General features: G+C 62.0%; 53 protein-coding genes (2 of these 53 running past the window's edge). 10 read left to right on the forward strand and 43 right to left on the reverse strand.

The window, feature by feature from the left end:
• Both CCICO_RS06845 and CCICO_RS06850 read left to right on the forward strand, forming a co-directional pair.
• On the forward strand, nt 1-1003 hold the 3' portion of the coding sequence (locus tag CCICO_RS06845; protein ID WP_026161573.1) for a DUF349 domain-containing protein. Its footprint begins 362 nt before the window's first position; 1003 of the gene's 1365 nt are visible here — the last part of the coding sequence; its start codon lies beyond the left edge, outside the window; it ends in the stop codon at nt 1001-1003.
• 208 nt (nt 1004-1211) lie between these two features.
• Nucleotides 1212-2444: an N-acetyltransferase gene (locus tag CCICO_RS06850; protein ID WP_018020385.1), complete on the forward strand. Its 1233-nt coding sequence runs from the start codon at nt 1212-1214 to the stop codon at nt 2442-2444.
• Here CCICO_RS06850 and CCICO_RS06855 read toward each other — a convergent pair.
• The 5 genes from CCICO_RS06855 to CCICO_RS06875 all read right to left on the reverse strand — a co-directional run bounded on the left by CCICO_RS06855 (nt 2441) and on the right by CCICO_RS06875 (nt 7118).
• Nucleotides 2441-3124: an Rv2732c family membrane protein gene (locus CCICO_RS06855; protein WP_018020384.1), complete on the reverse strand. Its 684-nt coding sequence runs from the start codon at nt 3122-3124 to the stop codon at nt 2441-2443. The genes CCICO_RS06850 and CCICO_RS06855 overlap by 4 nt on opposite strands.
• 144 nt (nt 3125-3268) lie before the next feature.
• Entirely contained in the window at nt 3269-4786 is a 1518-nt protein-coding gene (miaB, locus tag CCICO_RS06860) for a tRNA (N6-isopentenyl adenosine(37)-C2)-methylthiotransferase MiaB (RefSeq protein WP_018020383.1), read from the reverse strand.
• Between the two features lie 68 nt (nt 4787-4854).
• Nucleotides 4855-5487, reverse strand: a complete 633-nt coding sequence (locus tag CCICO_RS06865; protein WP_018020382.1) for a regulatory protein RecX — start codon at nt 5485-5487, stop codon at nt 4855-4857.
• The gene (gene recA, locus CCICO_RS06870; protein WP_018020381.1) at nt 5487-6620 is read right to left on the reverse strand and encodes a recombinase RecA; all 1134 of its coding nucleotides are present in this window, start codon (nt 6618-6620) and stop codon (nt 5487-5489) included. The genes CCICO_RS06865 and recA overlap by 1 nt, the downstream gene beginning before the upstream one ends.
• A 288-nt stretch (nt 6621-6908) precedes the next feature.
• Nucleotides 6909-7118: a DUF3046 domain-containing protein gene (locus CCICO_RS06875; RefSeq protein ID WP_026161572.1), complete on the reverse strand. Its 210-nt coding sequence runs from the start codon at nt 7116-7118 to the stop codon at nt 6909-6911.
• 269 nt (nt 7119-7387) lie between these two features.
• On the opposite strand from CCICO_RS06875, the gene CCICO_RS06880 reads away from it, so the two are divergent.
• Genes CCICO_RS06880 through CCICO_RS06890 form a run of 3 tightly spaced genes read left to right on the forward strand, consistent with a single transcriptional unit; the run spans nt 7388 to nt 9293 of the window.
• Complete coding sequence (locus CCICO_RS06880) at nt 7388-7990, forward strand: biotin transporter BioY (protein ID WP_018020379.1); 603 nt, start codon at nt 7388-7390, stop codon at nt 7988-7990.
• Complete coding sequence (locus tag CCICO_RS06885) at nt 7991-8677, forward strand: energy-coupling factor ABC transporter ATP-binding protein (RefSeq protein ID WP_018020378.1); 687 nt, start codon at nt 7991-7993, stop codon at nt 8675-8677. It abuts the gene before it with no gap.
• Between the two features lie 4 nt (nt 8678-8681).
• Nucleotides 8682-9293: an energy-coupling factor transporter transmembrane component T family protein gene (locus CCICO_RS06890; protein WP_018020377.1), complete on the forward strand. Its 612-nt coding sequence runs from the start codon at nt 8682-8684 to the stop codon at nt 9291-9293.
• Between the two features lie 119 nt (nt 9294-9412).
• Here the strand turns inward: CCICO_RS06890 and CCICO_RS06895 are convergent, their stop codons facing one another.
• The 19 genes from CCICO_RS06895 to CCICO_RS06985 all read right to left on the reverse strand — a co-directional run bounded on the left by CCICO_RS06895 (nt 9413) and on the right by CCICO_RS06985 (nt 32555).
• Complete coding sequence (locus CCICO_RS06895) at nt 9413-10246, reverse strand: PspA/IM30 family protein (protein ID WP_018020376.1); 834 nt, start codon at nt 10244-10246, stop codon at nt 9413-9415.
• Between the two features lie 208 nt (nt 10247-10454).
• Nucleotides 10455-10814, reverse strand: a complete 360-nt coding sequence (locus tag CCICO_RS06900; protein WP_018020375.1) for a helix-turn-helix domain-containing protein — start codon at nt 10812-10814, stop codon at nt 10455-10457.
• A gap of 90 nt (nt 10815-10904) precedes the next feature.
• The gene (locus CCICO_RS06905) at nt 10905-11432 is read right to left on the reverse strand and encodes a CinA family protein (RefSeq protein ID WP_018020374.1); all 528 of its coding nucleotides are present in this window, start codon (nt 11430-11432) and stop codon (nt 10905-10907) included.
• Between the two features lie 4 nt (nt 11433-11436).
• Nucleotides 11437-12024, reverse strand: a complete 588-nt coding sequence (gene pgsA, locus CCICO_RS06910) for a CDP-diacylglycerol--glycerol-3-phosphate 3-phosphatidyltransferase (RefSeq protein ID WP_018020373.1) — start codon at nt 12022-12024, stop codon at nt 11437-11439.
• A 156-nt stretch (nt 12025-12180) separates the two neighbouring features.
• A complete protein-coding gene (locus tag CCICO_RS06915) occupies nt 12181-13284 on the reverse strand; it encodes a TerC family protein (RefSeq protein ID WP_018020372.1) in 1104 nt (367 codons plus the stop codon).
• Between the two features lie 217 nt (nt 13285-13501).
• On the reverse strand, nt 13502-16573 hold the full coding sequence (locus CCICO_RS06920) for a DNA translocase FtsK (RefSeq protein WP_018020371.1): 3072 nt from the start codon (nt 16571-16573) through the stop codon (nt 13502-13504).
• A gap of 359 nt (nt 16574-16932) precedes the next feature.
• Entirely contained in the window at nt 16933-17562 is a 630-nt protein-coding gene (locus CCICO_RS06925; protein WP_018020370.1) for a TIGR03085 family metal-binding protein, read from the reverse strand.
• 73 nt (nt 17563-17635) lie between these two features.
• Complete coding sequence (locus CCICO_RS06930) at nt 17636-19783, reverse strand: ribonuclease J (RefSeq protein ID WP_018020369.1); 2148 nt, start codon at nt 19781-19783, stop codon at nt 17636-17638.
• A 2-nt stretch (nt 19784-19785) separates the two neighbouring features.
• Entirely contained in the window at nt 19786-20691 is a 906-nt protein-coding gene (dapA, locus tag CCICO_RS06935; RefSeq protein WP_018020368.1) for a 4-hydroxy-tetrahydrodipicolinate synthase, read from the reverse strand.
• Nucleotides 20692-20786: 95 nt separating this feature from the next.
• Nucleotides 20787-21539, reverse strand: a complete 753-nt coding sequence (gene thyX / locus CCICO_RS06940) for an FAD-dependent thymidylate synthase (RefSeq protein ID WP_018020367.1) — start codon at nt 21537-21539, stop codon at nt 20787-20789.
• A gap of 50 nt (nt 21540-21589) precedes the next feature.
• A complete protein-coding gene (gene dapB / locus CCICO_RS06945; RefSeq protein ID WP_018020366.1) occupies nt 21590-22342 on the reverse strand; it encodes a 4-hydroxy-tetrahydrodipicolinate reductase in 753 nt (250 codons plus the stop codon).
• Between the two features lie 106 nt (nt 22343-22448).
• Nucleotides 22449-23699 (reverse strand): galactokinase, encoded by a 1251-nt coding sequence (gene galK / locus CCICO_RS06950; RefSeq protein WP_018020365.1) that lies wholly within the window; start codon nt 23697-23699, stop codon nt 22449-22451.
• On the reverse strand, nt 23700-24887 hold the full coding sequence (gene galT / locus CCICO_RS06955) for a galactose-1-phosphate uridylyltransferase (protein ID WP_018020364.1): 1188 nt from the start codon (nt 24885-24887) through the stop codon (nt 23700-23702). It abuts the gene before it with no gap.
• A 249-nt stretch (nt 24888-25136) separates the two neighbouring features.
• Complete coding sequence (locus tag CCICO_RS06960; protein ID WP_018020363.1) at nt 25137-25397, reverse strand: hypothetical protein; 261 nt, start codon at nt 25395-25397, stop codon at nt 25137-25139.
• 29 nt (nt 25398-25426) lie between these two features.
• On the reverse strand, nt 25427-27088 hold the full coding sequence (locus CCICO_RS06965) for a sodium:solute symporter family protein (RefSeq protein WP_018020362.1): 1662 nt from the start codon (nt 27086-27088) through the stop codon (nt 25427-25429).
• A gap of 92 nt (nt 27089-27180) precedes the next feature.
• Nucleotides 27181-28104, reverse strand: coding sequence for an aldose epimerase family protein (locus CCICO_RS06970; RefSeq protein ID WP_018020361.1), 924 nt, complete (start codon nt 28102-28104; stop codon nt 27181-27183).
• Between the two features lie 661 nt (nt 28105-28765).
• Entirely contained in the window at nt 28766-31003 is a 2238-nt protein-coding gene (locus CCICO_RS06975) for a polyribonucleotide nucleotidyltransferase (protein WP_018020360.1), read from the reverse strand.
• Nucleotides 31004-31193: 190 nt separating this feature from the next.
• Nucleotides 31194-31463: a 30S ribosomal protein S15 gene (gene rpsO / locus CCICO_RS06980; protein ID WP_018020359.1), complete on the reverse strand. Its 270-nt coding sequence runs from the start codon at nt 31461-31463 to the stop codon at nt 31194-31196.
• Between the two features lie 117 nt (nt 31464-31580).
• Nucleotides 31581-32555: a bifunctional riboflavin kinase/FAD synthetase gene (locus CCICO_RS06985; RefSeq protein WP_018020358.1), complete on the reverse strand. Its 975-nt coding sequence runs from the start codon at nt 32553-32555 to the stop codon at nt 31581-31583.
• Nucleotides 32556-32587: 32 nt separating this feature from the next.
• Here CCICO_RS06985 and truB point away from each other — a divergent pair, with 32 nt between their 5' ends.
• Nucleotides 32588-33529, forward strand: coding sequence for a tRNA pseudouridine(55) synthase TruB (gene truB, locus CCICO_RS06990; RefSeq protein WP_018020357.1), 942 nt, complete (start codon nt 32588-32590; stop codon nt 33527-33529).
• A gap of 21 nt (nt 33530-33550) precedes the next feature.
• Here truB and CCICO_RS06995 read toward each other — a convergent pair whose 3' ends face one another.
• The 9 genes from CCICO_RS06995 to rimP form a co-directional block, all read right to left on the reverse strand.
• Nucleotides 33551-34210 (reverse strand): 4'-phosphopantetheinyl transferase family protein, encoded by a 660-nt coding sequence (locus tag CCICO_RS06995; protein ID WP_018020356.1) that lies wholly within the window; start codon nt 34208-34210, stop codon nt 33551-33553.
• Nucleotides 34200-35009 carry a metallophosphoesterase family protein gene (locus CCICO_RS07000; RefSeq protein ID WP_026161566.1) on the reverse strand — a complete coding sequence of 270 codons (810 nt, stop codon included), beginning with the start codon at nt 35007-35009 and terminating at the stop codon, nt 34200-34202. The genes CCICO_RS06995 and CCICO_RS07000 overlap by 11 nt, the downstream gene beginning before the upstream one ends.
• Before the next feature lie 58 nt (nt 35010-35067).
• Nucleotides 35068-36408: an MATE family efflux transporter gene (locus CCICO_RS07005; protein ID WP_051067282.1), complete on the reverse strand. Its 1341-nt coding sequence runs from the start codon at nt 36406-36408 to the stop codon at nt 35068-35070.
• A gap of 77 nt (nt 36409-36485) precedes the next feature.
• On the reverse strand, nt 36486-37556 hold the full coding sequence (locus tag CCICO_RS07010) for a DHH family phosphoesterase (RefSeq protein ID WP_018020353.1): 1071 nt from the start codon (nt 37554-37556) through the stop codon (nt 36486-36488).
• 3 nt (nt 37557-37559) lie between these two features.
• The gene (gene rbfA / locus CCICO_RS07015; RefSeq protein WP_018020352.1) at nt 37560-37994 is read right to left on the reverse strand and encodes a 30S ribosome-binding factor RbfA; all 435 of its coding nucleotides are present in this window, start codon (nt 37992-37994) and stop codon (nt 37560-37562) included.
• A gap of 279 nt (nt 37995-38273) precedes the next feature.
• The gene (infB, locus tag CCICO_RS07020) at nt 38274-41213 is read right to left on the reverse strand and encodes a translation initiation factor IF-2 (protein WP_018020351.1); all 2940 of its coding nucleotides are present in this window, start codon (nt 41211-41213) and stop codon (nt 38274-38276) included.
• Nucleotides 41214-41352: 139 nt separating this feature from the next.
• On the reverse strand, nt 41353-41700 hold the full coding sequence (locus CCICO_RS07025; protein ID WP_083878346.1) for a YlxR family protein: 348 nt from the start codon (nt 41698-41700) through the stop codon (nt 41353-41355).
• Between the two features lie 324 nt (nt 41701-42024).
• On the reverse strand, nt 42025-43017 hold the full coding sequence (gene nusA / locus CCICO_RS07030; protein ID WP_018020350.1) for a transcription termination factor NusA: 993 nt from the start codon (nt 43015-43017) through the stop codon (nt 42025-42027).
• Nucleotides 43014-43625 (reverse strand): ribosome maturation factor RimP, encoded by a 612-nt coding sequence (gene rimP / locus CCICO_RS07035; protein WP_026161564.1) that lies wholly within the window; start codon nt 43623-43625, stop codon nt 43014-43016. Before rimP ends, nusA begins: the two co-directional genes overlap by 4 nt.
• A 31-nt stretch (nt 43626-43656) precedes the next feature.
• On the opposite strand from rimP, the gene CCICO_RS07040 reads away from it, so the two are divergent.
• Entirely contained in the window at nt 43657-44553 is an 897-nt protein-coding gene (locus CCICO_RS07040) for a hypothetical protein (protein ID WP_156809900.1), read from the forward strand.
• Between the two features lie 89 nt (nt 44554-44642).
• Here CCICO_RS07040 and CCICO_RS07045 read toward each other — a convergent pair whose 3' ends face one another.
• From CCICO_RS07045 to CCICO_RS07060, 4 genes are all read right to left on the reverse strand, one after another.
• Nucleotides 44643-44834 (reverse strand): antitoxin, encoded by a 192-nt coding sequence (locus CCICO_RS07045; RefSeq protein ID WP_018020347.1) that lies wholly within the window; start codon nt 44832-44834, stop codon nt 44643-44645.
• A gap of 185 nt (nt 44835-45019) precedes the next feature.
• Nucleotides 45020-45832, reverse strand: coding sequence for an LPXTG cell wall anchor domain-containing protein (locus CCICO_RS07050; protein ID WP_301354442.1), 813 nt, complete (start codon nt 45830-45832; stop codon nt 45020-45022).
• Between the two features lie 212 nt (nt 45833-46044).
• Nucleotides 46045-46821 carry a glucosamine-6-phosphate deaminase gene (gene nagB / locus CCICO_RS07055; protein ID WP_018019078.1) on the reverse strand — a complete coding sequence of 259 codons (777 nt, stop codon included), beginning with the start codon at nt 46819-46821 and terminating at the stop codon, nt 46045-46047.
• A 275-nt stretch (nt 46822-47096) separates the two neighbouring features.
• Entirely contained in the window at nt 47097-48863 is a 1767-nt protein-coding gene (locus CCICO_RS07060; RefSeq protein WP_018019079.1) for a proline--tRNA ligase, read from the reverse strand.
• A gap of 32 nt (nt 48864-48895) precedes the next feature.
• Between CCICO_RS07060 and CCICO_RS07065 the strand changes: the two genes are divergently transcribed.
• Nucleotides 48896-49630, forward strand: a complete 735-nt coding sequence (locus CCICO_RS07065; RefSeq protein WP_026161334.1) for a YaaA family protein — start codon at nt 48896-48898, stop codon at nt 49628-49630.
• On the opposite strand, the gene cobA is transcribed toward CCICO_RS07065, so the two are convergent.
• The 6 genes from cobA to mqo form a co-directional block, all read right to left on the reverse strand.
• Entirely contained in the window at nt 49627-50361 is a 735-nt protein-coding gene (cobA, locus tag CCICO_RS07070; RefSeq protein WP_083878253.1) for a uroporphyrinogen-III C-methyltransferase, read from the reverse strand. The genes CCICO_RS07065 and cobA overlap by 4 nt on opposite strands.
• A gap of 39 nt (nt 50362-50400) precedes the next feature.
• Complete coding sequence (locus CCICO_RS07075; protein WP_018019082.1) at nt 50401-51765, reverse strand: cobyrinic acid a,c-diamide synthase CobB; 1365 nt, start codon at nt 51763-51765, stop codon at nt 50401-50403.
• Nucleotides 51759-52367, reverse strand: coding sequence for a cob(I)yrinic acid a,c-diamide adenosyltransferase (cobO, locus tag CCICO_RS07080; RefSeq protein WP_018019083.1), 609 nt, complete (start codon nt 52365-52367; stop codon nt 51759-51761). The genes CCICO_RS07075 and cobO overlap by 7 nt, the downstream gene beginning before the upstream one ends.
• A 95-nt stretch (nt 52368-52462) precedes the next feature.
• The gene (locus tag CCICO_RS07085; RefSeq protein WP_018019084.1) at nt 52463-53209 is read right to left on the reverse strand and encodes a VWA domain-containing protein; all 747 of its coding nucleotides are present in this window, start codon (nt 53207-53209) and stop codon (nt 52463-52465) included.
• A gap of 19 nt (nt 53210-53228) precedes the next feature.
• Nucleotides 53229-54326, reverse strand: a complete 1098-nt coding sequence (locus CCICO_RS07090) for a magnesium chelatase ATPase subunit I (protein ID WP_018019085.1) — start codon at nt 54324-54326, stop codon at nt 53229-53231.
• A gap of 1 nt (nt 54327) precedes the next feature.
• The gene (gene mqo, locus CCICO_RS07095) at nt 54328-55830 is read right to left on the reverse strand and encodes a malate dehydrogenase (quinone) (protein ID WP_018019086.1); all 1503 of its coding nucleotides are present in this window, start codon (nt 55828-55830) and stop codon (nt 54328-54330) included.
• A 680-nt stretch (nt 55831-56510) separates the two neighbouring features.
• On the opposite strand from mqo, the gene CCICO_RS07100 reads away from it, so the two are divergent.
• Nucleotides 56511-57503 carry an alpha/beta hydrolase gene (locus tag CCICO_RS07100; protein WP_301355013.1) on the forward strand — a complete coding sequence of 331 codons (993 nt, stop codon included), beginning with the start codon at nt 56511-56513 and terminating at the stop codon, nt 57501-57503.
• 141 nt (nt 57504-57644) lie between these two features.
• Nucleotides 57645-57671: the start of a mycothione reductase gene (mtr, locus tag CCICO_RS07105; RefSeq protein ID WP_018019088.1), read on the forward strand. 1365 nt of this gene lie beyond the right edge of the window; only the first 27 of its 1392 coding nucleotides appear in the window; the start codon lies at nt 57645-57647; its stop codon lies off the right edge, out of view.

Consider the following 57671-nt stretch of genomic DNA (forward strand, 5'->3'; position numbering starts at 1 on the left):
CGCGGCGGCGCTACGAGAGTCCCTGCCCGAGGCCGCCGTGATCGGTGATGTAGATAATCTCGACGATCGTCTCGGCGAGATCATGAACGAATCTGTTGAGGCCGGCGAAGAGGCGCAACAGCGTAAGGCCCAGCGCCGCGCCCAAGCCATCGCCCGCAAGGAGGAACTCGCCGCAGAGGCCGAGGCTATCGCGGCCGAGTCCACCGAGTGGAAGGCCGCCGGCGATAGGCTCCGCGCCATTTTGGACGAGTGGAAAACCATTCGCGGCATCGATCGCTCCACCGACGATGCGCTGTGGAAGCGCTACTCCAAAGCCCGCGATAGCTTCAACCGCCGCCGCGGCTCCCACTTCGCGGAACTGGACCGCAACCGTGCCGCCGCCCGCCGCACCAAGGAAGAACTGGTGGCCAAGGCCGAAGAGATCAAAGACTCCACGGACTGGAACGCCACCGCCGCAGAGTTCCGAGATCTGATGAAGCAGTGGAAGGCCGCTGGCCGTGCCCCGCGCGAGGTAGACAACACCCTGTGGGCTGCCTTCAAGGCCGCCCAGGACCACTTCTTTGATGCCCGCAATGCCCTCAACGAGCAGCGGGATAAAGAATTCCAGGCGAATGCGGAAGCCAAGGATGCGCTGATTGCCGAATACACCCCGCTGATCACCCCGGAAACCGACCTCGAGGCCGCCCGGGCGAAGCTGCACGAGCTGCAGGAAAAGTGGGAGGCCATTGGCTATGTCCCGCGAGCAAAGATCCGCGAATATGACGGAAAAATCAAGCACCTCGAGGACAAGGTGGCGCAGGCCGCCGATGAGCAGTGGCGCCGCACCGATCCGGAGGTGCAGGCCCGCGCCCAACAATTCCTCGACCGGGTTGCCGAGCTCAACCAGCAGGCAGCCGAGGCAGAGAAAGCCGGCAAAACCAAGGATGCCGAGAAGCTCCGCGCCCAGGCCACCCAGTGGCAGGAATGGGCCGACGCCGCCGCCAAGGCAGTCGATAACCTCTAGCCCTCGGCTGCTGTCGGTTTAGAGAAGCCAGCGCTGCACAAACTGGGCGTTGTCGCCCTTGCTGCCCGCGTGCAGCCTACTGCCTCGCCACCCACGAGAAGCGTGTCGCTCACGCCCTCTCGTGGGTGGTTGTTATCTATAGGTGTGCCCCAACGCGCCCGACCACAATGCGAGAGAAAGCACAGGCTGTGTTTAAGCTGGTGAGGAAATGACTGTCTATCGTTTTAGCCCCGCGCACACGGTGCCGCACTCTGATGCGATCAACACCAACCTCAAAACCCTCGCTTTAAGCGACGGGTTTCGTGCCCAGATGCTCACCGGCACCGCCGATCGCTCCATGTCAGTTAAACGACTGTGCTCGAGTTTGGTCCCTGCGCCCGACGCCCACACCACCCTCCTGCTGCTGAGCGCCGAGCACGATCTCACCCAGTCTCCCGCTCAGGCGCTAGACGCCTGCATAGAGGTGCCAGCCACCAGTGACTCCCCCACTACGCAGGAAGGCTCGCCTAGAGAGCCAGCGAGCGAGGGCGTGGAGGAGGTGATCGATTTTAGCTACGGCATCATGGTCTCTGTTCCGCTCCTCGAGGATGGTTGCGCCGCCACCATCGAGCTCATCGCCGATGTAGAAGAGCTGGTTCTGCCCGGTGAGGAGATGGATGAGCCCTCGCGGGGGCGCTACTACTACGCACTAGAGTTAGCACGCTTGGTTGCCGCCCGCTCCGATCGCGCTCTGCTCACCACATGGCTGGAGCATCCCTACGATTGCTCAGACAACGCCCAGGTGAATTCCGCCTATACACCGCTGTTAGAGGAAGCTGGGTTTCGCCCTGTACTCAAAACCATTCAGGGCTATGTTCCACTCCCTGACCAGCCGCCCACCCCAGAGACCTTCAGCAGCATCAGTGCCGCAGCCGATAAGGCTGGAATCAACGGCGCTGTGCGTTGGGAGTACTTTTGCGACGAGTTACCCGAAGCGCTCGCACACCAGGTGTCCGAGCTCTACGCGGTGGCTGATCGTGATGCGCCGCGCCGCGATTTTGAGGGCGAGACCGAGCGCTGGGATGTCTCCCGCTTCGATGCCATCGCCCGCCTCGCGCGCGAGAACGGCACCCGCACCCATTTCGGGTTGTTGCTAGGCGGTTCGGAGTCCGCACCGATCGTGCTGGGGGCGAGCGTGATCGCCCAGGCCACCGGCTCACGCGAGGATGTGGCCGAGCAGAATGTCACCGTCACCGCCCGAGGGTTTCGCGGCTGCGGGGCGGGGCGGGTGGTAAAACAGCAGCTGCTCTATACGCTGCGGGAGCGCGCGCCGATGATCACGCGGGTCTACACTTCGACGGAAGCCTCCAATGAGGCGATGCTTGCGATCAATGAGAGCTTGGGGTTCACCCCGATCAGTCGGGCCACCGCCTATCAGCGTCGATACGCACTAACACCTTAAGCGTTCTCGCCGTCGCTGTCGTGCACACGGTGGCGCTCCGAGGCCTTTTGGCGGCGATCATCCACGAACAGCGGGCTGTCCTCGTAGCGGGAGAATCGCCGCCCTATGCTGGCTTCACGCTGGGCGTCGGCCACCGGATCATCGGAGCCGGCTTCCCGGCGGGCGTCTTCAATATCGAGCTGTTCCTCGCTGCGGCGGAAGATCAGTCCCGTCATCATCAGCAGGAACGCGATAGCCACCAGCCCGCTGAGCGCGGCGCCGAATTCGGTGCCGGAGGAGCCTTCGGCACGCAGCCGGGTTTGGCCCATCCAGATCATGAACATCGCGGCGGTACCCGTGGTGCCGGCCAATACCCAGTTGATGTAGGTCAGCAGCATGCTTCGCGACGCCACCACCGCGAGGTTCACCACCACCATCGACACCAAACCGAGGATCACGAATATCCGCTCGAGCGGGGTGGCGCCGAATTCGAGGGCGGTGTCATTCATCACCAGAATGTCGAATCCATTGGCCTTGCCCGTGAAGGGCAGAACAAGGGTGATGAGAAAGAGCACGAAAACAGCGATCAGGCCGATCCACGTGGAGCGCATGTCCACCTTTTTCGCTGCCCGTTTCTCAAGGCCGGCCAGATCATCGGCAGACAGGAGCTTCTTATCGGCGGGGGTGTTCGCTTTGTCCACTAGGGGTTCATCTCCACTGTGTAGTCGATATCCATGCACGCGTGGCACCGCGTGATATGGCCTGCCCCTATCGAAGGGCAGGCGCAGCCTTTTGAACGGCGGGTGCACGTGAGCCATATTCTAGGCCAGCACACCCGCTAGCCCCTAGGAGGAGGGGCGAATCCCCGGCAATCCGAGGCCCACGCCCACCGGTTCGGTGGTGGGTCGTTTACCGGCTTCGGACATGTCGCCGGCCTTGGTACGCCGATGGCTGAGTACCCCAGCATCGGCGAGGAGGAAGTGCGGGGCGGAGTCGGTGACGGTTACCGTCACCACATCACCCGGCCGGATCTGCTCACTGAGATCCACACCGGCAGCATCAACGGGGCTAAAGTGCACCAACCGGCCGTCGCGGGCGCGCCCCGAGACGCGCTTGGTGGCGCTGTTCTTCTTTCCCCCGCCGGCTTGTACCAACAGTTCTACCTCGCGGCCGTGAAAGGCAGCGTTTTCTTCCTCGCTGATGCGCTCCTGCAGCGCCAAGAGGCGCTCGTAGCGCTGCTGGACCACCTCTTTAGGAATCTGATTATCCATCTCCGCTGCGGGGGTGCCAGGGCGCGGAGAGTATTGGAAGGTGTAAGCGCTGGAGAAACGAGCCTTTTCCACCACATCCAGGGTGGCTTGGAAGTCCTCCTCGGTCTCGCCGGGGAATCCAACGATGATATCGGTGGTGATCGCAGCGTGCGGGATTTTTGCCCGCACCTCATCGAGGATGCGCAAAAACTTGCTGGTGCGGTAGCTGCGCCGCATCTTCTTGAGCACCTCATCCGAGCCGGACTGCAGCGGCATGTGCAGTTGCGGACACACACTCGGGGTCTCTGCCATGGCGTCAATGACATCGCTGGTGAACTCCGCTGGGTGCGGGCTGGTGAAGCGCAGACGCTCAAGCCCGTCAATCTCCCCGCAGGCACGCAGCAGTTTGGAAAAGGCGCTGCGATCGCGCTCGAGCTCGGGATCGACAAAGTTCACGCCATAGGCATTCACGTTCTGCCCCAGCAGAGTCACCTCAGAAACGCCCTGATCTACAAGCGCTTGCACCTCGGCCAAAATATCGCCCGGGCGGCGATCTTGCTCCTTGCCTCGCAGGCTCGGAACGATGCAGAAGGTACAGGTGTTATTACAGCCCACCGATACACTCACCCAGCCGGCGTAGGCGGATTCCCGCTTCGCCGGCAGCACAGAGGGGAATTGTTCGAGCGAGTCGACGATCTCCACCTCAGCGTGGCGGTTATGGCGGGAGCGCTCCAAGAGCGTCGGCAGTGAGCCGATGTTGTGGGTACCGAACACCACATCCACCCACGGGGCCTTAGAGACCACGGTGTCTTTGTCTTTTTGCGCGAGGCACCCACCCACTGCGATCTGCATGCCCGGGTGCTGGTCCTTCACCGAGCGCAGATTGCCGAGGGTGCCGTAGAGACGCTGATCGGCGTTATCGCGCACGGCACAGGTGTTAAACACCACGAGATCCGGGGTGGTTCCTTCTTGGGCCGGCACATATCCGGAGTCTTCGAGCAGACCGGAGAGACGCTCCGAGTCGTGCACGTTCATCTGGCAGCCGAAAGTACGCACCTCATAGCTGCGGGCGGGGCTGGCTTTCACGCTGTGCTGATTCTGGGGGTGAGACACGGGTAGTCATTCTAACGATGTGGGCCGAGGCAACATAATGCGCTCACCGGCGGTGAACACTGCAGGGCTCAGCCTTGCTCGCCGCCAAGCTCGTCGATGCGAGCCTCGAGGGCCGCGATGGCGATCTCCATGCTGAGATGCTGGGCAAAACCACGGCGTGCCAAAGCCCCCACAATCCGACGGAGATGCTTATTTCTTTCGGCATAATCTGCTGGAACCTGCGAGATCGAGCGTGCCTTCTTTTCTGCCACAGCCTGCGCCATGCTGCGCTCGTCGCCGTCATCTACCTGAGCTAGGGCCTCAGCTCGCTCCGCGTCGGCAATCCCTTTGTCCTTCAGTTCACGATCAAGCACCGCGCGGCTTTTTCCTTTGCGGTGGCGCTGACGCACCCACTCGGAGGCAAAAAGGGAATCGTCTATGAGCCGCTGGGAGATGAGATCCTCGATCACCGCATCAATGACTTCAGGCGGGTAATCATAGCCAAGCAGCCGGTTGCGCAGTTCTTTTTCCGAACGCATCCGGTGGTTGAGCAGAACGAGCGCCTTGGATCGCACCGTGCTGCGTTCTTCTTCGGCCCGCTCGTCAAAAAGCTCGGGGTTTCCCTCGCGCTCATAGCGCTCCATCGCCTCGGCGAGCACCCGCAGCTTGGCGTTTTTCTCCTCCCAGTTCTGCTCCTGAGACTCGGCACTGCGGTCAGCCATTACTCTTCGGCGTCATCCTCAAGGTCGACATCATCGAAGTCCACATTGGGCACCATGTCCACTGGATCGTCGGTGAGCGCATCGTCATCCTCGAGGTTGGCATACTTACCCACCTTGAGCTTGCGCAGGATCTTGTCCTCGATCTCATTGGCCAACTCTGGGGTGTCCTTGAGATGCAGACGCACTTTCTCGCGGCCCTGGCCTAGCTGATCACCGTCGTAGGTAAACCACGATCCGGACTTCTTCACAATGCCGTTTTCTACCGCGAGGTCAATGATCGAGCCTTCACGGGAAATACCTTCGCCGTAGATGATGTCGAACTCGGCCACCTTGAACGGCGGAGACACCTTGTTCTTGACCACCTTCAGCTTGGTGCGGTTACCCACCGCATCTTGACCATCCTTCAGAGTCTGGATGCGGCGGACATCGCAGCGCACCGAGGAGTAGAACTTCAGGGCCTTACCACCGGTGGTGGTTTCCGGCGAGCCGAACATCACGCCGATCTTTTCGCGCAGCTGGTTAATGAAAATGGCGGTGGTACCCGCGCTGTAGAGAGCGCCGGTGAGCTTACGGAGTGCCTGGCTCATCAAACGTGCCTGCAAGCCCACGTGACTATCGCCCATATCGCCTTCGATCTCTGCCTTGGGCGTCAGCGCCGCCACCGAGTCCACCACAATGATGTCGATAGCACCGGAACGCACCAGCATGTCGGCAATCTCGAGGGCCTGCTCACCGGTGTCGGGCTGGGACACCAGCAGCTGATCGGTGTCCACACCCAACTTCCGGGCGTAATCCGGATCGAGGGCGTGCTCGGCGTCAATAAAGGCGGCGATACCGCCGGCGCGCTGTGCCTCAGCCACCGCGTGCAACGCCACGGTCGTTTTACCGGAAGACTCCGGACCGTAGATCTCCACGATGCGGCCCCGTGGGAAGCCGCCGATACCAAGGGCGATATCGATCGCGGTATTGCCCGAGGAAATAGCGCTAATCGGCGGGCGGTTATCATCCCCCAAGCGCATAATAGAGCCCTTGCCAAAGTCCTTCTCAATCAGCGCCATGGCCGATTCAAGAGCCTTCGCCTTATCGCTCTGCGCACCCTTCGTGGACTTTGCCTTTGTCTTTCGTGCTGCCATCGTTGATCTTTCTCCCCTGCTGTCGTAGGTAATCGACGTATAAAAGTAATTTCAGTATTGTTGCGCACCACACGCCGTATCGAGCCTCGGCTTCGGCGCGCTCTGCTTGATATAGACGCACGGCACCCCAAAAACGGTTCCCGCCTAGGGGCGCACCCCGTGGTGGCTAGGCTGCGGCTGCGCGTTCGAGGGCCACACTAACGCCTGCGGGTGACACTATCGAACAGACTACGGGCACACATGTTCTAATGCAAGTTTCATTGCCCCTGCACACCACGGCGAATGGCCTTAATCATCCACACCCAGTTGCCGCTCGGCCGGAACATCGAAATCCTCGCAAAGATGCCACCAGATCTCGCGAAGATCGGTGCCCTGGCCATCCATCAGCTCGGCGGCGGTCTGTCCCCAACGACTCAGCACGTGGGACCGCACGATCCATTGACCGTACTGCTCTCCGAACTCGTCTGTCACGAGCTTAAGGAATCGTGTTTCGCGCATAGCGCCCATCGTAGCCCGCGCTGTCCAAGGGGCTGTAGCGTCCCACCATGGCTTGGTGTTCGCGTTCCGGCGAGGTGGCGTCGATAAGCCGCGCGCGATGTGTCCACCACCCCATGTTCACGCCGCTAGCAAGCGACTACAGTGAAAGACGCACATTCTTTTCTCAGGTGACCCACTCGTACCCGCGCTGCTGTGAACAGCTCGGGGAAAGCTGGGGTCAGCTGGGCGTTTTCCGGTAGCGACAGGTATTTGTAAGGACGTTAATCTCCATGGCCGCCTCCCCCTCGCGCTCGACTGTGCGCGATATTTCCTATATTGCGGTGTTTACCGCGTTGATCGTCGTCTTCGCTTTCGTCACCATCCCCGGCGCTGCGGGCGTGCCGATTGTGTTGCAAAACGCGATCGTGGTGCTCGCAGGGCTCGTGCTGGGCGGACGTCGCGGCTTCTACACGGCGGGGCTGTTTCTGTTGATCGGCATGTTGGGCTTGCCGGTACTTGCCGGCGGGCGCTCGACTTTGGCCGCGCTCGCCGGGCCAACGATCGGTTATCTTTTCGGCTATCTGTTTAGCGCCCTCATCGCCGGCTACATCGCCTATACGGCCCGCCCGCGTAATAAGACCAACCTGGTGATCGCGATCAGCTTCGGCGCCTTCGTCGGTCTGTTGAGCCAGTACCTGCTGGGCGCGGTGGGCCTGTGGCTGCGCGGCGACATGGGCTTTGGTGAGGCCATCGTGATCCACGGCACCTTCCTGCCGCTCGACGCGGTGAAATTTGTGGCCGCCGCCGCGATTGCCATCGGCGTGCACTCCGCTTTCCCTGATCTCATGGCTGAGGAAAAGCGCCGCCGCGAGTCCACCCCCACCACCATCTAGATGTCGCGGATCGTTTTTTCTCACGCCAGTGTCTCTTTCGATGGCCTCCGGGTACTCGATCCCATCTCCGTAGAGCTGAACGAGCAGCGCATCGGCATCATTGGTGCTAATGGCGGTGGCAAATCCACCTTTATTCGGCTCATCAATGGCCTCGGCGAGCCAAGTAGCGGATCGGTGAGCGTCGATGGTTACGAGGTAACCAAACACGGCAAAAAGGTCCGGCGCCAAGTCGGTTATGTTTTCTCCGACGCCGAGAACCAGATCGTGATGCCACGGGTGGAAGATGACATTCGTTTTTCGCTGAAGCGCTTGAAACTCAGCACCCAAGAGCGTGACGCTCGCGTGGAGGAAGTGCTGGAGCGCTTCGGGCTGAGCGAATACCGCGAACACTCTCCACACACCCTGTCAGGCGGGCAGAAACAGCTGCTGGCGCTGGCAGCCGTGCTGGTGATGCGCCCGGAGGTGATCATCGCTGACGAGCCCACCACCCTGTTGGATCTGCGCAACCGTGAACAGATCCGCCGCATCTTCGCCGCGCTCAGCCAGCAAGTCATCGTGGTGACCCACGATCTTGGCTTCATTCGCGACTTCGACCGAGTGTTGTGGATTGATCGCCACACCATTCGCGAGGACGGCCCGCCGGCGGAGGTTATTCCGCACTACGAACGCGCCATGATGGAAAGCTAGCGCCATGCGCTCAGTGCCACTTAGCGTCTATATCCCCGGCAACACCCCTGTTCACCGCGTCCCGGCCGCGGCGAAGTTTATTGGCCTCATCGTCTTCGTCATCGCCGCCGCGGTGCTTGCCACCACCCCCACTCGCGCTACCTGCGTCCTCGGGGTTGTGGCCAGCGGGTATCTTCTCGCCCGCATCCCGCTGCGCGTCGCATGGAATCAGCTGTGGCCGGCGCTGCCGCTGCTGACGATGCTCGGCGGGTTCCAGTGGTGGCAGAACACGCTTATCGACGCCATCACCCTGATGCTCATGCTCCTCGCCTCTATCGCAGCCGCTGTGCTACTCACCCTCACCACCACGATTGCCGAGATGATGCACTCGCTGGAGACGATGCTCGCTCCTACCGCCCGGTGGGGTGTGCCGGTAGAAAGCATCAGCTTGGCAATCTCACTCACCATTCGCCTCATCCCACTGCAGCTCAATGCAGTCAACGAGGTACTCGACGCCCGCAAAGCGCGCGGGGTGGATTTCTCGCTAAGCGCCCTCGGCACCCCGGTGGTTATTCGCTCGATACGCCGCGCTAGAGCTATAGCCGATGCGCTGTGGGCGCGCGGTGTTGGCGACTAGCGAAGAGGCTAGGAGCCGGTCTAAGAAACACGAAGGCTGGCCCTCGAGATCACCATGATGGTGCTCAACGGGCCAGCCTAGGTATCAACCCTGCTACCGCGGCAGGCGAAGTGGTGGTTTTATTCGCCGCGGATTTCGCGCATGCGCTGCTGAATAGCGTCGTTGCTCACGGCGTTGTTCGGCTGCGGTGCCGACTCAATGGACTTGGGAGCAGAACCAGATTCGACGGCGCCGCCGTTCATCTCGGAACGGATCTGCTCGAGGCGGGAGTGACCAGCCATCTGCACTCCAGCGGCCTCCACCTCGGCCATGCGACCCTGCACGCTGTTTTCGGCCAGCTCAGCACGGCCCAAGGCGTTGGAGTAGCGGCGCTCGATTTTCTCACGCACCTGGTCCAGGTTCGGGGTGCTGCCACCGGCGGCGAGGGAGTTCATGGACTCCAGCGACTCGGTAACCTTCTCCTGCATCTTGGCCTGCTCCAGCTGAGAGAGCAGCTTGGTGCGCTCAGCCACCTTCTGCTGCAGCACCATGGAGTTGCGCTCCACGGCCTTCTTGGCTTGGGTGGCCTGCTGCAGGGCCTGGTCGTGCAGCTTCTTGGTGTCTTCTACCGACTGCTCGGCGGTAACCAGCTGAGCAGCGAAAGCCTCGGCGGCGTTTTCGTACTCCACAGCCTTGGACTCATTGCCTTCTGCACGGGCCTGATCGGCCAGCTTCAGTGCCTGGCGGGTATTGCCCTGCAGCTTCTCGATCTCAGAGAGACGGCGATTCAGCTGCATCTCCAGCTGGCGCTGGTTGCCAATGACGTTAGCTGCCTGCTGCGAAAGCTCCTGGTGCTGACGCTGGGCTTCCTCAATGGCCTGCTGAATCTGAATCTTCGGATCCGCGTTCTCTTCGATCTTCGAATCGAACAGCGCCATCAAGTACTTCCATGCCTTGGTAAAGGGATTAGCCATAACGCTTTCTCGTCAGCCTTTCTTGCCACACTGTGTTTGTCTGCGCTGATTGTACGTCAGCGCTCACGTAATGCGCGCGGGAATAGCATTTCGCGCGCCCTGTCCATCCGCCATGTCTCTCGCTGGCGGCTCTACCCTCGCTTGCCACTGCACGCGGCGGCTGTGTATCAGCCACTACGGTCCAAGCAGGGTGGGAATGCGATGCTCTCTAGACCTTCGCGAGATCCGCCTGGGCGGATTCCACGGCCATAGAACCGGCGGCCTCGATGAGCACATCGGCCACCCGCGTGTCTAGGGCGTAGCAGACCGCAGCGAGCAACTCGGAGGAGACCTCCTTGCGTCCGCGCTCTAGTTCGGAAAGATATCCGGGCGAGACACTCGATGCCTCCGCGAGCTCACGCAAGGTAATGCCCTTGTCGGCGCGGAATGACCGCAAGGCTGCCCCGAGAGCCTCGCGCAACAGCGGCTCCTCGGGACGCTTGGCCGCCATGGCCTCTGCATCTGCCGAGTGGGGGCGCACCCCGTGGGCGCCGAGCGGCTGATCTAAAAGAGCTGTGTAAGTTACCATCACTTCTTCTAACGTCTCGTCGACATCTTTTGTTCCCCGTGCCACAATCGCTCTCGCCGGGCACGCGGTGGTGATGTGCACCCACTGTAGCTACTCCCCTACTTCGAGGCGCTTCGGGGCCCAGTCTCCTTCGGCCCGCAACACTTGGCGGGCATAGGCGAGCACCTCGGCCACTGCCTGTTCGCGGAGTGCTTGTCTGCGCAGCGCCACTGCTGGCGACATTCGCCGCACCCACACCTGAGGTTTAGCGGTGGCCACCGCCATCCACACCTCGCCCACTGGGTGGCCATCTTGTCTGTCCGGCCCCGCAACACCCGTCAAGGCCAGGGCCATATCGGCACCGCAAGCTGTACGCGCCCCGCGGGCCATAGCGCTGGCACACTCTGGCGAGATGGGTCCAAAAAGCCGCAGAAGCTGCGGGTCCACGCCGGCGAGTTCACTCTTCAGCTCGGTGGCATAGGTCACCAGCCCGCCCCGCAATACAGCGGAGGCGCCGCTGATATTGGCAAGGGTGGCGGAGAGCATTCCAGCTGTGAGGGATTCGCACACCGCCAGGGTGAGCCCGCGGCCACGGAGATCATTTAGCAGCGCCGCGGCGTCGGCATCGAGAGCATCCACGGGACTAGTTGGCCTTGCGTTCGTCGATGATGTACTGCACACCGGTGACCACAGTGACCACCACCGCCGCCAGCATCAACAGCAAACAGGGGATGTCCATCCAGCCGGGCAGCGGCAGCAGGTACAAGCCCACGGCGAGGGTTTGCAGAGCGGTCTTGAGCTTGCCGCCCTTGGACGCGGGTATCACCCGCCCACGCCGTAGCTGCACCATCCGCCAGAAGGTAATGCCCAGCTCGCGGACAACGATGACGACCGTGATCCACCACGGCAGCATGTCGATGAGATTCAGACACACCAGCGAGGTGATCATCAGCGCCTTATCGGCAATAGGATCGGCAATCTTGCCGAATTCCGTGATCAGTCCACGCTTACGGGCAATATCACCATCAAGCTTATCGGTGAGCATCAACAGGGCGAACATAGAAAACGCCGCCCACTGCCAGCCATTGTTATCTCCTTGGCTGGTCAGCACGAGCCACGCGAAGGCGGGCACGAAAATAATGCGCAGCGAAGTCAATACATTAGGCAGATTGAAATTCGAGGGGCGCTGCGCGGAGCTGCCTGCCGGGGCGGTGTTGCTACGGTCCTTCACGCCTTCAACCCTACCCTGCGAGCCATGTTTTGAAACCATGATGGTTTGTCACCTCGTACTCTCCCCAGCTACCTCAGTGCCCTCTCGTTGCTTGTCTAGGCACCGAGGCGCTTATCGACGCCACCTCGCACCATCACCCACACCGAGCTGAAGTTCTTAGCGGCCCGGTGTGTCTTCATTCGCACGGCGGGCGGAAGCAGTCTCGCCAGGATGAGCCTGGGCCTCCGCGGAGGTCTCGTCTTCTTTGCCCAGCAACTTATCGGTGGAAATCGCCACCGCTCCTTGGGCGAGGTCGCGCTTGCCCTTGATCCAGGAAGCCAGGATCGTCACCACCAGTACACCGACGATGAAAGCCAAGGAGACCCACGTGCCGATCTCGGGGACATGGACGTCCTCGCCACCATTGATGAATGCCAGATTGTTTTCGTGCAGTGCGTGCAGGATGAGCTTCACGCCAATGAACGCCAAGATGATACCGAGGCCGTAGGCGAGGTAGACGAGGCGATCCAGCAAACCGTCGAGCAGGAAGTACATCTGACGCAGGCCCATCAAGGCGAGGGCATTGGCGGTAAAGACAATGTAGGCCTCGTTGGTCAGGCCGTAGATGGCGGGGATGGAGTCGAAGGCGAACATCACATCGATGAAGCCAATGGCCACCAATGCCACCGCCATGGGGGTAAAGAAGCGCTTGCCGTTGATGCGGGCCGTCATCTTATCCCCGTTGTACTCATCCGTCATAGGGATGAACTTCCGTGTGAAGCGGATGATTGCCATGTCCGAGGGATCGGTGTCTGGTTCATCCTTGGCTTCATCCCACACGGTCTTCGCCGCGGTGTAGAGCAGGAAGATACCGAAGAGGTAGAAGATGTCCGACCACGCATTGATGGCCGCCGCACCGATAAGAATGAAAACGGTACGAAAGACCAGCGCCATAGCAATACCAAAGAGCAGTACCTTTTGCTGGTATTTGCGCGGAATACTGAAAGTTCCGATGATCAGCGCAAAGACAAAGAGGTTATCCACGCTCAATGCTTTTTCGGTGACATAGCCAGAGAGGAACTCAAGCCCGCGTTGATGATCCCAGAACAGCCACACGAAGCCGCCAAAAAGCAGGGCGAGCACCACATAGAAGGCGGTCCAAAAACCGGCTTCCTTCATGCTCGGCTCGTGCGGAGTCTTTACGTGGGTGAGAAAGTCGAATGCGATGAAGGCGATCACGATTACGGCCGTGAGTGCCCACACCCAGAAAGGCACATGCATATGTACAAACCTCCGGTGCGATAAGTAGTTACGTACCGGAGGTCTCCCCCACCGCGTGGTGGGCTGGCGGGACCGGGGCTACTGCACCAGATTGCGGTGCAGCGGCGGCCGTGTTGACGATCACCGCCATTTCAGGGGTACTCCCCTCCATGACGGGAACCACTATATACGAAAAGCCCGCACACACCGATGTTGATGCGTACGGGCCTGATTCCCGCTAGAACACCCCGCCCGTGGGATTGGCCTCCACGGTGTTGACCGCGGTGTCGTCCTCTTCCTTGGGAGCCTCGGCGGGATCGGCACCCTTAATCATCCACAAAATTGTGTCCAACTCTTCGGGCTTGACCAGCACCTCGCGGGCCTTCGAACCTTCGGAGGGGCCCACCACCCCACGGGTTTCCATCAGGTCCATGAGACGCCCTGCCTTGGCAAAGCCAATACGCAGCTTGCGCTGCAGCATCGAGGTCGAACCCACCTGTGCGGTCACCACCAGCTCCACGGCCTCGAGCAGATCCTCAAGGTCGTTGCCGATATCGGGATCGATGTCCTTGCTGGCCTCGGCGGACTTATCGTCGGTCACGCCCTCGGTGTATTCGGGCTCGGCCTGTGCCTTGGCTGCATCCACCACAGCTTGGACCTCTTCGTCGGTGACGTAGGCGCCCTGGATACGCTGCGGCTTGCCAGCTCCCTGCGGGATGAACAAGCCATCGCCCATACCGATGAGTTTCTCGGCGCCGCCCTGGTCCAAGATCACGCGCGAATCGGTAAGCGAGGAGGTGGCGAAGGCCAAACGGGAGGGCACATTGGTCTTGATCAAACCGGTCACCACGTCCACCGAGGGGCGCTGGGTGGCCAGCACCAAGTGGATGCCGGCTGCACGGGCCTTCTGGGTGATGCGCACAATCGATTCCTCGATCTCCTTCGGTGCGGTCATCATCAAATCGGCGAGCTCGTCCACCACACACACGATGTAGGGATAGGGCTCGACTACCCGCTCGGACCCCAAGGGCGCTTGGTAGGCACCAGTCTTGACCTTGCGGTTGAAGTCCTTGATGTGGCGCACGCGCGCAGCCTTCATGTCCTGGTAGCGCTGCTCCATCTCATCCACCAGCCACTGCAGGGCGGCGGCCGCCTTCTTCGGCTGGGTGATGATCGGGGTGATCAAGTGCGGAATGCCCTCATAGGGAGTCAGCTCCACCATCTTCGGATCCACCAAGATCAGGCGCACGTCCTCTGGGGTAGCTCGGGTGAGCAACGACACCAGCAGAGAGTTAACGAAGGCCGACTTACCAGAGCCGGTAGAGCCAGCAACCAGCAGGTGGGGCATCTTCTGCACTGAGTGAGAAACAAAATCTCCCTCAATGTTTTTACCCAAGCCGATAACCATCGGGTCTGGGTTGTTGTGCGTCTCTGGGGCGCTGAGAACGTCCGCCAGGTGCACCATTTCACGATCGGAGTTCGGCACCTCGATACCCACCGCAGACTTGCCGGGGATCGGGGTAAGCAAACGCACGTTATCGGTGGCTGCCGCATAGGCCAAGTTGGACTGCAGGTTAGTCACCTTCGAGACCTTCACACCTGGGCCCAGCTCCACCTCGTAGCGGGTGACTGTGGGGCCACGGGAGAATCCTGTGACATGGGCATCCACCTTGAACTCGCTGAAGACATCCGTGATGGCCTCGATCATGCGATCATTGGCCGCCGAGCGAGTCTTCGGCGCACTGCCAGGCACGAGCAGATCGGTGGAGGGCAGCTCATAGTCGCTGTCTTCTTCCACCACCGGTTCCGCAACCGGCGCCGGTGGCGGAGGAGTCTTTGTGGCCAGCTCGCTACGGGGAGTCGAAGCTGGGATTGCCGATGGATCTACCTTTGGGGAGGAATCGACAGGCTCAGGCTTCTCAGGTTCCTCAGACGCAGCAGGAGCAGCGGCAGGAGCGGGCGCCTCAGGGGCTGCCGGGCGCGGGGTGCGGGCAGCAGTGCGAGCCGCAGCGGTGCGCACCACGGCATCGTGCGAGCGTTGGACAGCATCCTCGCTCTGCTCGCGAGCTACTGCGTAATCCTCGTCCTCATAGTCGTAGCTAGCTTCCTCGGCACTATCTGCGTCGCTGCTCGCACCGATTGCAGCAAACGAGGAGGTGCTTTCGGGATCACTCGGGGTGTAATCACGCGGCAGTACGGCGGTCGGTTCCGCCTCTGCACCAGGGCTCTCAGGCTCAACGCTACGGCCGGTGTATTCAGAATCGATGCGGGGGCGCGGCGCGCTCACTGGCCGAGGCGCAGGCCGACGACCCGACGATACGCTTCGACGCGGCAGAGCCGCACTGTCTCGCTCGCGGTCGATGTCTCGGCGCGGGCGATAGTGGGCGGAGTCATCCACCAACGGGCCATGCGAAGCAGCATCCTCGGATTCGGGCTGCGAGGGGGCGTCGATAAGCAATTCCTCCGGCTCATCGCGTCCGAGTTGTTCGCGAATCCAGGTGGAGCAAATATCGACGAATTCGCGCACGCTGATGTCGGTGACACGCAGCGCGCCGTAGATGATGATGAGGGTGAGGATCGGCACCGCCACATAAGGAGTAAAGCCTAGAGCCAAGACTCCACCGAGCAGAGTACCGATGATGCCGCCGGAATCTGCCCGGCCGGCGGTGGTGGTGGGCTGGCCGGAGAAGATGTGGATCTGGCCCAGCATGCCGGCCAAGATCAGAGCGGTTCCTAGGGATACTCGCAGCCGGTGGGTGGGCTTGGGGAAAGTGCCAAGCATCACGACCACGGCGAGCGCAATGAGCGCCACGGGCAGCAGATGTGCGCCGGCGCCGATGAGCCACTGGCTCGAGCCGGCGATCACGCGCCCAACGGGCCCTGCCACGTTAAACCACATGGAGGCAGCAATCACCGCGGCCACCCCCACCAGGCTCAGCCCGATGCCATCGGAGTGCCGTTCAATAAAGTCCTCGCCGGAAGCTGCGGCGGGGCTAGGGGAATCCTGCTCGGAGTCGCGCTTATCCTCGTCCGAATCGGAGGTTCGAAGCGTTCGGGACGAACGCGGAGTCGCGGTGTAGCTGGTGGAATCGGATTCATCCAGCGGATAGGCCTCGTGTGGGGTGCGGGCGCGACGCATCACCGTGGTCTCCTGCTCGGCCTCATCCACAGCTCCGGCCTGTTCAGCCTTCTCAGCAGCCTTGGCGGCCTTGGCAGCCTTCCGTTGCTGTGAGCGCTCGGCCATACGAGCCTTGCTTTGGGCGAACTTCGCCCCCATACCGCGGGTAGCACTCGCCGTAGCGCTCGCCATAGCGGACACACCTTGGCCTACCGCCACGAGTGCACTACCGGTGCGTTCACCGGAGCTTTCCGCAGCTCGATAGGCAGGATGGGTGGAGGTAGTTACCACGGGCATGGACCGGGTAGAGCCGCCCGAGCGCGAAGAACGCCCAGTGCTCGAACTACGGCCTGGGCGCGAGGTAGAGCTTGCGGGGCGCTTCTTCTTCCTCCGGGAAGATCCGGTTTGGCTCGTGACAGTCATGCGTTTCAGTCTATCCCCTCACACCCCTGTAGTCACAGCAGCAACACGGCCCCTCAGCGCGATCATGGCACACAAGGTACTACCCCACCCACAAGAGCCGCCTGCACTCTTCTTCGTGGAGAAGCAAACTAGAGGCTCTTCTTTTGCACCAGCGACTCATCGCCGAGGATCCGCACCTCAACCTCCGTGCGGCCGAATAGCCACAGCAGGATCTCGCCGATATCACCGATCACTGTCACTACCTGGTCTTCGGCGGAGGCGACCTTCTTCTTATCCCCCACCACGAAGCGGGAGAGTTCACTGGTGGCCGGGACACAGGCCACTGCAGCCCCCTTGGAGGAGATCATGGTGCGCCCTAAGGTTTTAGCCACCTTGTATAGCTCGTGCTCGTCCTCGGTGCTCAACTCACGCTTGGTCCACCCTTCTTGGGCACGACGCACATCTTCGTGGTGGACAAAATTCTCGGCGGTATTCATCACCAAGTCGAAGGGCTTGAGCAGCGTCGGTGGGCCCGCTTGCCACTCCTTGACGATCACCTCATAGCCCTTGTCTGCTAAAAGCTGCTCCACGGCATCGTCGTGGGCCTCTGCTAATTGCGGAATCACTATGCCGCCGGCGGCTTTGACATTGGTTTCGCGGGCAAGCAGGTGGGCAGCTAAATCCTTGGTAGTCCACCCCTCACAGAGAGTGGCGGCATTCGGGCCTACCTTCTTAAAAAGCTCGGCAAGATCGTGGCGTTCCGATTGAGAAAAAGACATACGCCCCATCCTAGCCAGTTTGAGCTGGCTAGGATGGGGCGCTCAGTCAAGGCCGCAGCCTGAGGCTCGCTATCTAGAGCGAGGGGCGAGTGGCCTGGATGTCGTCATCATCAAGCACATCGGCTTGGGAATGCATCGGGATGACCGTGGGCACGATCATCGGCTGGCGACGCCACTTCTTTTCCACGAAGCGAGAGACCGTGCGGCGCAGCTTCTGCACCATGCGGTAAGGATCGCCCTCGCCTTCGCCGGCGAGATCCGCCATGGTGTTTTCCACCAATTCGGTGACTTCGCGCATCATGTCCTTGGACTCCTCGGAGAAGCCCTTGGCCTGCACCCGCGGGGTTTCCAGCAGGTGCGCAGAACGATTATCTATCACCGCGGTAATGGAGATCAGGCCGCCCTCGCCGAGGGACGTTCGATCCGCCAGCACCTCGGCGTCCACGTCACCCATGGTGACACCGTCGACGTAGAGGTTACCGACTGGGATCTGGCCCACGACCTTGGCGCGGCCCTGATCCAGATCCACCACCACGCCGTTCTGGGCGAGCACGACACGGTCGCGCTCCACGCCGGTAGAGATAGCCAATTCCTTGTTCGCGCGCAGGTGACGCCACTCGCCGTGCACCGGCATGGCGTTCTTCGGGCGGGCCGCATTGTAGAGGAAGAGCAGCTCACCGGAGTAGCCGTGTCCGGAGGTGTGCACCTTGGCGTCCCGGCCGGTAATCACGGTGGCACCGATCTGGGCCAGCATGTTGATCACACCGAACACTGCTTCCTCGTTACCGGGAACCAGCGAGGAGGACAGGATAATCAGGTCGCCATCACGGACAGTGATCTGGCGGTGCTCGCGGCGGGCCATGCGCGACAGCGCAGCCATGGGCTCACCCTGAGTACCGGTAGTGATCAGCACCACCTGGTGCGGAGCCATGCGCGAGGCATCGTCCATGGACACAATTGTGCCCTTGGGCGCCTTGAGGTAGCCGAGCTTCTCGGCGATCTCCATGTTGCGGATCATGGAGCGGCCATTGAAGGCCACCTTGCGGCCGGCGGCAACGGCGGCATCCACGGCTGCCTGCACACGGTAGACATTGGAGGCGAAAGACGCGATGATGACACGCTGCTTCGCATCCGCCACGAGCCGCTTGAGAGTAGGGGCAATTTCTGCCTCCGAGCCGGACACACCGGGGGTGGTGGCATTGGTGGAGTCGCAGAGGAACAAGTCCACGCCTTCGTCGCCGAATCGGGACACGGCAGGAAGGTCGGTGGGACGGCCATCCGGCGGGGTTTGATCCAGCTTGATATCGCCGGTGTGCAGCACCAGGCCGGCGCCGGTCTTGAGCGCCACACCCAAGCAGTCCGGAATGGAGTGGTTGACGGCGAAGAAGCGCAGGTCGAAGGGGCCGCGCTTTTCGTGCGAATCCTCGCTGATGATCGTCAGCTTCGGGCGCTGGCGGTGCTCCTGGCACTTAGCGGAGATCAACGCTGCGGTGAACTTGGAAGCCAGGATCTCAAGATCGGGCTTGAGCTTGAGCAGCCACGGGATAGCGCCGATGTGGTCCTCGTGGCCGTGGGTGACCACGAGGGCATCAAGGCGGTCGAGGCGGGACTCTAGGTAGTCGAAGTCCGGCAGGATCAGATCCACACCCGGCTCGCCAGAGGACGGGAACAATACACCGCAGTCGATGAGCAGCAGCCGGTTGTGGTACTCGAAGACGGTCATATTACGACCAATCTCGGAAATACCGCCTAGGGCGATGATGCGCAGACCATCCTTCGGCGGCTTCGGCGGAGCCGGCAACGGCTGGGTGAGATCCGCACCCTGCATGGTGTGCACCACGGGGCGCCCACCGCGGCCACCACCGCGACCGCCGCGTCGGTTATTACCGCGGCCTCCGCCACGGGAACCGCGCTTATTCGAGCCGCCGTTCTTGGAGTTCTTCGCCCCATTGCCGCCGTTGTTTCCGTTGCCGCCGTTGCCGTTGGAGTTGTCCCGCTTATCGCCGTTCGAAGACTTCTTGGAGGAGTTTCCGCCGGACTTAGAGCCGTTGGATTGGTTTCCGCCCTTGGAGTTCGAGTTCTTCGAGCCCTTCGAGTTGGACTGGGAGGACCCAGAGTTATCGGACTGGGAGGGGGTGGCTTCACCCGGGGCCTGGAATTCGACCTCGGGCGGTCCCGCCTTACGCGTCACCTTACGAGAGCGATTACGGGGTTCATTCATATTTATAGGACTCCAGCTTGTTCTAGATTATTTCGGAGCTCAATCAGGTCATCGTCATTCGCCGGCATGTGCGGCAGACGCGGAGCTCCTACGTCAATTCCTTGCAGCTTCAATGCTGCCTTAGCCATGGAGACGCCTCCCAGTCGGCCTTGGGCGGCGACAAGGGGCGCAAGCGTTGCGTTAATCTCGCGGGCACGTACCAGATCGCCTTCATCGAAGGCGGTGTACAGATCACGGAGCTGTTGCGGTGCAACGTGCCCGATCACGGAGATAAAACCGCTGGCTCCAAGGGAGAGCCACGGAAGGTTGAGGGGATCATCGCCCGAGTACCATGCCAGACCGGTGTCGGCGATCAGAGTGGTAGCCCCAACGAGGTCGCCCTTGGCGTCTTTGACAGCCTGAACCTTCTCGTGCTCGGCTAGACGCTTCATAGTATCAGACTCCACCGGGATCGAAGATCGACCGGGGATGTCATAAATACACACTGGGGCGTCGGTGCTGTCGGCGATCGCCACGAAGTGGCGGTACACCCCTTCCTGGCAAGGCTTGGAATAGTAGGGCGTGACCAGCAGAAGCGCATCGGCACCGGCCTCTCGTGAGGCGCGCGCCAGCTCCACCGAGGCGACGGTGTTGTTCGTGGAGGCGCCGGCCACAATGGCCACTTCCTCGCCTACCTCGGCGCGGATTTCCTTCAGGAAGGTGATCTTTTCCGACAGCGTGGTGGTGGGCGATTCGCCAGTGGTGCCACCGAGGATGAGCGCGTCTACTCCCTTATCCACCAGATGGGCCGCGAGCTTTCGTCCAGCTGCAACATCAAGGCGATCGTCGCCGTCAAAGGGGGTGACCATCGCTACGCCGACGGTACCGAAAATGTCGGTGCCGTTTTTCTCAGCTAGTCCGGTGTTCATGCTGTATCAAGCTACTCTCTGTGTGTCGTCGGTGGTGTCTGCGTCCTCGGCGGAGATAGAAGCGGCGCACATCCCATGCGGCTTCGTCTCCTATGTTAGGACACTCCTACATATGGGCTCGAGGCCATGGGGGATCCATCGCTTAAGGTGGCAATATCGAAGTCGCCGAAGACCACCGGCGCGGTCTCCTTGAGCAGCTCAAGGCAGCGAACCGCCACGGTGCGCATCTCCTCGTCGGCGTGTTCGGTGGCGCGAGTGGCGATGAAGTGACGCCAGGCGCGGAAGTTGCCCGTCATCACGATGCGCGATTCGGTGGCGTTGGGCAGCACTGCCCGCGCCGCTTGGCGCGCCTGCTTCTTCCTAAGCAGGGCATTGGGCTCGTCGGCGAGCGTGTCTTCCAGTGCCGCGAGCAGCTCGTCGTAGGCGAAGCGGGACTCATCCATTGCGCGATCAAAAAGTCGCCGCAGCTCGGGGTCACGGTCGATCACGCTCGGCACGACCACGGTTGCTTCATCGGGATGCACAAAGCGTTGCGAGAGCTGCGAGAAAGAGAACATGCGATGGCGCACTAGTTCATGCGTGCAGGCCCGCGATATGGCCCTGATGTACATAGTGGCCTGGGCGTGTTCGAGCAGCGCCGTGTGGCCGACATCGATGATGTGGCGAATATAGGCGGCATTGCTCGCGGTGCGCGGATTGGGCTTGTCAAAGCTTTCGTAGCAGGCCCGACCCGCAAATTCCACGAGCGCCTCAGGCCCATCTGCGTCCGTACTCCAGTCGATATCGCTGGGCGCTGTAAACGAGGTGCATGCCACCAGCTGCACCGACAAATCCTTATGTGTTGCCACCTCTACCGCTCTTTCTTCTGTGCTTATCGACGCTTGCCTACCCCACAGCCTTAGAGCCCGAGGTAATGCTCCAGTCCCACGGTCAGCCCAGGGTGCTTGGCATGATCGCGCACGCCCAACAGCACACCGGGGATGAAGGAGGTGCGATCATAAGAATCCTGCTTGATGGTCAGCGACTGCCCTTGGGTACCAAAGATCACGGTTTCGTGGGCCACGGTGCCGGTCATGCGCACTGCGTGCACCGGCACCCCCTGTACGTCGGCGCCGCGCGCCCCGTCGAGCGACTGGGTGGTGGCGTCGGGTTGATCATCCATACCCGCTTCCCGACGCGCCTGGGCAATACCTTCGGCGGTGTGCACCGCGGTGCCAGAGGGAGCATCCAGCTTGTTCGGGTGGTGCATCTCCACCACCTCTGCGGACTCGAAGAAGCGTGCAGCCTGCTTGGCGAAGTGCATGGTGAGCACCGCGGAGATCGCGAAATTCGGGGCGATCAACACCGATGCGCTGGATTTTTCCAACCAGCCACGCACCGTATCAAGACGCTCAGCGGTGAAACCAGTGGTGCCCACCACCGCAGAGATATTGTGCGCGATCATGAACTCGAGATTGTCCATCACCACATCTGGAGTGGTGAAGTCCACCACCACCTCGGCCCCGGTTTCCACGAGCTGCTCGATGCTGTCGCTGCTATCAAGGGCGGCGACGAGGCGCAGATCCTCTGCCTCCTCCACACCGGCAACAACGGCCTGGCCAACGCGGCCCTTAGCTCCAAGAACGCCGACTGCAATGGTGGATTCTGCCATGGTTGCTCTCACTTACTCCTTCATTGTGCTCACACAGCGCAAAGACTGGTGGGATTGTCGTTTCCCACCAGTCTAGGCAAGCGCGGGCGCTTCTGGGTGTAGGCGCCTACCGCGCGGGACGGTCCACGATCCGCGCGCCCCAACTGGGCATGGCGAGCAGGAACTCCGGCTGCGGATAGCCACGCTCCTGTGCCCGCTCATTGATCGCCTCGACCAGCGCGGGTGCGGTGCGGATATCGATGAGCGCGATAGCAGAGCCACCGAAGCCGCCACCAGTCATCCGGGCCCCGAGAGCACCGAAGTCGCGTGCGGTGTCCACCACCAGATCGAGTTCCTCGGTAGAGACCTCGTAATCATCACGCAACGAGGCGTGGGAGGCCCACATGTGCGTGCCGAATCCGGTGAGGTCGCCGTCGATAAGCATCTGTACTGCCTCAGCGGTGCGCTCAATCTCGCTGAGCACATGCCGCACCCGCCGGTGGACCACCTCTTGCCATTGCTGCTCAGTGGTGTTTTCAGGCACATTGTGCGCCGCCCATTGCTCGGCCACGGCATAGGGATCTTCCACCTCACGAAGGGTGGCGGCATGTCCCTGAGCGGTGACCCCATCAATCACGGCGCGCCGGGAGGCATATTGGCCATCGGCGAGCGAGTGCGGGGCGTTGGTATTGCACACCACCAAGGTGTAGCCGGCCGAGCCAACATCGAAGGGCACCACCTGCTCGGAGTTGTCGAGAAAGTCAATGGCAAGGGCCGTATCTTCCTGCGCGAGCAAAGAAATGCGCTGATCCATACCACCGGTGGAGGCGCCCACAACCTCGTTTTCGGCGCGCATCGCGCACTCGACGAGACGGCGCCGCCTACGCGGAGTCATCTCCATGCCCGCTAGTGCCATGCCGGCGGTGATAGCGGAGCACTCGATCGCCGCGGAACTCGACAATCCAGCCCCCAGCGGAACATCCGAGACCATTGCCAGATCCATTCCGCGCTCGGGCAGGATACCCGCCTCGATGGCGGCCCACACAGCGCCGATGACATAGCCAGCCCAGTTGTCTGGATTCTTCGCCCCGACCTCATCAATTCGGCACTCCACCACGGCTGGATCAGCCCCTACCGAGCTGACACGCAACACATCGTCAGTGCGTTCAGCAGCAGCAATATAGGCGCGATTGTGGAGTGCGAACGGCACGCTGATACCGCCGGCATAGTCCACGTGCTCGCCGATGAGATTGACCCTGCCCGGCGCGGCCACCACCACGCTGGGATCTGCCTGGAACATATCGCGGAAATGCTCCTTGGCGCGCTCGATACCCGTGGGGGCCTCGAGGGTGTTCATCCATTGGACGCTGCGAGTCATTTACTTCTCCCCTGCCTCAAGGATTTCCCGGAAACGATCAGCGATGCGTTCTGGGGTGGTGTCCGAGATCCACGCCCCCATGCCGGATTCGGATCCGGCCAAGAACTTCATACGATTCGGCGAACGCATCATGGAAAACAGCTGGAGGTATAGGCGGCCATAGCGGCGGTCTTCGCCAACCGGGGCCTGGTTCCACGCTGCGATGTACGGGGTTTTTTCCACCCCGTCAAAGAAGTTGTCAATAGCTCCCAAGAGCCTGAGATAGATGCGGGTGAGCTCGTCCTTTTCGGCGGCGGTCAGGCAGGCGAAATCATAGGCCTCGGGTCGCTTGGCCATCACCATTGCCTCCACGGGCCATTCCGCGGCTGCGGGAACAAAAGCAAGGAAGTGCTCACCATTGATAAGCACCCGGCGTCCGCTTGTCTGCTCGGCGTGGAGGATGGCGTCGAAAAGCGAACCACTGCCCTTCTCCTCGTGTGCCTTCGCCTGCGTGAGCACCGCACGGGCACGGGCAGGCAGGTAGGGATAGGAGTAAATCTGGCCATGCGGGTGCTGCAGGGTAACCCCAATTTCCTTACCCCGGTTTTCGAAGGGGAACACCAGCTTTACTCCCTCGATCTCGGAGAGCTCCTTTGTGCGATGCGCCCACGCTTCCACCACGGTGCGCGCGCGACTAAAGCTGAGATCCTTGAAGGACTTGCTGGGCTCTGGGGTGAAACACACCACCTCGCAGCGGGCTTGGGCCGCGCCACGGGGATACAACGGGGTGTCATCGACATAGTCGGAAAACTGAACATCATCGGGGATGTGTAGCGACAGCGAGGGGAAACGGTTCTCGAAGACCACCACGTTGTAGTCATCAGCGGGGATCTCGGTGGAAATCTCACCAGCGGTAGTGGGAGCGAGCGGATTCTCATTGGCCGGCGGCATGAACGTGCGGTTCATGCGGTGGGCAGCAAAAACCACCCATTCGCCCGTCAATGGATCTCGCCGCATCTCAGAGACCGTGCTCGCCGGCGGCAGATCACGGGAGTCGTGCAGCTCGCGAGTGGCCGTGCCCGCCACATAGTCCGGCTCGTCATCGAAGTAGATCAGCTCGCGGCCATCGGCGAGGTGGGTGCGGGTAATGGATACCGTGTGGGGCGCGTCATCCGCGGCGCTCCTCGTGGTCTGCTCTGGCGTTGCCATAGATACAGTCACTTCCTTGTCCGAAGAATTCGACGAAGCTCAAAGCCGCTCCCCGAGAGCCTGCTCTGAGCGCGTGGTGATGAAGTTATGCAAAGACGTGTGCGGCTGTGCCTCTACGTCAAGGCCAGTGGCAGACCCCGCGTAGCGGGGCATCGACAACGAAGCCCCTGTCCCGCCATCCGGCGCTGGGGCGGGCACAGCGACTCTCCCCAGCGCCGGCCGCGGGGAATGCTCCCCGCGGCTGTGTGATTAGTTGATCTCGTCGATATCGTCGGGAACGATAATCGGGCGCATCTTCGCCCACGCGAAGAAAACGATCGCTACAACGGCCATCGCTAGGCCAGTCCACAGGTTGTAGCTGGCGTCCTTGGCCACACCGGTAGAGGGATCCACGCCGGGATCCAGCAGCAGCCAAGATCCCAAGAGGATCACAGCGTAGATGCCGATCAGGCCACCGATGACATTGCGGATATCGAAGGCGCCGGCCTTGTGGGTAGCTTTCTTAGCCATGTTGGAAACTCCTTCCTATATACGTAGCGCTAGGCGAAGATCACGTTGAGCGCGATCACGAGAACGATGCAGAGGATTCCGAGCGGTACGGTGCGGTTGTACCACGGCAGGCTGGCCTCGGCTGCGTCGGTGAGGTTCTCCTTCGGGGTCACCGACTTCACAAAACCAACCAGCTCATGATCCGGCTTCGGCTTCGTCATCATAGAAACCACAATGGAGAAGACGATGTCCACCACGAAGGCGATGGAGGCGGCCACGAACGCGGTGCCCTGGCCGGGCAGGTTGAAGAAGTCTGCCTCCACCCCAGAGAAGGTGGCGATAGCCCAGTAACCCATGGCGGAGAGCGTACCCATAACAAGGCCCACCCAGCCGGCGGTCGGAGTCATGCGCTTCCAGAACATACCGAGGATGAAGGTGGCGAACAGCGGCGCGTTGAAGAAGCCGAACAGGGTCTGCAGGTAGTCCATCACGTTGCCGAAGTTCTCGGCAATCAGAGCGGTAAACACAGCGATCAGCGTGGCTGCCACCGTCGCGGTGCGGCCCACCTTGGTGTAGTAATCATCATGCTTATCCTTGACCACATAGCCCTGCCAGATGTCATAGCTCATGACCGTGTTGAATGCGGAGATATTGGCTGCCATACCGGCCATGAATGCAGCAAGCAGACCAGCTAGCGCCACACCCAGCAAACCATTGGGTAGAAGATCACGCATCAGATACAGCATTGCGTCATTCGGCTCGGCGCTGCCGTTCATGATCGGGGTAACGGTAGCACCAGCGATCATGCCGGGCACGACCACCACGAAGGGAACGAACATCTTGGGGAAGGCACCAATGATCGGGGTCTTCCGGGCCGAGGAGAGCGAATCGGCTGCCATGGAGCGCTGCACCTCCACGAAGTTCGTGGTCCAGTAGCCGAAGGAAAGCACGAAGCCCAAACCGAAGGTCAGACCGATCACCGACACCACTGGGTTATCGAAACCGGAGATCTCCGTACCAGGCCAGGTGTGGAAGTGGCTTTCGTTTTCCACCGCGTTCTTCAGACCTTGCCAGCCGCCGATGTTGTGCAAACCGATCAGGGTCAACGGAAGTAGCGCGGCGATGATCACGAAGAACTGCAGAACCTCGTTGTAGATAGCAGCCGACAGCCCACCCAGGGTGATGTAGCTCAAAACGATCACAGCGGCGATGATCAGGGTGACGATCAGCGGCCAGCCCAACAGGGAGTTGACCACCTTAGCCAGCAACAACAGGTTGATACCGGCGATCAAAAGCTGCGCCACGGCAAAGGAGATGGCGTTGACCAAGTGCGCGCCGGGGCCAAAACGCCGCAGCATGAATTCGGGCACCGATCGCACCTTGGAGCCGTAGTAGAAGGGCATCATCACGATGCCGAGGAACACCATGGCCGGCACGGCGCCGATCCAGAAGTAGTGCATGGTTTGGAAGCCGTATTGCACACCGTTAGCAGACATGCCCACGATCTCCACGGCGCCCAAGTTGGCGGAAATAAAGGCGAGGCCGGTCACCCATGCAGGCAGCGAACGGCCGGAGAGGAAGAAGTCGATGGAGCTCGACACCCTCGAGCGGGCGGCCCAGCCGATACCGAGAACGAAGACGAAATATAACGCGACGATCGCGTAATCGACCCACGTGGCATCAAGCCGTAGCGCGGATTCAGCGACGATCATGTTGCTTTCTCCTTGGAATGGTTAATGGCTTAGCGAGCACTCGTCCGCAAAGCCTGCTTGTGTAAGGGACGCTATATTCAGTTGGCAAGTTTCTAGCCTGCAGCGATGGAGAAATCCGAACTCAGGCTCTCCCCCGGGGCGAGCTCGGCGGCACCGTGAGAACGGAAGGCGTTGACGGGCGCTGTCATCGGCTCCACCGCCAAGGCCCTGCCTACCCCGGGGTAGCCACAGTCTCGTGCGGGATCCGCGGTGAAGACTTGGAGCCACGGGGTACGCAGATCCGAACGCAGCACCACTGCATGGCCACTCTCACGGTGCCGCAGAGTGACCTCGAAGCGCTCGTCTTGCTGGGGTTGATCCACGTGGAAGCAGTGATCAAAGAACACCTTGTCCATCGCGATCCCCTGAGCAATATCGGCATCCAACCCGAGATGACTGGTGGCCGTCAGTGGACCGGCGGGAAGATTGCGGGTGGTCTCTAGCGGAAGATACTGCCCAGAGGGGATGCTCAGCTCGCACTCATCGAGCGGGGCACCGTGGGCGGTGATATACGGGTGAAAGCCCACAGCCACCGGGGCTGTGTCCGAGCTGGCGTTACGCACTCGGTAGCTGCAGCTCAGCCCAGTCTCGGGGTGAAGGCTCCACGTCACACTATGGTGCAGCGCCCACGGCCAGCCCTCGTGCTGGCCATCGTGCAGCTCCAAGGTGACAGAGGAATCAGAGCAGTCCACGCACTGCCACTGTTGGTAGTGCACGAAACCGTGAATTGCATTGGTGCGCTGGGGTTCGGTGATGTCCAAGCTGTGGCTACGACCATGAAAGATGAAGACCCCTCCGTCGACCCGGTTGGGCCACGGACTCAAGATAGTGCCGGCGTTCATCGGCGCATCCGCGTCCGCTTCATAACCGATGAGCAAGGGGGCGCCTCGATAGCTCAAGGTACGCACTCCCCCACCGCGCGAGGTGATAGCGGCGCTGTAGTCGCCAGCTCTCAAGGTGATATCGCGGGTGGTCATGAGTGCGGCATGCCTTTCCGTGTCTAGGGGCGCGAGAGGCCGTGACAGACCCACCGCCCCACTGGCTATGAGGTACCACACATACCCGTGGACTGAAGTAAAACTCAACACCCTGTGGGTATGTGTGCTTCTGCACTCATGCTACGCCCACTTTTGTCGAAAATGAACACCATTGTCCAGCCCCATCCCAGCGCCCCCACCCCGCCATACATCACTCTTGAGATGTCTGACCTGCGATGGAAGGTGAACATTTATGCACATAAAGCCGCACATCAGACGACCGACCTACAGCCTCAGTGGCAAGGATCACATTCCAACTTTCTCCACATCCCTCATGTGGGGTTGCTTGGATAAAGCTAATAGAGCGCAGCAACTCGGACATGGTTATACCCTCTGCGGCACTGGTCTTAGTTCTCCGGCTTTGAGTGGCCCGGTGGTTGCCGCAACTGCTCCGCCACGCCGGCAGCCCCCACTGCGGCGCCATCGCCTCGCAGCTGTCCCCTCCCAGCCGTCGCCTCCCCAGCTATCCGCCAGCCCCCTAGGGGTCGCTGTTGAACACGACAACGCCCCGCACAGACACCACAGTCGGTGCCCATGCGGGGCGCGCGCATCATGAGCTGTGAGCCTCGTCAAGTAAGGCGCACAGTCAAGGGAATGCGGATTAGTTCTCCTCGACGGGGATCAGGGAGATCTTGCCGCGGTTGTCGATATCGGCGATTTCCACCTGGAGCTTATCGCCCACGTTTACCTCGTCCTCGACCTTCTCGATGCGCTTCTTGCCACCGAGCTTCGAGATGTGCACCAGGCCGTCGCGACCCGGCAAAAGGGATACGAACGCACCGAAGGGGGTGGTCTTCACCACGGTTCCGAGGTAGCGCTCGCCCGCCTTGGGCAGCTGTGGGTTCGCAATGGCGTTGATCTTTTCGATCGCTTGCTCTGCAGCCTCACCGGAGGTAGCCGAGATGAACACCGTGCCATCTTCTTCGATGGAGACGTCTGCCCCGGTTTCTTCGGTGATCGAGTTGATGGTTTTGCCCTTGGGCCCGATGATTTCGCCGATCTTGGACTGGGGAACCTTGACCGAGGTGATGCGCGGTGCATAGTCGCTCATCTCATCGGGCTCGTCGATCACATCGGCCATCGTGTCGAGAATGGTCAGACGTGCGTCGCGGGCCTGGGAGAGAGCGTCGGCAAGCACCGTGGAAGGAATACCATCCAGCTTGGTGTCGAGCTGCAGGGCGGTGATGAAATCGGCGGTACCGGCCACCTTGAAGTCCATGTCGCCGAAGGCATCCTCGGCGCCAAGGATGTCGGTGAGGGCAACATATTCGGTCGAACCCTTCACCTCACCGGAGACCAAACCCATGGCGATACCCGCCACCGGGGCCTTCAGCGGAACGCCGGCGTTAAGCAGCGACAGCGTGGAGGCGCACACCGACCCCATGGAAGTCGAGCCGTTCGAGCCGAGCGCCTCGGAGACCTGGCGGATGGTGTAGGGGAAATCCTCGCGGGAAGGAATCACCGGCACCAAAGCGCGCTCGGCCAGAGCGCCGTGGCCAATTTCGCGGCGTTTCGGCGACCCCACTCGACCGGTCTCGCCGGTGGAATAAGGCGGGAAGTTGTAGTGGTGGATATAGCGCTTAGAGGTGGTGGGAGTCAGCGAATCGATCTGCTGCTCCATCTTCAACATGTCCAAAGTGGTCACGCCGAGAATCTGGGTCTCGCCACGCTCAAAGAGGGCGGAGCCGTGAGCGCGCGGAATCAAATCGACCTCCACGCTGAGATCACGGATATCGGTGACATCGCGGCCATCAATACGGAAGTGCTCGGCCAGGATGCGCTGGCGCACGATCTGCTTCATTACCGCGTTGTAGGCGGCGCGGATCTCCTTCTCCTGATCCTCGAAGCGCTCGCTGAGCTGCTCCTCGATCTCCTCCATGTGCTCATTGGTAGCCTCATCACGCTCCTGCTTGCCAGAGATCGTGAGCAGCTTGTTGAGCTTCTTGGAGGCCTTCTTCTCCACTGCCTCGAAGATCTCCTCCGAGTAGGGCGGGAAGAGCGGGAACTCTTGGCTATCCTTGGCGGTCTCCTTGGCCAGCGCTTCTTGGGCGCGGCACAACACATCGATGAAAGGCTTCGCGGCCTCTAGGCCCTCAGCAACAATCTTCTCGGTCGGGGCCGGGGCACCATCATTGATGCGCTCGACCACGTTCTCGGTGGCGCCGGCTTCCACCATCATCACGGCCACATCGTTAATGTTCTTGCGTCCCTGCTTGCGGGTGACACGGCGACCAGCAACCACCAGCTCGAACACGGCGGAGCTGTGCTGCTCGTGGGTGGGGAATGCCACCCACTGACCCTTCGGATGGTCCTCGTCCACCACCAGGGCCATGCGCACACCACCCACGGCGCCTGAAACAGGCAGACCGGAGAGCTGGGTGGCGGCGGAGGCGGCGTTAATCGCCACGACGTCATACATATCCTGCGGGTTCACCGATAGCACGGTGACCACAATCTGCACCTCATTGCGCAGGCCCTTGACGAAGGTCGGGCGCAGCGGGCGGTCGATGAGGCGACAGGCCAAGATGGCCTCCGTGGAGGGGCGCCCCTCACGACGGAAGAAGGAACCCGGGATGCGGCCGGCGGCATACATGCGCTCCTCCACATCCACCGTCAGCGGGAAGAAGTCAAAGCCCTCACGCGGCTGGTTGGATGCAGTGGAGGTGGCCAGCATCATGGTTTCTTCATCGAGATACGCGGTGACGGAACCGTCAGCCTGGCGGGCCAGCTGACCAGTTTCGAGGCGGATCTCGCGGGTACCGAAGTCGCCATTATCGATGGTGGCAACTGCTTCGATGATTCCGAAGTCGGTGTCTTTGTTAACGAATACGTCGCGCATGTGTGCTTGCGAACTCCTCATAAAACTAAAAAATGGAGGCGGTCATCGGTGCCGCCTGAGTGGGTGTCTACAACGGTCACTAAGTCTAGCAGTTCCCCAGCACAGAGCGCATAAAAAACACCACCTTCTCGACTCGCAAGACGAGAGGTGGTGACAAGGTGCCGGCGTGAGACGCCGTGCGTGCGGTCGCTTATCGACGCAGACCCAGACGAGCAATCAGGTCACGGTAGCGATCGATGTTGGAGCGCTGCAGGTACTGGAGCAGGCCCTTGCGACGACCAACGAGCAGCAGCAGACCACGACGGGAGTGGTGATCGTGCTTGTGGCTCTTCAGGTGCTCGGTGAGGTTGCGAATGCGGTGGGTAAGCAGAGCAACCTGAGCCTCCGGGGAGCCGGTGTCGGTCTCGTGCAGACCGTACTCGTTCAGGATTTCTTTCTTCGTTGCGGCATCCAATGCCATGAGGGGATCCTCCAGAAAATATTTCAGTCCACAGTAAAAATAGTCACCATCATCCCCTCCAGGGAATCTGGTGGGCGTGACTGTTGCAGACCACAGTCACAACCAACCCGAGGAATACTAGCAGCCAATCGGCTCAGGAACAATTGCGCGCGTGGCGGCCACGTCGGCACGGATGGCGTCTAGCAGTTCCTCCACCCCCGTGAACTTCTCCATGCCGCGCACATAGTCCACAAACTCCACGCGAACGGTGTGGCCGTACAGATCGGCCTCCCTGTCGAGCACGAAGGTTTCTACGCTGCGGCGCGGATCATCAAAGGTGGGGTTATTGCCTACCGAAATCGCGGCCGGGTAGCGCACCCCGCACTCCATATCGCCGGGGGTGGGGGTGCTATCGAGCACGGTGAAATAGCCGGCGTACACGCCGTCGACCGGCAGCGCCTGGCTGGGCGGGAAGTACAGGTTCGCGGTGGGAAAACCCAGTTCCCTGCCTCCCCGCCCCGCGCCGCGCTGCACCTCGCCGCGCACCGCGAAGTTCCGCGTGAGTGCCGCATTGGCCTCGGCAATATCGCCGCGCTCGAGCATGCCGCGGATGCGGGTAGAGGAAATCGGGGCGCCAGCTTCGTTGAGAAGCGGCAATACCACGACATCAACCCCGTGGGCCTGCCCCAGTTCCCGCAAGGTCTCGGTAGTGCCGGCCGCCTTGTGCCCAAAGGTGAAGTTCTCCCCCACCACCACGGCCTTCGCCCCGAGGGTGTCGAGCACAACGGTGCTAAAGAAATCCTCGGGCGACAGCTGCGCCAAGGATGCGTCGAAACGCAAGGCGAGTAGGTGATCGATACCGAGCGAAGCCGCGATCTCGGCGCGATCCTCCACCGAACCAAGCAGTGGCGGCATCTTATCGGGTCGCACCACAGCCAAGGGGTGCGGATCGAAGGTCATGAGCACAGCTGGCACGTCCCGCTCGGCAGCCAATGCCGCGGCGCGACGCAGCAGGGTTTGATGCCCGCTGTGGATGCCATCAAAAACCCCGATGGTGACCACCGAGGCGTCGAGCTGTGCAGGGATGCTATCCAGACCATGCCAAATATTCACAAGTGTATAGGGTACGGCATAGGCTAATACGCATGTCTTTCCCCCAAGAGAAGATCCTTTCTCCTGCCCAACTCGCTGCCGCCGGAGACCCGCTCGCTCGCTCTGGACTGGTGGTGGTAGACAAGCCGCAGAACATGACCTCCCACGATGTGGTGGGGCGATTGCGGCGGATCTTCGGCACCCGCAAGGTCGGCCACGCCGGCACTCTCGACCCGATGGCCACCGGAGTGCTGGTGGTCGGCATCGAGCGCGGCACGAAATTTCTCGCCCACCTGGTGGCTGACACCAAAACCTATTCCGCCACTATTCGCCTTGGTGCGGCTACCACCACCGATGACTCCGAAGGCGAGATCCTCACGCAGCACGACGCATCGCCCATTAGCGACGAACAGATCCATGCCGGCATCGAGCGACTTCGCGGGGAGATTATGCAACGCCCCTCCTCGGTCTCGGCGATCAAAATCCAGGGCCGCCGCGCCCACGAGCTGGTGCGCGAGGGAGTGGACGTGGAGATTCCTGAACGTCCCGTCACTATCTTCTCCTTCGAGGTGCACGCGATCTCTCGCACTGCCACCTGGGTGGATATCGATTGCACTGTGCACTGTTCCTCCGGCACCTATATCCGCTCTCTCGCCCGCGATCTGGGGGCCTTTCTGGGGGTGGGTGGCCACCTGACCGCCCTACGTCGCAGTGCCGTGGGCCCTTTCACTCTCGACAAGGCCACGACGCTGGAGCAGCTTGAAGCCTCTGCCGACTTGTCCCTGAGTTTGGATCAAGCAATGGCGGCGAGCTTTTCGACGCTTTCTCTCAGCCCTGACGAAGCCACTGCCCTCAGCATGGGCAAATGGCTTTCCCCGCGCGGGCTTCGAGGCGTGCACGCCGGGATCGCCCCAGATGGGCGCGCGATCGCGCTCGTAAAGGAACAGGGCAAGCGGCTATCGACCGTATTTGTGGCCCGTCCCTCGACGCTCTAGCACGGCGCGGATACGCAGCGGCTAGACCACCGCGATGGCGGCGATGATGAAACCACTGCGGATCTCCCAGCGCCCCATCATGAATGGCACCGGGGTGGGGCGGGCGAGGAGATAGGAAATGAACGTTCCATCGCTGCGCACATCGATCTCGGCTTGGTCGAAATCCAGCCAACGATGAGTGAGCGGAAACCACGCCTTGTAGGTGGCTTCCTTGGCGCAAAAGAGCAACCGGTCCGCGCACGGAATACCTTGGGATTCCAGCTCATCCAGCTGAGGCAATTCGCTGGGTCGGGCAATAGAACTCAGCACCCCTCGTGGCAAAGAGGCCGCCGGCTCGGCATCTAACCCCAGGGACTGCACCTCGCGGCGCGGGGCCACCACCGCCGCCCGCAGCCCATCGGTGTGCGTCATCGAACCGGCCACCGCCTCCGGCCACAAGGGCACCCCTCGCTCGCCACGCAGAATCGGCTCGCCGGAGTCGCGGCCAAGTTTTTTTAGCGCCTCGTGGGCACACCAGCGGGCATCGCCAAACTCGGACTGTCGCACCGGCACCGCGTGCGCCACCAATGCCTGTTCCAGCGGATGCAGCCCCCGGTAGCGGGACAGATCAGCGCTGCTGCGGTCCACGTGCATCGAGCAGAACTGAGCGGTTGCGGGGAAGAGATCGGGGCTAAACTGCATCCGCTGCCACCTCCAGCACCGGATAGGGCCACGGCGCGGTGGCGGGCCGGTCTTTCCATTCGCGCGGATACCCCAGCGAGGTCTCGATATGGGGCACGCCATCGACCACCATCTCCCCTGGCAGATGCAGATGGCCATAGATCACCTTCTCCGCCCGGTAGCGCACCGGCCAGGTGCGCGTGTGAATGCTGCCGCACCACAGCGAAATGTCTGGCCACGCCACGTGAGTGAGCGGCTCGATCACCAGCGGCCAATGGTTGATCAAAATCGTCGGCCCAGTAACGCGACTGAGTCTTTTGACCGAATAGGCCAGCCGGTCCCAGCACCAGGCGCGGATATCCACGAAGGGGGCGATGGCGAATTCGTCGGTGAGGATCACCTGGTTATCCCGCGCCCGCTGCACCGCCTCCTCGGCGCTGAGCCCAGGCTGGCGGAAGGTGTAATCGTAGAGCGTAAACAGCGGCGCGATGGTACGACCGGCAAATACTGGATAAGGATCTTCTGGGGTGTAGATATCCAGGGCCCTGCACCCAGCGACCAGCTCGGCATATTTTTCCCGACCCACCGCCGAATCGGTGGAACGACAAAAGAGCTCATGATTGCCGGGCACCCAAATCACCTCCTCAAAGCGCTGCTTGAGCTGCTCCAAGGTGGCTAAGATATCGGGAGTGCGTTCGGCGACATCGCCGCCGACAATCAACCAATCACTGGGGCTGGCGGGTTGAATACGCGCAATCATCTCCGCGTTGGCTTTGACTGCGGCGTGCAGATCCGACACTGCCCACAGGGTGGTCATGATCGCACCACCGCCTTTCTACACACCGGAGGCTCGTGGCTAAAGGGTGTTTATTGCCCCACTATACGGCGTTATCCGCCCACTTCATGGACGTGAAACGCCACAACACTGCGGCCATGCGAATAAGGATGAAGGCCAACAGGCCACACCACACACCGGTGAGCCCAGCGTTCAGGAACAACGACAGCCACACCCCCGGCAAAAAGCCGAGTACCACCGAGGCGATGGTGGCATTGCGCAGGAATACCGCATCGGCGGCACCCAGCAGCACGCCATCGAGGGCAAAGACGACTCCGCCGCCGATGATCATGAGTATCAAGATCCACCACGGCCACGCCATCGCCTCGAGCACGCTGTCATCCTGGGTAAACACCCGCGGGATGAGGCGGAAACCGAGAGCAAACACAGCGGCAAGGCCAGCGGCCACGGCAGCGGAATACATCACCACTAGCCGGCCCACTCCCCTCGCCCTGTGTACCGAGCCCATACCGAGGGCAGCGCCGGTGAGGGTTTGGGCGGCAATTGCCAGTGAGTCGAGCACCAGGGTGAGGAAGTTCCACAGCTGCATCATCACCTGGTGCGCGGCAAGGGAGGCCTCGCCGAAGCGCGCGGCTACTCCCGCTGCGGAGAGAAACGCCACCTGAAACGACAACGAGCGGATAATCAAATCCCGACCGAGCACGAGCTGCCGGCGGATCACCTGCGGGCGTACCGCCCAGGAGCCTCCGTGGGCCCGGACCAGTGCCACGAGGAAGCAGGTGGAGGTCAAGGCCAAGCCGGTGAGATTAGCCCAAGCCGAGCCCACAAAGCCATAGGCATGCACCAGCAGCGGCACTAACACGGCGGCGGGGATCACGCCGGTGAGGGTAAACCATAGGGGCGCGGTGGTGTTTTGGATGCCACGCAGCCATCCATTACCGGCCATGGTGATCAGCAGCAGCGGGATGCCGAAGCTGGCGATCCGCAGCCAAAGAGTGGCCTCTGCGGCCACCGCTTCATTACCGGATAGCCAGAGCGTAAACCACGGCGAGCCGAGGAACATGGTGGCCGCCAGCACCGATCCCACCAGCAACGCCACCCAGGTGGCCTGCACTCCCTCTGCGATCGCCTCATCTTTCTTGCCCGCGCCGAAAAGCCTCGAGGCGCGGGCAGTGGTGCCATAGGAAAGGAAGGTCAGCTGGGTGGTGACCACGGAAAACAACGTGGTGGCCGCGCCCAGCGCCGCCAGCTCGGTTTTTCCTAACCGCCCCACAACAGCGGTATCGAGGAGCAGGTAGAGCGGGGTCGCAGCCAACACGCCGAGGGCGGGCAAGGCCAGCGCCAAAACGGTACGAATGCTCACTCTGCCCTCGGCGGCGAGCCGTTCGTGCTCATCGAGCGGCTCAGTCTGGGCGGGGTGCATATCCGACTGGTACCCATCGCCCTCGGCTCGGGTATCGGCATTATCACTGGGGTCGGTAGGGGTGGTGGAGTCGCGACTCACGTAAGTAGATGTTCCTTGATCAGGGTCCAACAGTCTTCTTCGGTGCCGGTGATGCTCAATCCGGCGGCGTGCATGTGCCCTCCCCCGCCACAACGGCGAGCAAGGGCGGCCACATCTATCTCCTCTGAGCGCAGAGACAGATTCCAGGTGCCCGGCTGCTGCTCTTTAGCGACCACGCACACCACGGCATCCTCGAGAGCATGCAGTAGCCGCACCGCGCGTTCCGGCACCTGGGGCTCAACTGTTGCCAGCAAGCTATGGGGTGCACACAGAATCGCGGCACGACCCAGCGGGGTGTCCATCGCCTCTACTGCGCCGAGCAGCTGACCCAGCACTTGGGTTTCGGCCACGGTGGAGCGATCCATCAGATCGGCCGCGATCGCACCGGTATCGATTCCGCTTTCTGCCAAGGCAGCCCCGAGCAGCAGCCGCGAAGTGGCGTCTTGGGTACCGCCCCAGGAAAATCCACCGGTGTCGGTGACCAGCCCCGCATACAGGGCATGAGCCAATAAGGGGGTGATCTCCACTCCGGCGTGACGGGCCAGCAGCCACACCAAGGCGGTGGTGGAATCGGCGCGCGGGGCGATGAGATTGACCCCATCCACCCCCGGGTTGTGCTCGTGATGATCGATCATGATGCGCGCGTAGTCTCCCGCCGCACTCTGTTCGGCATAGCGACCAGCGCGGCCGAGATCTCCACAATCCACCATGACCACACAGTCAGTATCTGCCGCTAGGCTGCCCGTCCAGGCGATCTCCGCGCAGCGCGGAATCGTGGCGAGTGTGCGCGAGACCCCACCTGGGTGGTCTATATAGCCGCGCACCTGCGCCCCAAGAACCTCGGCGAGCTGCATCATCGCAGACACCGAGCCGATGGCATCGGCATCGGGGCGCACGTGCCCCACCACTGCCACCGAGCGGGATGATTCCAGCACTTCGACAGCTGCGTCTAGCTCGCTGACACCGAAGTCAGTATCGGAGACACCCAACCGCTGCGGAGTCAGCATGCTGGCAGCGGAGGCGGTGGCGGGAGGTGGCGTCGAAAAGCGCGCATGCGTGGAGGACACCGATTAGTCCTCTGCCTCGCGGTAGGGGTTTTCGCCGCCGGCGTAGGTTTTGCCCTCAGAGAGCTTATGCAGCTCTTCATCGCGCTGGCGGGCCTTGGCCAACAGCGCCTCGAGGTGGGCGCTGGCTTCCGGTACGGTGTCCAGTTCGAAGTTGAGCCGCGGAGTAAAACGCACGCTCAAGGCATCGCCGACGTACTTGCGCAACTGACCCCGAGCGCTGTCGAGGGCGGCAGCGGCTTCGTCGTGGTCCGGCTCGGAATCAATAGTGGCGCCGCGGACCGTGTAAAACACCGTGGCGTCGTGCAGATCGCCGGTCATGCGGCAGTCGGTAATGGTGACGTACTGCAGGCGCGGATCCTTGATGCGGTACTCGATCGCTTCGGCGACGATCGTGAGAATTCGCTTCGCCATCCGGCCGGCGCGTTGCTTATCAGCCATGGTGGTTAACCCTTTCGTTGTATGGAGTGTCTGTGCTGCCATCGCCGTACTGGGAGGTGACAGCAAAACACCCGTCATTCTATCGTGTCGCCCACGCAGCCACCGCCCACCCGGTTACCTCCTACGCAGCCACCGCCCACCCGGCTGCCTCATACCCGGCTGCCTGATAGAGCAGCGGGCATCGAGCCGAGCATGGCAACAGCCCTGCCGCCTCACGTGATAAGGCGACAGGGCTGTGTGGGTCCCGCGGCTCAGCAGCGCCAAGCCGAGCGGGGTGTCTTAGGTGCGGGGCACCTCAACCTCTTCGTAGACCTCGATGATGTCATCGACCTGGATGTCCGGGTAGGACAGCACCATACCGCACTCGTAACCGGCGGCAACCTCGGTGACATCGTCCTTCTCGCGGCGCAGCGACTCGATGGTCGCCTTGTCCGTGACCACGTTGCCGTCGCGGATCAGGCGCACCTTCGCATTGCGACGCACCTTGCCGGACTCCACCATGCAGCCTGCGATGAGGCCCACGGAGGATGCCTTGAACAGCTGACGGATCTCGGCGCGGCCAACTTCGCGCTCCTCGTAGATCGGCTTGAGCATGCCGCGCAGGGCAGCCTCCACCTCTTCGAGAGCACGGTAGATGACCGTGTAGTAGCGGATGTCCACGCCCTCGGCGTTGGCCTCCTCGGTGGCCTTGCCCTCGGAACGGACGTTGAAGGCGATGATCACAGCATCCGAGGCGGCAGCCAGGGACACGTTGGTCTGGGTGACGGCACCCACACCGCGGTCGATGATCTCCAGCTGAACTTCCTCGTCCACCTCGATCTTGAGCAGGGCATCTTCCAGTGCCTCCACGGAACCGGCGTTGTCGCCCTTCAGGATCAGGTTGAGGGTGTTGGTTTCCTTCAACACCGAATCCAGATCCTCCAAGGAGATACGCTTCTTCGCACGTGCCTGCATGGCGTTACGACGGCGCGCGTTACGGCGATCGGCGATTTGGCGTGCCATGCGGTCATCGTCGACCACCAGCAGGTTGTCACCGGCACCGGGCACAGAGTTCAGACCCTGCACCTGCACGGGGCGAGACGGGCCCGCCTCGTCCACGTCATTGCCGTACTCGTCCACCATGCGGCGTACGCGACCATAGGCGTCGCCGGCCACGATGGAATCGCCGACGCGCAAGGTACCGCGCTGCACGATGACGGTGGCCACCGGACCACGGCCGCGGTCCAGGTGTGCCTCGATAGCCACACCCTGGGCGTCCATGTTCGGGTTCGCGGTGAGCTCCAGGGAGGCGTCTGCGGTCAGCAGCACAGCCTCAAGCAGTCCATCAATGTTGGTGGCCTGCTTAGCGGAGATGTCCACGAACATGGTGTCTCCGCCGTAGTCTTCCGGAACCAAGCCGTACTCGGTGAGCTGGCCGCGGATCTTGTCCGGGTTCGCACCCGGCTTATCGATCTTGTTCACGGCCACCACGATCGGCACATCAGCGGCCTTCGCGTGGTTGATGGCCTCCACGGTCTGCGGCATCACGCCATCGTCCGCGGCAACCACCAGAATCGCGATATCGGTGGAGCTTGCACCACGGGCACGCATAGCGGTAAACGCCTCGTGCCCCGGGGTATCCAGCAGGGTCACCGTGCGCTCCTGGCCTTCAATTTCCACATCGACCTGGTAGGCGCCGATGCCCTGGGTGATGCCACCGGCCTCACGGCGAGCCTCGTTGGACTTACGGATGGTGTCCAGCAGTCGAGTCTTACCGTGGTCCACGTGGCCCATCACGGTCACCACCGGCGGGCGCTTCTCCAGCAAGGAGTCATCGCCCTCGTCCTCACCGAACTGCAGGTCGAAGGACTCGAGCAGCTCACGGTCTTCATCCTCAGGCGAGACAACCTCAACCTTGTAGTTGATCTCCTCGCCCAGCAGCTGCAAGGTTTCATCCGAGACAGATGCCGTAGCGGTCACAATCTCGCCGAGATTAAATAGTGCCTGCACCAGCGAAGATGCATCTGCACCGATCTTCTCCGCGAAATCGGACAGGGAGGCACCGCGGGCCAGACGCAAGGTCTTGCCGCCGCCGTCCGGCAACCGCACGCCACCAACGACGTTCGGTGCCTTCATTGCCTCGTACTCGTTACGCTTCTGCCGCTTCGACTTGCGGCCCTTGCGCGGTGCGCCACCGGGACGACCGAAGGCGCCAGCAGTACCACCGCGACGTCCACCGCGTCCGCGGAAACCGCCGCCGGGACCGCCGGGGCCACCGGGACCACCCGGTCCGCCGTGACCACCACGGCCGCGACCGCCACCACGGTTACCCGCAGCGGAGCGCGACGGCATCTGGCCCGGGCTCGGGTGATTCGGCATCATGGCCGGGGTGGGGCGACGACCGCCGCCCTGACGCTCCTGGCCACCCTGGCCGCCCTGCTGCTGACCGCGGGGCTTCCCACGACCCGGCTTAGCACCAGGCTTCGCGCCCGGCTTGGCGCCGCCCTGACCCTGGCCTTGCTGGCCCTGGCCACCACGGTGCCCACCCGGACGCGGTGCCGGGTTGGTGCCGGTGGAGAAGGGGTTATTGGCCACGCGCGGGGCACGCCCACCCGGCTTCGGGCCGGGCTTGGGGCGCGGACGGGGCTTGGGCATGGCAGCCTCAGCAGCGGGCTTATCCGCCTGCTGCGCTGCGGATTGCTCACCCTGGTTGTTCTTCTGGCCACCCTGCGCAGCCTGGAAGCTGGGCTTGGGAGCGCCCGAGGAAGCAGGCGCGTCCTGCGCTGCGGCCTCCTCGCTACCCTGAGCGGCGGCGGGCTTCGCGGCCGGCTTCGCGCCAGGCTTAGCCGCAGGCTTCGCCCCGGGCTTGGCAGACGTTGCAGAAGCAGAAGGCTTAGGCGCCTTTTCGGCCGATTTCTGGGCGGCACCGGGCTTCGCGGCTGGCTTCGCGCCAGGTTTAGCCGCGGGCTTTGCCCCGGGCTTGGCAGACGTTGCAGAAGCAGAAGGCTTAGGCGCCTTCTCGGCGGACTTGCCCGCGTTGTCTCCCGCCGGCTTCTCGGCGGCGCCAGCCTCGGCACTCTGCGCGGCGTAGTGCGCGCGCATCTTCTTAATCACCGGCGGCTCGATCGTCGACGATGCAGTTTTTACAAATTCGCCCTGCTCTTTGAGTGTGGCGAGTAGGTCTTTGCTCTTGATACCGAGCTCTTTCGCGAGCTCATGTACGCGTAGCTTTCCTGGCACTTCTCTCCTCGTAGTTTGTGTAGAGGCGAGCGGCCAAAGAAATCGTTCTTCACAGCTGGGTGAAGGGCGCTTTTCGAGGGGCCTGCTGCCTCTACGGTTGTGTGTGGACGTTCATCGCTGATGCTTCATCGTGTGCTCATCAGTGTTCGAATCTTCCTTCTGTGTTATCCCGCTGCACACACTGGCTTTTCGAGGCGCCTGTCGGTTCCTCGAGCGATGCAATGTAAGTGCGAACGGGCTGTGTATCCACCGTGGCGGATACCCGTAGGGCGCGCGCAAAACTGCGCCGCTTGCAGGCGAGCTCATAGCTAGCCAACGAGGGTTGAATCCACGCCCCTCTCCCCGGCAATACAGCGCGAGGATCGGCGACGATGCGTGTGGCATCGCTGGGATCAACAACCACCCGCAGCAACTCGGACGCGGGAAACAGGCGACGGCTAGCGATACACATCCGGTGGGGAGTGTGCGCTGCTTTCGACTGCGTCATCCGGTCCTTTCTTTATCCACCGCACTGTGTGAGAGCACGGCTGGTGTGAGCTCTGCTTCTCACCTTCGGTGTGTGCATCCGGGTTTTAGGGCATGAAGACCCACCGGCTGTCATCACACGTGTGTGAGCCGAGAACAAGTGTACGCGAAAGCTGCCGAAATGTTTAACAGAACCTTAAAACCGCCCTGCATTGTCCGCCCAGAAGGCGCAACACACGAGCGGCTACAAGGATTTACCCTCGTGCTGATCGACGCCACCTCCCCGCCTCGCAAGCCTTAGGTCAGGCTCTGGGGCGAGCAGCAGGCGAGACGGCCACTGGGTGGATTATTCGGCGTCGGAGTGGATATCGATCTTCCACCCGGTCAGGCGCGCTGCTAGGCGAGCGTTTTGGCCTTCACGGCCAATAGCCAGGGAGAGCTGATAGTCCGGCACGACCACGCGGGCGATCTGGTTTTCGAGGTCGGTGATCTCCACCGATACCACCTTGGAGGGTGCCAAGGCGTTGCCCACATAATGCTGGGGGTCATCGGAGTAGTCGATGATATCGATCTTCTCGCCGCCGAGGGCCTTCATGATGTTGCTCACGCGCTGGCCCCGCGGACCAATGCAGGCTCCCTTGGCGTTAAGGCCCTTGACGGTGCCGCGCACGGCCACCTTCGAGCGGTGGCCGGCCTCACGGGCAATGCTGACAATCTCCACGGCTCCATCTTCCACCTCGGGGATTTCCAGCTCGAAGAGTTTCCGAACCAGCTCGGGGTGGGTACGCGAGAGGTTAATCTGCACCGCACGCGGCCCCTTGGACACGCCCACCACGTAGCTTTTCACGCGATCGCCGTGCTTGAGGTTCTCGCCAGGGATCTGCTCGGCGGGGATGAGGATGCCATCGTGACCATCGGCCTCGGTACCGAGCTGCACCACCACGATGCCCTTCTCATTGGCGCGGGCATCGGCCTGCACCACACCGGAGATCACGGTGTTTTCAAAGCGGGTGTATTCATCGAATACGCGGTTAGCCTCGGCCTCGCGCAGGCGAGCCACAATGGCGTTGCGCACGGCCAACGCGGCGGTGCGGTTGAAGTTCGAGGGAGTGTCGTCTCGCTCGGAGAGCACACTGCCGTCCTCGTCCACTTCACTAAGGATCACGGCAACCTTGCCGGTTGCGGTATCGATGTCCACCCGAGCCCGTGTGGACTCATCCATGGGGTAGTTCTGCCGGTAGGTTTCAAGCAGAGCGTCGGCAATCGTGGACAGCAGTTCCGACACTGCAATTCCCTTGTCCTTCTCGATTGCGCTGAGCGCCTGGACATCAATGTTCACTTGTGATCCTCTCGCCACTGCAGGGCATTTTCGTACGACATATCGGCAAGCTGCGTCTCGGCAGCTGGCGCGTTGGCGAACTCAATTTCTACCACCGCGCGATCAATATCGCCCAATCCTAGCGCGTGCACATCCAACTCGCCGGCTTTCCTCCCCGCCTTCTTCGCTTCTTTCTTAGACAGCTGGGAGATCACAATCACCGAGGTGTGCTCACTATCAAGCGCCCCTACCCGACCACGCAGTTGACGATCACCGAGAGTCACGGCGACCAGCCGACCACGGTTGCGATGCCAGTGGCGAGGGGTAGTGAGAGGACGATCCACCCCAGGGGTGGAGACCTCGAGCGTATATTCCTGAGCACCGAAAACGAGCTGGCCTGCCGCCTCGGCTTCATCCAGCGCGGTGGAGATGTCACCGGCGGCTACCTCAACTGCCTCGAGGCCGGGCGTTGCGGCGTCCATGCCAGCGCTGGCGGCCGCGTCCACGATGATGGCGATCACGGACTTCGCCCCGGCGCGGTTGATCTTCACCTCCTCCACATCCATCCCGTGGGACTGGGCGATCGGAGAAATAACTGAGTGAAGTGCATCTTTAGACGGAAAAGCCATGCTCGCAAGCATACAGGTATGCTTTCTACTCATGATTCGAATGAGCCGCAGGCAGTTTCTTCTCGCTTCCTCAGCGCTGTGGGCTGGGGCAACACTGGCCTCGTGTGCTCCCTACCGGTCCGTGGATGAGGGTTTGGAAGAGCTCGCGATCGGCGCTGAGGCGGATGCTCAGGCACAGCCACCCATTGCGGAGATGCGCCAGAACCACGCCCGCATGCTGATTTTGGAAAACAACCGCCGCTGCGGTATCGACGAGCAGGGTTCTTCTCCCCAGCGCTGCTCTGTGGACGAGCTGGATGCCGCCGCTATTGCCCAGCGCGCCGCCGAGGTGCCTAGCGATCTGGCGGTGGCGCTGACCGATTCCGCCCACGCCACCAAAGACGGGCTATCGACAATCGGTTCGGACTCATGGCTGGTTCTGGGCAGCATCTACGCCGAACTTCTGACCCGACTGTATGAGCAGCAACCGGATCAAGCGAAGACGGTGATGAGCTTTGATTCCATTCCTGCCGAGGATGTGTCCTTGAGCAAGTCTGAAAAGGCGGAGTTATTGCAGCTCATCGCTTTTCACGAAGCGGCTATTTATGGCCTGGGAACCGCGGAGGCTTTTGCTTCTGGCCAGCACGCGGATCTTTTTGCGGACATGGGCACCGATCACCGCGTGCTCGTGGTGGCACTCACCCAGATCGCCGCCGCGAACGATCTCGAGCCAGAAACGGCCCCCACCAGCTATCGCATGGAGGGCTATGAGCAGATGAGCGATGCCGCCACCGCCGATGTTTTTGTCCGGCAGCTCTGCGATAACGGCCGCGGGATGTGGGATCATTTCCTCACCGAGGCATCGCATTCAACGGCAGCACAGGTTGGCTTCCAGGCTGTGGCAATGCTTGCCGTGCATTCTCAACGTTTGGCTGCGGTAGGCGTCTAAGCGCGCGCTTTTCGACGCCACCCTTATCAACACACAAGCCACCGCCCAGCAGTAGGTGCTAGGCGGTGGCTTCTTCGTGCGCTAAGAGCTTAGTTCTCGCCCTCGGCAGGCTGCTCGGCGGAGCCGCCGAACTTGTCATCAATGGCGTCGCGGGCCTTGTCCACCTTGTCGGCGTGCTCGTTGCCGAGTTTGTCCTTGGCCACCTGCTCGCCCTTGTCGAGGACGTCGTTACGCTTGTCGTCGTCGCTCAGGAATTCCTTTGCCTTATCCATGATGCCCATGGAGAATCACACCTTTCAATCTATGTTGCTGTGTATTTACCCCGACAATGCTAACGAATCAGGGGTGCACACGCGCAACTATCCCCCTTTACCGCAGAGAGACGCACGCACATCACACGGCCACGCGGCTCATCTCTAGGGTGAGACCGCGTGGCCGGTGGTGAAACGGATGGGGTGCAACGATTTTAGGAGGCGCGGCGGCGCAGTGCCACCAAGCCCGCGCCAGCGGCTGCCACAGCGAGGCCGCCTAGGGCCACCAGGCCTACGTTCGCGCCGGTATTAGCCAGGCTTGGCCCGGAGTGAGACTTCTCCTGCTTGTTCCCAGGCTGCTTCTTGTGGCTCTGCTTGTCCTTATGATCCTGCTTGTCCTTGTGCTCGTTGCTGGGAGCTGGGGTGCTGGACTGTTCTTTCTTATCCCCGTGCTCACCTTCCTTGTCAGAGGAGCCCTTTCCGGTGCCGGCACCAGGTGCGGGGGTCTCCCCTTCAGCTGCCGGAGCCTTTCCTTCATCCTTGGGCTTGCCCTCGGGGGACGTGGTCTCATCCTTGGGCTTGCCCTCGGGGGACGTGGTCTCATCCTTGGGCTTGCCCTCGGGGGACGTGGTCTCATCCTTGGGCTTGCCCTCGGGGGACGTGGTCTCATCCTTGGGCTTGCCCTCGGGGGACGTGGTCTCATCCTTGGGCTTGCCCTCGGAGGACGTGGTCTCATCCTTGGGCTTGCCCTCGGAAGACGTGGTCTCATCCTTGGGCTTGCCCTCGGAGGACGTGGATTCATCCTTGGACTTCTTGTCTGGCGTGGTGCCATTGTTGGCACCCTCGAAGGGACCGCTCGTTGCTGGTGTGGTCGTGGAATTGGCGCCAGCTGGCGTCGAGCCTTGATCAGCTGTACCTTCCGCAGCGGCGGCGATCCCGCCAGAAAGCATGAGACCAGCGGCGGCCACAGCGGCCACGCCGAGACGCAGGGTACGAGCAGCGGACACGCTGTGAGAGAGGGAAGTCATAGACATTGCAGCGTCTTTCTCTTCTTCGTGACGTTTCTCGAGAGGTAGTTCGAGAACACGCCAAGGGCATGGGTGGAGATGAGTGAGTTCGAACAGCTGAAGCATCAAGGTGGAATTACCTTCGCTACAGCTCAGAAACACCTAAGAAATATCCTAGTTTCGTCGCCCTACCTACACAAGAGGTTGCGCCCCCAAAAAGGGGCTTAACGCTGCTACGATGTCCGAGCTCGGCGTTGTTTTTCGGCGGCGATATAAAACTCTCGATCCAACAGCTGCGAGGCGGCCGCACTATCGACAATCACCGTGCAGTTGGGGTGGAATTGCAAAATGCTGGCCGGGCAGTGCGCTGTTACGGGCCCCTCTACCATGGCCGCCACGGCCGGCGCCTTGGATTCCCCGGTAGCCAGCAGCACAGGGTGCTCGGCGGCACGAATCGTTGCAAGCCCTTGGGTGATGGCCTCTCGGGGAACCTCATCGATCGATGAGAAAAAGCGGGCGTTATCGCGCACGGTCTGTGGGTGCAGGATCACTCGGTGCGTCGGCGAGTCGAAGGCTGAGCCGGGTTCATTAAAGCCGATATGGCCATCCGAGCCGATTCCTAGAAGCTGCAGGCTCACCCCTGCGGCCCGCACCGTCTCCTCGTAGCGGGCGGCTTCTGCGGCCACCGAGCTCGCTTGCCCATTGGGGCTATGCACGCGGGAATCATCGATATCGACTTGCTCGGAGAATTCGCGCCGAATGGTGCGATAATAGCTATTCTCATCGGCACGATCGATACCGATGTACTCATCGAGCATGTACACGCTCGTGTTCGCGAAGCTGATCTCGCCTGCTTGGTAGCGCGCAATGAGTTCCTTGTAGGTGGCGATGGGAGTGGAGCCGGTGGCCAACCCGATGGATACCTCCCCCTTGCCTCGCACGGTGTCGGCAATCATGTCGGCAGCGATCGTGGCAACCTCAGCGGGGGACTCGGTGATAATTACGCGCATAGCGTCCCTTTCTTCTCTTCGCGCACCTGCTCTGCCCACTCTGTTGCGCGGCGGCTGGCCTACACAACACGATGGCCTAGGCGCGCGGCCTCACGGTGTGCTGGGATATCTCGCGCTTCCCTGCCCTATCTACCTTCGGTGCGGCACGCGCCCATTGAAGGCACCAACACAAAAGGTGGCATGGGAGAAATAATCCCATGCCACCTAGCTTACACACTCATCAGACGTCTTACCTACGCGGGAGGTGGCGTCGATACTGCGCGGACACCACAGGCCTATCGACGCCCCGCGTTGACGAGCTCGACTACCCGGTCGGCCACCTCATCGACGGCAACGTTCTCAGCCTCGCCGCCGCGGGAACGCACCTCAATGGTGCCCTCCTTGTAGCCGCGGCCCACCACGGCCATGAACGGCATGCCCAGCAGCTCGGCGTCCTTGAACTTCACGCCCGCGCCAATCTTCGGACGATCATCGAAGAGCACATCGATACCGCGGGCCGACAACTCCTCGGCCAGGTTCTCCGCCGCCTCCGCAGCCTCGGCGTCCTTGTTGGCGATCACCACGTGCACCTCGTACGGCGCCACGGCCACCGGCCAGTTCAGCCCCTTCTCGTCATGGGTTTGCTCGGCGATCACAGCGAGCAGACGCGACACGCCCACCCCGTAGGAGCCCATCGTGGGCACAGCGCGCTTGCCGTTTTCATCCAGAATCTGCACATCAAAGGCCTCGGTATATTTCCGGCCCAGCTGGAAGATGTGGCCGATCTCGATACCGCGCTCGAGGCTAAGCACACCCATGCCCTCCGGGGCAGGATCGCCCTCACGGACCTCTGCGACCTCCACGAATTCATCTACCTCGAAGTCGCGACCCACCGTCATGTTCACGGCGTGGCGGCCCTGCTCATCCGCGCCGGTGATCCAACTGCTGCCGCGCACCACCCGCGGGTCGGCGTACACGCTGAGCTCACGCTCGTTGAACGCCCGCGGGCCCACATAGCCCTTGACCACGAAGGGGTTGTCAGCGAAGTCCTTCTCCTCAGCCAGCTCCACCTCGGCGGGCTCGAGGCTCGCAGCCAAACGCCCCATGTCCACCTCGCGGTCACCGGGCAGCAGCACTGCGGCTAGGCGGGGCGCCTCGGCACCAGGATCACTCACTCGCACCACGATGCACTTCAGAGTATCGCCAGCTTCAACAGCGCGGCCGTCGATACTCACGCCGTTGCTGTTGGCCCAATCCACCAACGCAGGAATGGTGCTGGCCTCGGGGGTGTCATACACTTGGGCGGCGGGGGCCGCGGCGGGATCCCGCTCCTCGCCGGCGGGAGTGACCACGGCCTCCACATTGGCGGCGTAGTCTCCCTCGGTGGCACGCACAAAGGTATCTTCACCAGTGGGGCTGATAGCCAAGAACTCCTCGGAGGCCGACCCACCCATCGCTCCAGAAGTGGCGGCGCAAATCACGTAGTTCACGCCCAGCCGGTCGAAGATATTCTGATAGGCCTGCCGGTGCAGCAGGTAGGACTGCTCCAGCCCGGCATCGTCCATATTGAAGGAGTAGGAATCCTTCATCACAAACTCGCGGCCTCGCAAAATACCGGCGCGGGGGCGCTCCTCGTCGCGGTACTTGGTTTGCACCTGATAGAGGATCACCGGAAAGTCCTTGTAGGAGCTGTACATGTCCTTGACCGTGAGGGTGAACATCTCCTCGTGGGTCGGCCCCAGCAGCATGTCTGCGCCCTTGCGGTCCTTCAGGCGAAAGACATTATCGCCGTACTCGGTCCAGCGGTTGGACTGCTCATAGGGTCCGCGCGGGAGCAGTCCGGGAAAGCGCAGCTCCTGAGCGCCGATGGCGTTCATCTCCTCGCGCACGACCTTCTCGATCTTGTCCAGCGCCCGCACTCCCAGCGGCAGCATGGAATAGATGCCAGGGGCATTGCGTCGAAGGTATCCGGCGCGCACCAAAAGCTTATGGCTGGGGACTTCCGCGTCGGCGGGATCATCGCGCAGCGTGCGCAAAAACAGCTGAGACAGGCGTGTAATCATGGTGACCGATCTTACTAGCTAGACTCGTGGGCGTGCTCATTGTGCTCCCACCCTCTGAAACCAAGTCCTTCGGCGGCGATGGCGCGCCGCTTTCGCTCGATGCCCTCAGCTTTCAGGGTCTAAACCCGGTCCGCGAAGAAATCGCCGAGGATCTCACACGTCTGAACGCTGAGCAGGCCCGCAGCGCGCTTAAGCTGAACAAGAACTTTGACGAAGAGTTCGCCGCCAATCAGCAGCTGTGGACCTCCCCCACCGCCCCGGCTCTCAGCCGCTATACCGGCGTGCTTTTCGACGCCCTCTGCCCGGCCACTCTCCCGCCCGCGCGGTGGAGCCGCCTGGCGGTCGGATCGGCCTTGTTTGGCGTCCTCGGTGGGAATGATCCCATCCCCCACTATCGGCTTTCAGCTGGTACGAAGCTGCCGCGCCGCGAGGATCCGAGTGCAGCCGCGCCAACGATGAAAAAACGGTGGTCCACGGCCATCACCGAAGCCCTCGCCGCAATCGATGGACTCGTACTGGACTTTCGCTCCGGCGCCTATCACAACCTAGGCCCTCTTCCCTCCGCCGCCACGGTGCGGGTGGAAACAGAAGAAGGCAAGGTGGTGAGTCACTTCAATAAGCATTACAAGGGCGAGCTGGCTCGCGTGCTGTGCCTGAACGAGGAGGAGGCCACCACCCTCGACGAGGTGGTGGAGATCGGCCGCAATGCGGGGCTCGCGATTAGCCTCAGTGGCCCGACGCAGCTCACGCTCGTCGTGCAGCGTTAAAGGCTGGGCACCTCTAGCCCGGCCACCTCACCGATCACGATCACCGCAGGCGGGGCGATATCGGCGTCCACAATGGACTCGCCTGCAGTCTCAAGGGTGCAGCGCAGCACCTTCTGTTCGGCGGTGGTGCCCTCTTGGATGACTGCTACAGGGGTCTGGGGGCTACGTCCTTCTTGGATGAGCCGCTGGGCGATGGCACCGGAGTTTTTCACCCCCATGATCACCACGAGGGTGCCGCCGGTGGAGGCCAGCGCCGTCCAATCGTTAAGCGAAGAAGGATTATCGGGGGCGAGGTGGCCTGAGATGACGGTGAAGGAATGCACCACCCCGCGCTGGGTCACGGGAATCTGCGCGGCCGCCGGTACAGCGATCGCGCTCGTCACCCCAGGCACCACGGTGCAGGCAACGCCGGCCTCCGCGCAGGCCTGAAGCTCCTCAAAGCCGCGGCCAAACACGTAGGGGTCTCCGCCCTTGAGCCGGGCCACCTTTTTACCCGCCCGAGCGTGGGTGATCAGCAGCTCGTTCGTCTTTTCCTGTGCCACCTGCCGGCCATAGGGCAGCTTGGATACATCGATGATCTCCTTGGTGGAGACGTCGCAAAGCTTGTCTAATTCGGCGCTCGGACCGAGGTGATCAGTAAGGATCACGTCGGCCTCCTGCAGGGCATGCATGCCCCGCACCGTAATCAGATCCCACGCCCCGGGTCCGCCACCAATAAGAGTCACTGTCATAAGTGGTGAGTGTAGTGGCCCTAGTGGCGAAAAATCGATTCAGCGGTGGGCGGCGGCAGCGCGCACGAAGTGAGCGATCGACTGCGGCACACTCGCCGGGTGCACGTGAAGATAGGAGGCGTGGATGGTGTCTGAGATGAACCCTTCGGCCACAGCCGCACCGTCCCAGCCGCGCCAGCCCCATGCCGGCTGGAAACCCGTCGCGGTCTCCTCGGCAAGAGCGGTGTGGTGGAACTCGTGGCCGGTCACCCGTTGGCCAGCGTCGTAAAGCACCGAGGGCTCGAGCGCCACCGCCTCCCGGTATCCCAGTTTCAGCCGCCGTCCCATGGCGCCGTGGGTGCCGATGGCACCCACCATGGGATGGGCATCGAGGGTCTTCAATAGCCACAGCAGGCCAGCGCATTCTGCGTGAACCGGCTTGCCCGCAGCAATATGCTCCTGCACCGCTGCGGTCACGCTGCGGCGGGCGGCGAGCTCTTCCACATGCTCCTCGGGGAACCCACCTGGAATGATAAGGCCCTCGCATTCGGGTAGCTCTTCATGCAGCGGGTCAAACTCCACGACTTGGGCGCCGGCAGCACCGAGCAGTTCGGTGTGTTCGGCGTAGGCGAAGCTAAAGACCGGCCCAGAGGCGAGAGCGATCCGCGGCGCAGCCGCCACGGGTTCTACTTCTGCGGTGGGATCCCACGCGGGGCCATCGTAGTGGCAGGTGGCAAGGTCTAACACAGCATCAATATCCACATAGGATTCGATCATGTCGGCCATGCGGGCCACGGCATCGACTGCTGCCCCACCCTGTTCGGCGGCGGTGACCAACCCGAGGTGCCTGGAGGGTACCTCCACCTTGTCGATGCGGGGGATGATGCCCACCACCGGCACTCCCGTGTTTTCAATAGCGCGGCGGCACACCTCAGCGTGGCGGTCGGTGCCAGCTTTGTTGATGATCGCCCCAGCGATGCGCACCTCGGGGTGGTGGGTGGCGAAACCGCGCACAATGGCTCCGGCGGATTGGCTCATGCCGCGCACATCGACCACGAGGATCACCGGCATACCGAGAAGCGCGGCGATCTCGGCGGTGGATCCGGCCCCAGCGTCATCTGGGGAGTCGGTGATGCGGCCGTCGAAAAGCCCCATCACCCCTTCCATCACTGCAATATCGCATCCAGCAGAGCCGTGGGCATAGAGCGGGCCAATGCGCTCTCGCGAGCACATCACCGAATCGAGGTTACGCCCCACCCGCTGGGCGGCGAGTCCGTGATAACCAGGATCGATATAGTCGGGGCCCACCTTGAAAGGGGCAACCCGCATGCGTCGAGCGAGTGCGCCCATGAGCCCGGTGGCGATGGTAGTTTTGCCCGTGCCCGAGGCTGTCGCCGCGATGCACACGCCGGGCACGCTTACCATTCGATTCCCTTCTGGCCCTTACGGCCTTGGTCCATGGGGTGTTTCACCTTGGTCATGGTGGTGACCAGATCGGCCACCTCGAGCAAGCGCGGGTGAGCATCGCGGCCTGTCATTACTACATGCTGGGTACCGGGGCGATGCGCGAGGGTGTCCACCACATCATCCACGTCGATCCAGCCCCACTTGATCGGATAGGTGAACTCGTCCAGCACATAGAGATCGTGGGTTTCGTTCTCAAGCCGGCGTTTGATTTCCTCCCAACCCTCGCGCGCGTCACGGGCGTGGTCTTGCTCATCGCCGCGCTTTTTCGCCCAGCTCCAGCCTTCTCCCATCTTGTGCCACTCCACCAGGGGCTCGTCGGTGAGCTCATTCAGCCGGGTAAAGACGGACTCCTCGCCCACGCGCCACTTGGCGGATTTCACGAACTGAAAAACTCCGATCTTCCAGCCTTGATTCCACGCCCGCAACGCCATGCCGAAAGCAGCGGTGGACTTACCCTTGCCCTCCCCGGTGTGCACCGCGGTGATGGGCAGCATGCGCCGCTGCCGCGTGGTGAGACCATCATCAGGAATATTTTTCGGGTCAACTTTGCCTTGGGGCATAGCGGTGGCTCGCTTTCGCACTGGGGGTGATTCTTGTGTGCCATAGTAGCGAGTCCCCCACCCCAGCTCGACGAGGAGGTGGGACCCCAGCGCGGCTAGAGCGACTCGATTGCTCCGGCCACAGTGTCGGAGTTGAGCTCGGCGAGCTGCACGCACGGGGCACGCAGATGCTCCGCGAGAGTGCGGGCTAGTCCTAGGCGCACTCGGGCAGAGACCTCGCAGTCGATTACAACAGCACCACTAAGCCCCTTGGCCGCAATGGCATCGGCGGCGCTATAGGCCTCTTTCATCCCATAGCTGCCGGTGGCACGACCATCGGAAAGGACCACCATGATGGCCCGCCGCCCAGGTTCCTTGCGCGCTTGGCGAGTAATGAGCTGATCGGCCATCACCAACCCCTCGGCGAGTGGGGTGCGCCCTCCTACCCGTGCATCCTGCAGCCGGCGCCGTGCCACATCGATGGAACTCGTCGGCGGCAACAAGAGCTCAGGGGCACGCCCTCGCACGGTAATCACCGCCACCTTGTCGCGGCGGATATAGGCATCCTCGAGAATCGATTCGACTGCCCCAGTTACCGCCTCGAGGCGGGTGCGTCCAGCCACCGAGCCGGAGGCATCGACCACGAACACGATGAGGTTGGATTCCCGGCCTGCTTTGATGGAGGAACGCACATCCTCTGGCCGCAGCTCTAATCTGCCGCCACTGACGGTGGCGCCCCGCTCGGCGGCAGCCATAGCGGTGGCCACCACATGCACCCCACGGCCGTCAGTGGTGGAGCGGATCACCGCCCCCTCGCTCGACAGCGCTTTGGAACGCCGGCCAGGGTTGGCCTCCTCACCCATGCCGCGACGGCGCAGCGTTCTAGCGGCGAAAGGGAGCGCCCATAGAGGCGCTATCACCCTTTCCATCGCCGCGCTGCGGCTCGGTGTCGGGTTCCTCCTCAGATCCATCCCCCTCCGGCTGCGGGAGGTCCTCCGAACTGTCGGCGGGATCGTCCGGCTCTGGCTCGGTGGGCGGTTCAGCGGGGTCGGGGTTATCTTCGATGGCTTGGTCCAGCTTCTCGTCCAACTCGGACTCGTCCATACCGGGCTCATCGAAGGGATTGCGGCGCTTGCGGTGGGGCAATGCGAGCTGGGCGGCGACTCGGACATCCTCATCGTCTACCACCTCGTTGCCGCGCAGCGCCGCATGGGCAATGGCGGTGCGGGCGATCACGATGTCGGCACGCATGCCATCGACATCGAAAGCTGCACAGAGCTGGGCGATGCGTGCCACCTGAACGGACGGCAGCTGCACGTGAGCCACCGCAGCCCGGGCGGCATCGAGCTGTTGCTTCAGCGCCGCGTCGTGTTCCTGCCACTGCGCTGCGAAGCCGTGGGGATCGTTTTCATAGGCTAGGCGGCGAGTGATGATCTCCCCGCGCACCTTCGGGTCTTTCGAGCCTGCAACCTCGACTGCCAGCCCGAAACGGTCGAGCAGCTGCGGCCGCAGCTCACCTTCTTCAGGGTTCATGGTGCCCACCAGCACGAACTGCGCGGGGGCACTGTAGGAGACTCCATCGCGTTCGATGGTGACTCGGCCGGTGGCGGCGGCATCAAGCAGTGCATCCACGAGGTGATCTGCGAGGAGGTTGACCTCATCCACGTAGAGGATGCCGCCATCGGCCTCGGCGAGTAGGCCGGGCTTGTACTCGGCTTTACCGGTGGTGAGGATGGTCTCAACATTAATTGAGCCCACCACACGGTCCTCGGTAGCGCCGAGGGGAAGGTTGACGAGTGAGCCGTCAAGAAGCGGAGCAAAGCCACGCACCATGGTGGTTTTGGCGGTGCCTTTTTCTCCACGCACGCACACACCCCCGATCCCTGGTGAGATTGCGTTGAGAAGCAGGGCCAGCCGGAGCTGATCCTGCCCCACGATCGCGGTGAATGGAAAACCAGGAACGGGGGTGTGTTCAGTCACATTAATCCTCGAGCTTCAGTGTCTTCTGGGTGCGCTCCCACGTCTCCTCGAAGAGCTGCGGGTTCGCTGCCAGCTTAACACCGTAAGAGGGAACCATATCCTTAATCTTCGGTCCCCACTCCACCATGCGCTCACCGAAGCAGCGCTCGAGCACCTCGAGCATGGCGGCCGGGGCGATAGAGGCCCCCGGGGAAGCGCCGAGGATGCCGGCGATGCTGCCCTCGGAGTTGTTGATCAAGGAGGTACCAAAGGCGAGGGTGGAGAAGCTCGGACCAGCAACCGGCTGGATAGCCTGCACGCGCTGACCAGCGGTGACCAGCTCCCAGTCTTCGTCACGGGCGGTCGGCATGTACTCGCGCAGCGACTCCATGCGAGCCTTTTGATCCTTCAGCAGCTCGGTGATCAAGTACTTGGTCAGGCCCATCTCCTGCACACCCACGCCCAGGTAGGACAGCAGGTTGCTCGGACGGATGGACTTAAACAGATCCAGGTTAGAGCCGGTCTTGAGGAACTTCGGGGTCCAACCTGCGTAGGGGCCGAAGAGCAGACCGCGCTTGCCGTCGATGACACGGGTGTCCAGGTGCGGCACGGACATCGGCGGAGCCCCCACGGAGGCCTTGCCGTAGACCTTCGCAGCGTGCTGTTCGATGAGCTCGTCGTTGGTGCAGCGCAGCCACTGGCCGGAGACGGGGAAACCGCCCCAACCGCGGATCTCGGGGATGCCGGCCTTCTGCAGCAGCGGCAGCGCCATGCCACCGGCGCCAACGAAGACAAAGCTGGCGGTGATCACGGAGGTGTCACCGGTGTGCACGTTCTTCGTGGTGATCTTCCACTTCTTGCCGTCCTGCTTGAGGTTTGTCACCTCGTGGCCGTAGCGCAGCTCGGTGCCGGCCTCCTTGAGACCCTGGATGAACTGCTTGGTTTGGGCGCCATAGTTGATGTCCGTACCAGCGGAGGTCCACGAAATGGACACCGGCTCTGCGGAGAAGTCGCGGCCCTGAGCCATCAACGGCAGCTTCTCGGAGAACACATCCTCGTCATCGGAGTACTCCATGCCCGGGAAGAGCGGGTGGCCCTTGAGCGCCTCGTAGCGCTTCTTCAGGTAGGACACCTGGTCCTCGCCGTGAGCGAAGGACACGTGAGGCACGGGGTTGATGAACTCGCGCGGATCCTTCAGGATGCCGGTGTCCAGCTGGTGCGACCAGAACTGGCGCGACACCTGGAACTTCTCGTTGATGTTGATGGCCTTGTCAATATCAATACGCCCCTTAACCTCGGGGGTGTAGTTGAGCTCGCACAGGGCGGAGTGGCCAGTACCTGCGTTGTTCCAGGGGGAGGAGGATTCCTGCGCTGGGGCGTCGAGACGCTCCAAGATGATCTGGCTCCAAGAAGGCTCCAGCTGCTTCAACATTGCGGCGAGGGTGGCGCTCATGATGCCGGCGCCGACAAACGCTACATCCACTTCATCGCGTACCTGGGCAGTAGCTGCCTTGGAATCTGACACGTTGGTCCAACTTCCTTAATTCTCTATCTACGGTGCTCTCACGCGTTGTTCATTCTCGCGCAGGCCCCACACAATTCAGCACGCACTGCCCACCACCGCGATGGAAGAAACATCCGATGGGGGCAGCCATAGCAGAAGGGGTGCGGCCCGTACAAACGCCTCGCGCCCACAGGCTCCCTCGGTGGGTGCACACGCGACGCGATGGCGATTGTGATGCTTCAAGTTTACGCGCCCACGCAGGTCCGCAAGCACTTTTTTACAGGTCCTACCACAGCTCAGCGCGGGTGCTCGGGGCCACAGCGCTTATCGACGCCACGTCGAAGGCACCATCACGCTGGCGTTTTCACAGCAGCCGCTCAGCATCCTCAGTGCAGAGCGCCCCTCCCGCCATGGCCATGCCCACCACTCTTTCACCCCCAAAAGAGCGAAACTGGGCGTGGGCCACACCCCCGCATTTTTGGATGTGTGGACTCCCCTGCGCACAGCTGCGACCATCGTTGACAGTGACGCGGCTCGCGTGCAGTAGCACCGCTTAAGTTTTCTCACACTCGCCGTCTAGCGCGCGCAACACGGGGCGCTCTGCCTAGGGCACGTGAGCTCAGCCTCGCGGCCGATGATGGGCGTAGAGTTGGCCGCGCAAGAATGCTCTTTCGGGCAGGAACACTCGATGCTTGAGGAAAGTGAGGATGGACGTGGACGTGGGCGTCGATAAGCCTCTTCAGTGGCAACCGGACCGTTTAGGCCCCGACTATGAGTACGCGCTGTGCGAGCTCGGCCCCGACCCCGATGGGGAGAGTCCGGTGTGTGCCGCAGTGGTACGCCACCACGGCGAGCACGACCATGCGGCAGTCATGGTGCACGGAATGAGCGATTATTTCTTCCACGACCACGTAGCCCGCTATCTTCACGCGGCGGGCATCCGCACCTACGCGGTGGATCTGCGTAAATGCGGACGAGCGCTGCGCACGGGCCAGACACCGCACTATGCCAGCGACATGCGGCTCTACCGCGAAGATCTCGAAGCCGCCGTGCAACATGTGGCGGCCTCCCATTCTCACGTGAGCGTGATGGCCCATTCCACCGGTGCCCTAGCGGTAGCCGAATGGCTCGCGCACACCGAACTGCACATCGATTCCGTGGTGTACAACAGCCCTTGGCTGGAAATGCTCGGCCCACGGCGGCTCCGGCCACATATTCCTCGGCTGTCCCACGCCATCACGCGCGTGCGTCCGCAAGCCCTGCTACGCCAGAAGCCGGACCCAGTCTACGGCGAGTCCCTACACCGCGGCTATCAAGGCGAATGGGACTACGATCTGCGGCTCAAACCACTAGCCGGTTTTCCCAAAAGGCTGAGGTGGCTGCGCGCGGTGGCGGAATCCCAGCGACGCCTGGCCCGCAACGAGCTACGCACCAGCGTACCCAGCCTCGTGCTCACCTCTGAGCGTTCCAGCACCGGCTCGACGCTGAGCGACGCCCATTCCAGCGACGTCGTGCTTGACGTCGCCGACATCTGGGCACGTGCCCCGCACCTGTCCACTGTGCTCGGCATCACCGCCATTCCCTCAGCGATGCACGATGTGTACCTGTCGCCCCAGCCCACCCGCACCCGCGCCCTTGAGGCAACGGTTGCGTGGATCCGCCGGCATGACGGCACTGCGCCCCTGCCCCACTAACTGGCCTGCCCCGATAACAGGGCAGAGGAGCACGGCGGCGCCACATTGACACGAGCACTACTGTGTACATAGGGATAGGACATCCAGATTTCTCACCCAGATTTCAATTAAGAACTACCTATTGAAGGAGACTGTTTTTCTATGGCCACTGCCGCGGAGAAGCATTAT

The organism is Corynebacterium ciconiae DSM 44920, from assembly GCF_030440575.1.
Taxonomy (GTDB): Bacteria; Actinomycetota; Actinomycetes; order Mycobacteriales; family Mycobacteriaceae; genus Corynebacterium; species Corynebacterium ciconiae.

Excerpts from the sequence above, each read along its gene's own strand:
- CCICO_RS06850 (WP_018020385.1), top strand. The coding sequence starts at position 1,212 with ATGACTGTCTATCGTTTTAGCCCCGCGCACACGGTGCCGCACTCTGAT.
- CCICO_RS06865 (WP_018020382.1), bottom strand. The coding sequence starts at position 5,487 with ATGGCTGACCGCAGTGCCGAGTCTCAGGAGCAGAACTGGGAGGAGAAA.
- recA (WP_018020381.1), bottom strand. The coding sequence starts at position 6,620 with ATGGCAGCACGAAAGACAAAGGCAAAGTCCACGAAGGGTGCGCAGAGC.
- CCICO_RS06875 (WP_026161572.1), bottom strand. The coding sequence starts at position 7,118 with ATGCGCGAAACACGATTCCTTAAGCTCGTGACAGACGAGTTCGGAGAG.
- CCICO_RS06880 (WP_018020379.1), top strand. The coding sequence starts at position 7,388 with ATGGCCGCCTCCCCCTCGCGCTCGACTGTGCGCGATATTTCCTATATT.
- CCICO_RS06885 (WP_018020378.1), top strand. The coding sequence starts at position 7,991 with ATGTCGCGGATCGTTTTTTCTCACGCCAGTGTCTCTTTCGATGGCCTC.
- CCICO_RS06890 (WP_018020377.1), top strand. The coding sequence starts at position 8,682 with ATGCGCTCAGTGCCACTTAGCGTCTATATCCCCGGCAACACCCCTGTT.
- CCICO_RS06895 (WP_018020376.1), bottom strand. The coding sequence starts at position 10,246 with ATGGCTAATCCCTTTACCAAGGCATGGAAGTACTTGATGGCGCTGTTC.
- CCICO_RS06900 (WP_018020375.1), bottom strand. The coding sequence starts at position 10,814 with ATGGTAACTTACACAGCTCTTTTAGATCAGCCGCTCGGCGCCCACGGG.
- CCICO_RS06915 (WP_018020372.1), bottom strand. The coding sequence starts at position 13,284 with ATGCATGTGCCTTTCTGGGTGTGGGCACTCACGGCCGTAATCGTGATC.
- CCICO_RS06920 (WP_018020371.1), bottom strand. The coding sequence starts at position 16,573 with ATGGCGAGCGCTACGGCGAGTGCTACCCGCGGTATGGGGGCGAAGTTC.
- CCICO_RS06925 (WP_018020370.1), bottom strand. The coding sequence starts at position 17,562 with ATGTCTTTTTCTCAATCGGAACGCCACGATCTTGCCGAGCTTTTTAAG.
- CCICO_RS06930 (WP_018020369.1), bottom strand. The coding sequence starts at position 19,783 with ATGAATGAACCCCGTAATCGCTCTCGTAAGGTGACGCGTAAGGCGGGA.
- dapA (WP_018020368.1), bottom strand. The coding sequence starts at position 20,691 with ATGAACACCGGACTAGCTGAGAAAAACGGCACCGACATTTTCGGTACC.
- dapB (WP_018020366.1), bottom strand. The coding sequence starts at position 22,342 with ATGGCAGAATCCACCATTGCAGTCGGCGTTCTTGGAGCTAAGGGCCGC.
- galK (WP_018020365.1), bottom strand. The coding sequence starts at position 23,699 with ATGACTCGCAGCGTCCAATGGATGAACACCCTCGAGGCCCCCACGGGT.
- galT (WP_018020364.1), bottom strand. The coding sequence starts at position 24,887 with ATGGCAACGCCAGAGCAGACCACGAGGAGCGCCGCGGATGACGCGCCC.
- CCICO_RS06960 (WP_018020363.1), bottom strand. The coding sequence starts at position 25,397 with ATGGCTAAGAAAGCTACCCACAAGGCCGGCGCCTTCGATATCCGCAAT.
- CCICO_RS06965 (WP_018020362.1), bottom strand. The coding sequence starts at position 27,088 with ATGATCGTCGCTGAATCCGCGCTACGGCTTGATGCCACGTGGGTCGAT.
- CCICO_RS06970 (WP_018020361.1), bottom strand. The coding sequence starts at position 28,104 with ATGACCACCCGCGATATCACCTTGAGAGCTGGCGACTACAGCGCCGCT.
- CCICO_RS06975 (WP_018020360.1), bottom strand. The coding sequence starts at position 31,003 with ATGCGCGACGTATTCGTTAACAAAGACACCGACTTCGGAATCATCGAA.
- rpsO (WP_018020359.1), bottom strand. The coding sequence starts at position 31,463 with ATGGCATTGGATGCCGCAACGAAGAAAGAAATCCTGAACGAGTACGGT.
- truB (WP_018020357.1), top strand. The coding sequence starts at position 32,588 with ATGTCTTTCCCCCAAGAGAAGATCCTTTCTCCTGCCCAACTCGCTGCC.
- CCICO_RS06995 (WP_018020356.1), bottom strand. The coding sequence starts at position 34,210 with ATGCAGTTTAGCCCCGATCTCTTCCCCGCAACCGCTCAGTTCTGCTCG.
- CCICO_RS07005 (WP_051067282.1), bottom strand. The coding sequence starts at position 36,408 with ATGCACCCCGCCCAGACTGAGCCGCTCGATGAGCACGAACGGCTCGCC.
- rbfA (WP_018020352.1), bottom strand. The coding sequence starts at position 37,994 with ATGGCTGATAAGCAACGCGCCGGCCGGATGGCGAAGCGAATTCTCACG.
- CCICO_RS07025 (WP_083878346.1), bottom strand. The coding sequence starts at position 41,700 with ATGACGCAGTCGAAAGCAGCGCACACTCCCCACCGGATGTGTATCGCT.
- rimP (WP_026161564.1), bottom strand. The coding sequence starts at position 43,625 with ATGGCTTTTCCGTCTAAAGATGCACTTCACTCAGTTATTTCTCCGATC.
- CCICO_RS07040 (WP_156809900.1), top strand. The coding sequence starts at position 43,657 with ATGATTCGAATGAGCCGCAGGCAGTTTCTTCTCGCTTCCTCAGCGCTG.
- CCICO_RS07045 (WP_018020347.1), bottom strand. The coding sequence starts at position 44,834 with ATGGGCATCATGGATAAGGCAAAGGAATTCCTGAGCGACGACGACAAG.
- CCICO_RS07050 (WP_301354442.1), bottom strand. The coding sequence starts at position 45,832 with ATGACTTCCCTCTCTCACAGCGTGTCCGCTGCTCGTACCCTGCGTCTC.
- nagB (WP_018019078.1), bottom strand. The coding sequence starts at position 46,821 with ATGCGCGTAATTATCACCGAGTCCCCCGCTGAGGTTGCCACGATCGCT.
- CCICO_RS07060 (WP_018019079.1), bottom strand. The coding sequence starts at position 48,863 with ATGATTACACGCCTGTCTCAGCTGTTTTTGCGCACGCTGCGCGATGAT.
- cobA (WP_083878253.1), bottom strand. The coding sequence starts at position 50,361 with ATGACAGTGACTCTTATTGGTGGCGGACCCGGGGCGTGGGATCTGATT.
- CCICO_RS07075 (WP_018019082.1), bottom strand. The coding sequence starts at position 51,765 with ATGGTAAGCGTGCCCGGCGTGTGCATCGCGGCGACAGCCTCGGGCACG.
- cobO (WP_018019083.1), bottom strand. The coding sequence starts at position 52,367 with ATGCCCCAAGGCAAAGTTGACCCGAAAAATATTCCTGATGATGGTCTC.
- CCICO_RS07085 (WP_018019084.1), bottom strand. The coding sequence starts at position 53,209 with ATGGGTGAGGAGGCCAACCCTGGCCGGCGTTCCAAAGCGCTGTCGAGC.